Source organism: Lysinibacillus sp. RS10 (genome assembly GCF_041956855.1).
GTDB classification, from domain to species: Bacteria; Bacillota; Bacilli; order Bacillales_A; family Planococcaceae; genus Lysinibacillus; species Lysinibacillus xylanilyticus_A.
This window is the reverse complement of the sequence record NZ_CP167122.1, coordinates 1,614,798-1,667,872: the sequence shown is the minus strand read 5'-3', so window position 1 is coordinate 1,667,872 and position 53,075 is coordinate 1,614,798. Positions and strand designations below refer to the sequence as shown.

General features: G+C 36.3%; 81 protein-coding genes and 1 pseudogene (2 of these 82 cut by a window edge). 14 read left to right on the top strand and 68 right to left on the bottom strand.

Annotated features, from left to right (window positions below; all coding sequences use genetic code 11):
- From comGF to ACB089_RS08465, 10 genes and pseudogenes are all read right to left on the bottom strand, one after another.
- Positions 1-378 carry the 5' portion of a competence type IV pilus minor pilin ComGF gene (comGF, locus tag ACB089_RS08510; RefSeq protein WP_374966039.1) on the bottom strand. Its footprint begins 48 nt before the window's first position, so 378 of the gene's 426 nt are visible here — the first part of the coding sequence; it begins with the start codon at positions 376-378; its stop codon lies off the left edge, out of view.
- Positions 371-688, bottom strand: coding sequence for a hypothetical protein (locus ACB089_RS08505; RefSeq protein WP_374966038.1), 318 nt, complete (start codon positions 686-688; stop codon positions 371-373). The genes comGF and ACB089_RS08505 overlap by 8 nt, the downstream gene beginning before the upstream one ends.
- Positions 681-1,121 carry a competence type IV pilus minor pilin ComGD gene (gene comGD, locus ACB089_RS08500; RefSeq protein WP_374966037.1) on the bottom strand — a complete coding sequence of 147 codons (441 nt, stop codon included), beginning with the start codon at positions 1,119-1,121 and terminating at the stop codon, positions 681-683. Before comGD ends, ACB089_RS08505 begins: the two co-directional genes overlap by 8 nt.
- Positions 1,121-1,459 carry a competence type IV pilus major pilin ComGC gene (gene comGC / locus ACB089_RS08495; protein ID WP_374966036.1) on the bottom strand — a complete coding sequence of 113 codons (339 nt, stop codon included), beginning with the start codon at positions 1,457-1,459 and terminating at the stop codon, positions 1,121-1,123. The genes comGD and comGC overlap by 1 nt, the downstream gene beginning before the upstream one ends.
- Positions 1,460-1,469: 10 nt before the next feature.
- A complete protein-coding gene (gene comGB / locus ACB089_RS08490; RefSeq protein ID WP_374966035.1) occupies positions 1,470-2,543 on the bottom strand; it encodes a competence type IV pilus assembly protein ComGB in 1,074 nt (357 codons plus the stop codon).
- Positions 2,521-3,105 (bottom strand): annotated as a pseudogene (locus ACB089_RS08485) (ATPase, T2SS/T4P/T4SS family); the annotation flags it as partial. The pseudogene ACB089_RS08485 and the gene comGB, both read right to left, overlap by 23 nt.
- Positions 3,106-3,261: 156 nt before the next feature.
- Positions 3,262-4,524 (bottom strand): group II intron reverse transcriptase/maturase, encoded by a 1,263-nt coding sequence (gene ltrA / locus ACB089_RS08480; RefSeq protein WP_374963429.1) that lies wholly within the window; start codon positions 4,522-4,524, stop codon positions 3,262-3,264.
- A gap of 679 nt (positions 4,525-5,203) precedes the next feature.
- Complete coding sequence (locus ACB089_RS08475; RefSeq protein WP_374966034.1) at positions 5,204-5,812, bottom strand: hypothetical protein; 609 nt, start codon at positions 5,810-5,812, stop codon at positions 5,204-5,206.
- Positions 5,813-5,865: 53 nt separating this feature from the next.
- A complete protein-coding gene (locus ACB089_RS08470; RefSeq protein WP_374966033.1) occupies positions 5,866-6,075 on the bottom strand; it encodes a hypothetical protein in 210 nt (69 codons plus the stop codon).
- A gap of 142 nt (positions 6,076-6,217) precedes the next feature.
- Positions 6,218-7,111, bottom strand: coding sequence for a helix-turn-helix domain-containing protein (locus ACB089_RS08465; RefSeq protein ID WP_374966032.1), 894 nt, complete (start codon positions 7,109-7,111; stop codon positions 6,218-6,220).
- Positions 7,112-7,287: 176 nt separating this feature from the next.
- Between ACB089_RS08465 and ACB089_RS08460 the strand changes: the two genes are divergently transcribed.
- From ACB089_RS08460 to ACB089_RS08450, 3 genes are all read left to right on the top strand, one after another.
- A complete protein-coding gene (locus ACB089_RS08460) occupies positions 7,288-7,497 on the top strand; it encodes a helix-turn-helix domain-containing protein (RefSeq protein WP_374966031.1) in 210 nt (69 codons plus the stop codon).
- Between the two features lie 99 nt (positions 7,498-7,596).
- Complete coding sequence (locus ACB089_RS08455; protein ID WP_374966030.1) at positions 7,597-8,112, top strand: SHOCT domain-containing protein; 516 nt, start codon at positions 7,597-7,599, stop codon at positions 8,110-8,112.
- A gap of 512 nt (positions 8,113-8,624) precedes the next feature.
- Positions 8,625-8,873: a helix-turn-helix transcriptional regulator gene (locus ACB089_RS08450; protein ID WP_374966029.1), complete on the top strand. Its 249-nt coding sequence runs from the start codon at positions 8,625-8,627 to the stop codon at positions 8,871-8,873.
- Between the two features lie 46 nt (positions 8,874-8,919).
- On the opposite strand, the gene ACB089_RS08445 is transcribed toward ACB089_RS08450, so the two are convergent.
- Genes ACB089_RS08445 through ACB089_RS08435 form a run of 3 tightly spaced genes read right to left on the bottom strand, consistent with a single transcriptional unit; the run spans position 8,920 to position 9,998 of the window.
- Positions 8,920-9,489 carry a manganese catalase family protein gene (locus ACB089_RS08445; RefSeq protein ID WP_374966028.1) on the bottom strand — a complete coding sequence of 190 codons (570 nt, stop codon included), beginning with the start codon at positions 9,487-9,489 and terminating at the stop codon, positions 8,920-8,922.
- Positions 9,490-9,514: 25 nt separating this feature from the next.
- Positions 9,515-9,778: a spore coat protein CotJB gene (locus ACB089_RS08440; protein ID WP_374966027.1), complete on the bottom strand. Its 264-nt coding sequence runs from the start codon at positions 9,776-9,778 to the stop codon at positions 9,515-9,517.
- Positions 9,771-9,998: a spore coat associated protein CotJA gene (locus ACB089_RS08435; protein ID WP_374966026.1), complete on the bottom strand. Its 228-nt coding sequence runs from the start codon at positions 9,996-9,998 to the stop codon at positions 9,771-9,773. The genes ACB089_RS08440 and ACB089_RS08435 overlap by 8 nt, the downstream gene beginning before the upstream one ends.
- 190 nt (positions 9,999-10,188) lie before the next feature.
- On the opposite strand from ACB089_RS08435, the gene ACB089_RS08430 reads away from it, so the two are divergent.
- The 3 genes from ACB089_RS08430 (at position 10,189) to ACB089_RS08420 (ending at position 11,036) form a co-directional block, all read left to right on the top strand.
- Positions 10,189-10,458, top strand: a complete 270-nt coding sequence (locus tag ACB089_RS08430) for a hypothetical protein (protein ID WP_374966025.1) — start codon at positions 10,189-10,191, stop codon at positions 10,456-10,458.
- A complete protein-coding gene (locus tag ACB089_RS08425) occupies positions 10,445-10,708 on the top strand; it encodes a Ger(x)C family spore germination C-terminal domain-containing protein (protein WP_374967525.1) in 264 nt (87 codons plus the stop codon). Before ACB089_RS08430 ends, ACB089_RS08425 begins: the two co-directional genes overlap by 14 nt.
- 169 nt (positions 10,709-10,877) lie before the next feature.
- Complete coding sequence (locus tag ACB089_RS08420) at positions 10,878-11,036, top strand: hypothetical protein (RefSeq protein ID WP_374966024.1); 159 nt, start codon at positions 10,878-10,880, stop codon at positions 11,034-11,036.
- 110 nt (positions 11,037-11,146) lie between these two features.
- Here the strand turns inward: ACB089_RS08420 and ACB089_RS08415 are convergent, their stop codons facing one another.
- The 35 genes from ACB089_RS08415 to ACB089_RS08245 form a co-directional block, all read right to left on the bottom strand.
- Positions 11,147-11,893 (bottom strand): N-acetylmuramoyl-L-alanine amidase, encoded by a 747-nt coding sequence (locus ACB089_RS08415; protein WP_374966023.1) that lies wholly within the window; start codon positions 11,891-11,893, stop codon positions 11,147-11,149.
- Positions 11,890-12,150 carry a phage holin gene (locus tag ACB089_RS08410; RefSeq protein ID WP_374966022.1) on the bottom strand — a complete coding sequence of 87 codons (261 nt, stop codon included), beginning with the start codon at positions 12,148-12,150 and terminating at the stop codon, positions 11,890-11,892. The genes ACB089_RS08415 and ACB089_RS08410 overlap by 4 nt, the downstream gene beginning before the upstream one ends.
- 14 nt (positions 12,151-12,164) lie before the next feature.
- The gene (locus ACB089_RS08405) at positions 12,165-12,410 is read right to left on the bottom strand and encodes a hemolysin XhlA family protein (protein ID WP_107893867.1); all 246 of its coding nucleotides are present in this window, start codon (positions 12,408-12,410) and stop codon (positions 12,165-12,167) included.
- A gap of 55 nt (positions 12,411-12,465) precedes the next feature.
- Positions 12,466-12,693, bottom strand: coding sequence for a hypothetical protein (locus ACB089_RS08400; protein WP_374966021.1), 228 nt, complete (start codon positions 12,691-12,693; stop codon positions 12,466-12,468).
- Positions 12,694-12,771: 78 nt separating this feature from the next.
- Complete coding sequence (locus tag ACB089_RS08395; protein ID WP_374966020.1) at positions 12,772-12,939, bottom strand: hypothetical protein; 168 nt, start codon at positions 12,937-12,939, stop codon at positions 12,772-12,774.
- A gap of 1 nt (position 12,940) precedes the next feature.
- Positions 12,941-13,222 carry a hypothetical protein gene (locus ACB089_RS08390; RefSeq protein WP_374966019.1) on the bottom strand — a complete coding sequence of 94 codons (282 nt, stop codon included), beginning with the start codon at positions 13,220-13,222 and terminating at the stop codon, positions 12,941-12,943.
- 11 nt (positions 13,223-13,233) lie between these two features.
- On the bottom strand, positions 13,234-14,058 hold the full coding sequence (locus ACB089_RS08385; RefSeq protein ID WP_374966018.1) for a glycine-rich domain-containing protein: 825 nt from the start codon (positions 14,056-14,058) through the stop codon (positions 13,234-13,236).
- Entirely contained in the window at positions 14,055-14,369 is a 315-nt protein-coding gene (locus ACB089_RS08380) for a hypothetical protein (protein ID WP_374966017.1), read from the bottom strand. The genes ACB089_RS08385 and ACB089_RS08380 overlap by 4 nt, the downstream gene beginning before the upstream one ends.
- A complete protein-coding gene (locus tag ACB089_RS08375) occupies positions 14,369-15,184 on the bottom strand; it encodes a putative phage tail protein (RefSeq protein ID WP_374966016.1) in 816 nt (271 codons plus the stop codon). Before ACB089_RS08375 ends, ACB089_RS08380 begins: the two co-directional genes overlap by 1 nt.
- 8 nt (positions 15,185-15,192) lie before the next feature.
- Positions 15,193-15,540: a hypothetical protein gene (locus ACB089_RS08370; RefSeq protein ID WP_374966015.1), complete on the bottom strand. Its 348-nt coding sequence runs from the start codon at positions 15,538-15,540 to the stop codon at positions 15,193-15,195.
- Positions 15,537-16,580 (bottom strand): baseplate J/gp47 family protein, encoded by a 1,044-nt coding sequence (locus ACB089_RS08365; RefSeq protein WP_374966014.1) that lies wholly within the window; start codon positions 16,578-16,580, stop codon positions 15,537-15,539. Before ACB089_RS08365 ends, ACB089_RS08370 begins: the two co-directional genes overlap by 4 nt.
- Entirely contained in the window at positions 16,581-17,027 is a 447-nt protein-coding gene (locus tag ACB089_RS08360; protein ID WP_374966013.1) for a DUF2634 domain-containing protein, read from the bottom strand.
- Positions 17,027-17,386: a DUF2577 domain-containing protein gene (locus tag ACB089_RS08355; RefSeq protein ID WP_374966012.1), complete on the bottom strand. Its 360-nt coding sequence runs from the start codon at positions 17,384-17,386 to the stop codon at positions 17,027-17,029. The genes ACB089_RS08360 and ACB089_RS08355 overlap by 1 nt, the downstream gene beginning before the upstream one ends.
- A gap of 1 nt (position 17,387) precedes the next feature.
- Positions 17,388-18,365: a hypothetical protein gene (locus ACB089_RS08350; RefSeq protein WP_374966011.1), complete on the bottom strand. Its 978-nt coding sequence runs from the start codon at positions 18,363-18,365 to the stop codon at positions 17,388-17,390.
- A 2-nt stretch (positions 18,366-18,367) separates the two neighbouring features.
- On the bottom strand, positions 18,368-18,787 hold the full coding sequence (locus ACB089_RS08345; RefSeq protein WP_374966010.1) for a hypothetical protein: 420 nt from the start codon (positions 18,785-18,787) through the stop codon (positions 18,368-18,370).
- A 13-nt stretch (positions 18,788-18,800) separates the two neighbouring features.
- Positions 18,801-20,639, bottom strand: coding sequence for a hypothetical protein (locus ACB089_RS08340; protein ID WP_374966009.1), 1,839 nt, complete (start codon positions 20,637-20,639; stop codon positions 18,801-18,803).
- 199 nt (positions 20,640-20,838) lie between these two features.
- On the bottom strand, positions 20,839-21,231 hold the full coding sequence (locus tag ACB089_RS08335) for a hypothetical protein (protein ID WP_374966008.1): 393 nt from the start codon (positions 21,229-21,231) through the stop codon (positions 20,839-20,841).
- A gap of 13 nt (positions 21,232-21,244) precedes the next feature.
- Positions 21,245-21,676, bottom strand: coding sequence for a phage tail tube protein (locus ACB089_RS08330; protein WP_374966007.1), 432 nt, complete (start codon positions 21,674-21,676; stop codon positions 21,245-21,247).
- A gap of 14 nt (positions 21,677-21,690) precedes the next feature.
- Entirely contained in the window at positions 21,691-22,725 is a 1,035-nt protein-coding gene (locus ACB089_RS08325) for a phage tail sheath C-terminal domain-containing protein (protein ID WP_374966006.1), read from the bottom strand.
- Between the two features lie 4 nt (positions 22,726-22,729).
- On the bottom strand, positions 22,730-23,197 hold the full coding sequence (locus ACB089_RS08320) for a DUF6838 family protein (protein WP_374966005.1): 468 nt from the start codon (positions 23,195-23,197) through the stop codon (positions 22,730-22,732).
- On the bottom strand, positions 23,194-23,622 hold the full coding sequence (locus tag ACB089_RS08315) for an HK97 gp10 family phage protein (RefSeq protein WP_374966004.1): 429 nt from the start codon (positions 23,620-23,622) through the stop codon (positions 23,194-23,196). The genes ACB089_RS08320 and ACB089_RS08315 overlap by 4 nt, the downstream gene beginning before the upstream one ends.
- On the bottom strand, positions 23,619-23,948 hold the full coding sequence (locus tag ACB089_RS08310; protein WP_374966003.1) for a phage head closure protein: 330 nt from the start codon (positions 23,946-23,948) through the stop codon (positions 23,619-23,621). The genes ACB089_RS08315 and ACB089_RS08310 overlap by 4 nt, the downstream gene beginning before the upstream one ends.
- Before the next feature lie 10 nt (positions 23,949-23,958).
- Positions 23,959-24,249, bottom strand: coding sequence for a head-tail connector protein (locus tag ACB089_RS08305; RefSeq protein WP_374966002.1), 291 nt, complete (start codon positions 24,247-24,249; stop codon positions 23,959-23,961).
- The gene (locus ACB089_RS08300) at positions 24,239-24,394 is read right to left on the bottom strand and encodes a hypothetical protein (RefSeq protein WP_374966001.1); all 156 of its coding nucleotides are present in this window, start codon (positions 24,392-24,394) and stop codon (positions 24,239-24,241) included. Before ACB089_RS08300 ends, ACB089_RS08305 begins: the two co-directional genes overlap by 11 nt.
- A gap of 38 nt (positions 24,395-24,432) precedes the next feature.
- Positions 24,433-25,623 carry a phage major capsid protein gene (locus ACB089_RS08295; RefSeq protein WP_374966000.1) on the bottom strand — a complete coding sequence of 397 codons (1,191 nt, stop codon included), beginning with the start codon at positions 25,621-25,623 and terminating at the stop codon, positions 24,433-24,435.
- 2 nt (positions 25,624-25,625) lie between these two features.
- Complete coding sequence (locus tag ACB089_RS08290) at positions 25,626-26,237, bottom strand: HK97 family phage prohead protease (protein WP_374965999.1); 612 nt, start codon at positions 26,235-26,237, stop codon at positions 25,626-25,628.
- Positions 26,227-27,477 carry a phage portal protein gene (locus ACB089_RS08285; RefSeq protein ID WP_374965998.1) on the bottom strand — a complete coding sequence of 417 codons (1,251 nt, stop codon included), beginning with the start codon at positions 27,475-27,477 and terminating at the stop codon, positions 26,227-26,229. The genes ACB089_RS08290 and ACB089_RS08285 overlap by 11 nt, the downstream gene beginning before the upstream one ends.
- A 12-nt stretch (positions 27,478-27,489) precedes the next feature.
- The gene (locus tag ACB089_RS08280) at positions 27,490-29,169 is read right to left on the bottom strand and encodes a terminase large subunit (protein WP_374965997.1); all 1,680 of its coding nucleotides are present in this window, start codon (positions 29,167-29,169) and stop codon (positions 27,490-27,492) included.
- On the bottom strand, positions 29,166-29,627 hold the full coding sequence (locus tag ACB089_RS08275; protein ID WP_374965996.1) for a phage terminase small subunit P27 family: 462 nt from the start codon (positions 29,625-29,627) through the stop codon (positions 29,166-29,168). The genes ACB089_RS08280 and ACB089_RS08275 overlap by 4 nt, the downstream gene beginning before the upstream one ends.
- Positions 29,628-29,711: 84 nt before the next feature.
- The gene (locus ACB089_RS08270; RefSeq protein ID WP_374967524.1) at positions 29,712-30,101 is read right to left on the bottom strand and encodes an HNH endonuclease; all 390 of its coding nucleotides are present in this window, start codon (positions 30,099-30,101) and stop codon (positions 29,712-29,714) included.
- 64 nt (positions 30,102-30,165) lie between these two features.
- Positions 30,166-30,348: a hypothetical protein gene (locus ACB089_RS08265; protein ID WP_374965995.1), complete on the bottom strand. Its 183-nt coding sequence runs from the start codon at positions 30,346-30,348 to the stop codon at positions 30,166-30,168.
- A gap of 102 nt (positions 30,349-30,450) precedes the next feature.
- Positions 30,451-30,792, bottom strand: coding sequence for a type II toxin-antitoxin system HicB family antitoxin (locus ACB089_RS08260; RefSeq protein ID WP_374965994.1), 342 nt, complete (start codon positions 30,790-30,792; stop codon positions 30,451-30,453).
- Positions 30,793-30,831: 39 nt separating this feature from the next.
- Positions 30,832-31,056, bottom strand: coding sequence for a type II toxin-antitoxin system HicA family toxin (locus tag ACB089_RS08255; RefSeq protein ID WP_374965993.1), 225 nt, complete (start codon positions 31,054-31,056; stop codon positions 30,832-30,834).
- Positions 31,057-31,164: 108 nt separating this feature from the next.
- Entirely contained in the window at positions 31,165-31,401 is a 237-nt protein-coding gene (locus ACB089_RS08250; RefSeq protein WP_374965992.1) for a hypothetical protein, read from the bottom strand.
- 201 nt (positions 31,402-31,602) lie between these two features.
- Complete coding sequence (locus tag ACB089_RS08245; RefSeq protein ID WP_374965991.1) at positions 31,603-32,001, bottom strand: hypothetical protein; 399 nt, start codon at positions 31,999-32,001, stop codon at positions 31,603-31,605.
- Between the two features lie 719 nt (positions 32,002-32,720).
- On the opposite strand from ACB089_RS08245, the gene ACB089_RS08240 reads away from it, so the two are divergent.
- A complete protein-coding gene (locus ACB089_RS08240) occupies positions 32,721-33,230 on the top strand; it encodes a DUF3231 family protein (RefSeq protein ID WP_374965990.1) in 510 nt (169 codons plus the stop codon).
- 280 nt (positions 33,231-33,510) lie between these two features.
- On the opposite strand, the gene ACB089_RS08235 is transcribed toward ACB089_RS08240, so the two are convergent.
- The 14 genes from ACB089_RS08235 to ACB089_RS08170 form a co-directional block, all read right to left on the bottom strand.
- A complete protein-coding gene (locus ACB089_RS08235) occupies positions 33,511-33,705 on the bottom strand; it encodes a hypothetical protein (protein ID WP_374965989.1) in 195 nt (64 codons plus the stop codon).
- Positions 33,706-34,077: 372 nt separating this feature from the next.
- Positions 34,078-34,488 (bottom strand): hypothetical protein, encoded by a 411-nt coding sequence (locus tag ACB089_RS08230; RefSeq protein WP_374965988.1) that lies wholly within the window; start codon positions 34,486-34,488, stop codon positions 34,078-34,080.
- Positions 34,489-34,505: 17 nt separating this feature from the next.
- Positions 34,506-34,967, bottom strand: a complete 462-nt coding sequence (locus ACB089_RS08225) for a RusA family crossover junction endodeoxyribonuclease (RefSeq protein ID WP_374965987.1) — start codon at positions 34,965-34,967, stop codon at positions 34,506-34,508.
- A gap of 17 nt (positions 34,968-34,984) precedes the next feature.
- Positions 34,985-35,494 (bottom strand): single-stranded DNA-binding protein, encoded by a 510-nt coding sequence (gene ssb, locus ACB089_RS08220; RefSeq protein WP_374965986.1) that lies wholly within the window; start codon positions 35,492-35,494, stop codon positions 34,985-34,987.
- On the bottom strand, positions 35,487-35,642 hold the full coding sequence (locus ACB089_RS08215; protein WP_374965985.1) for a hypothetical protein: 156 nt from the start codon (positions 35,640-35,642) through the stop codon (positions 35,487-35,489). The genes ssb and ACB089_RS08215 overlap by 8 nt, the downstream gene beginning before the upstream one ends.
- Before the next feature lie 6 nt (positions 35,643-35,648).
- Positions 35,649-36,083, bottom strand: coding sequence for a hypothetical protein (locus ACB089_RS08210; RefSeq protein WP_374965984.1), 435 nt, complete (start codon positions 36,081-36,083; stop codon positions 35,649-35,651).
- A complete protein-coding gene (locus ACB089_RS08205; RefSeq protein ID WP_374965983.1) occupies positions 36,070-37,305 on the bottom strand; it encodes a replicative DNA helicase in 1,236 nt (411 codons plus the stop codon). Before ACB089_RS08205 ends, ACB089_RS08210 begins: the two co-directional genes overlap by 14 nt.
- Positions 37,305-38,150, bottom strand: a complete 846-nt coding sequence (locus ACB089_RS08200) for a phage replisome organizer N-terminal domain-containing protein (RefSeq protein WP_374965982.1) — start codon at positions 38,148-38,150, stop codon at positions 37,305-37,307. Before ACB089_RS08200 ends, ACB089_RS08205 begins: the two co-directional genes overlap by 1 nt.
- 11 nt (positions 38,151-38,161) lie before the next feature.
- Complete coding sequence (locus ACB089_RS08195) at positions 38,162-38,962, bottom strand: PD-(D/E)XK nuclease-like domain-containing protein (RefSeq protein WP_374965981.1); 801 nt, start codon at positions 38,960-38,962, stop codon at positions 38,162-38,164.
- Positions 38,931-39,812, bottom strand: coding sequence for a hypothetical protein (locus tag ACB089_RS08190; RefSeq protein WP_374965980.1), 882 nt, complete (start codon positions 39,810-39,812; stop codon positions 38,931-38,933). Before ACB089_RS08190 ends, ACB089_RS08195 begins: the two co-directional genes overlap by 32 nt.
- Positions 39,809-39,988 (bottom strand): hypothetical protein, encoded by a 180-nt coding sequence (locus ACB089_RS08185; protein WP_374965979.1) that lies wholly within the window; start codon positions 39,986-39,988, stop codon positions 39,809-39,811. The genes ACB089_RS08190 and ACB089_RS08185 overlap by 4 nt, the downstream gene beginning before the upstream one ends.
- A gap of 8 nt (positions 39,989-39,996) precedes the next feature.
- A complete protein-coding gene (locus ACB089_RS08180; RefSeq protein ID WP_374965978.1) occupies positions 39,997-40,254 on the bottom strand; it encodes an AbrB/MazE/SpoVT family DNA-binding domain-containing protein in 258 nt (85 codons plus the stop codon).
- Positions 40,251-40,742: a hypothetical protein gene (locus ACB089_RS08175; protein ID WP_374965977.1), complete on the bottom strand. Its 492-nt coding sequence runs from the start codon at positions 40,740-40,742 to the stop codon at positions 40,251-40,253. Before ACB089_RS08175 ends, ACB089_RS08180 begins: the two co-directional genes overlap by 4 nt.
- A gap of 368 nt (positions 40,743-41,110) precedes the next feature.
- On the bottom strand, positions 41,111-41,392 hold the full coding sequence (locus tag ACB089_RS08170; RefSeq protein WP_375122140.1) for a helix-turn-helix domain-containing protein: 282 nt from the start codon (positions 41,390-41,392) through the stop codon (positions 41,111-41,113).
- Between the two features lie 155 nt (positions 41,393-41,547).
- On the opposite strand from ACB089_RS08170, the gene ACB089_RS08165 reads away from it, so the two are divergent.
- A complete protein-coding gene (locus ACB089_RS08165; protein ID WP_374965975.1) occupies positions 41,548-42,168 on the top strand; it encodes a LexA family protein in 621 nt (206 codons plus the stop codon).
- 77 nt (positions 42,169-42,245) lie between these two features.
- Entirely contained in the window at positions 42,246-43,661 is a 1,416-nt protein-coding gene (locus ACB089_RS08160) for a recombinase family protein (protein ID WP_374965974.1), read from the top strand.
- On the opposite strand, the gene ACB089_RS08155 is transcribed toward ACB089_RS08160, so the two are convergent.
- Positions 43,662-44,144, bottom strand: coding sequence for an ATPase, T2SS/T4P/T4SS family (locus tag ACB089_RS08155; protein ID WP_374965973.1), 483 nt, complete (start codon positions 44,142-44,144; stop codon positions 43,662-43,664). It lies immediately after the preceding gene.
- A 709-nt stretch (positions 44,145-44,853) separates the two neighbouring features.
- Between ACB089_RS08155 and ACB089_RS08150 the strand changes: the two genes are divergently transcribed.
- Positions 44,854-45,564, top strand: coding sequence for a metalloregulator ArsR/SmtB family transcription factor (locus ACB089_RS08150; RefSeq protein WP_068983527.1), 711 nt, complete (start codon positions 44,854-44,856; stop codon positions 45,562-45,564).
- Between the two features lie 118 nt (positions 45,565-45,682).
- Positions 45,683-45,925 (top strand): DUF2626 family protein, encoded by a 243-nt coding sequence (locus ACB089_RS08145; protein ID WP_024361272.1) that lies wholly within the window; start codon positions 45,683-45,685, stop codon positions 45,923-45,925.
- A 367-nt stretch (positions 45,926-46,292) separates the two neighbouring features.
- Here the strand turns inward: ACB089_RS08145 and ACB089_RS08140 are convergent, their stop codons facing one another.
- Positions 46,293-46,937, bottom strand: coding sequence for an MBL fold metallo-hydrolase (locus ACB089_RS08140; RefSeq protein ID WP_374965972.1), 645 nt, complete (start codon positions 46,935-46,937; stop codon positions 46,293-46,295).
- Between the two features lie 169 nt (positions 46,938-47,106).
- Between ACB089_RS08140 and ACB089_RS08135 the strand changes: the two genes are divergently transcribed.
- A complete protein-coding gene (locus tag ACB089_RS08135; RefSeq protein WP_068983529.1) occupies positions 47,107-47,286 on the top strand; it encodes a DUF2759 domain-containing protein in 180 nt (59 codons plus the stop codon).
- Between the two features lie 592 nt (positions 47,287-47,878).
- Positions 47,879-49,339, top strand: a complete 1,461-nt coding sequence (locus tag ACB089_RS08130) for an IS1182 family transposase (protein ID WP_374964340.1) — start codon at positions 47,879-47,881, stop codon at positions 49,337-49,339.
- Positions 49,340-49,474: 135 nt separating this feature from the next.
- On the opposite strand, the gene ACB089_RS08125 is transcribed toward ACB089_RS08130, so the two are convergent.
- The 4 genes from ACB089_RS08125 to rpmG form a co-directional block, all read right to left on the bottom strand.
- The gene (locus ACB089_RS08125) at positions 49,475-51,370 is read right to left on the bottom strand and encodes an LTA synthase family protein (RefSeq protein WP_374965971.1); all 1,896 of its coding nucleotides are present in this window, start codon (positions 51,368-51,370) and stop codon (positions 49,475-49,477) included.
- A 280-nt stretch (positions 51,371-51,650) separates the two neighbouring features.
- On the bottom strand, positions 51,651-51,860 hold the full coding sequence (locus ACB089_RS08120; protein WP_068983531.1) for a YqgQ family protein: 210 nt from the start codon (positions 51,858-51,860) through the stop codon (positions 51,651-51,653).
- Between the two features lies 1 nt (position 51,861).
- Complete coding sequence (locus tag ACB089_RS08115; protein WP_374965970.1) at positions 51,862-52,446, bottom strand: 5-formyltetrahydrofolate cyclo-ligase; 585 nt, start codon at positions 52,444-52,446, stop codon at positions 51,862-51,864.
- 66 nt (positions 52,447-52,512) lie between these two features.
- Positions 52,513-52,662 (bottom strand): 50S ribosomal protein L33, encoded by a 150-nt coding sequence (gene rpmG, locus ACB089_RS08110; RefSeq protein WP_008408521.1) that lies wholly within the window; start codon positions 52,660-52,662, stop codon positions 52,513-52,515.
- Between the two features lie 151 nt (positions 52,663-52,813).
- Here rpmG and ACB089_RS08105 point away from each other — a divergent pair, with 151 nt between their 5' ends.
- Positions 52,814-53,075: the 5' portion of a hypothetical protein gene (locus tag ACB089_RS08105; protein ID WP_374965969.1), read on the top strand. The gene runs 188 nt beyond the window's last position; 262 of the gene's 450 nt are visible here — the first part of the coding sequence; it begins with the start codon at positions 52,814-52,816; its stop codon lies beyond the right edge, outside the window.

Here is a 53,075-nt window from a genome sequence, read left to right as displayed (position 1 = left end):
GCTTGGAAATTCAACAGCTACCGTTAACATATTTTTTTCATATTTGAACTGGCATTTATTTATACCAATTAACATTGGCACATGACCACCCTTTACTTGATCACGAATAATATTGCTATAACAATCAATATTATGAAGGGTATCTGCCGCTTGAAAAGTTATTCTCTTTCGATCTTTTCGAATCGTAAATGATGAAATATCCTCTAAATACATATTCAAATCATAAGCAAATAGCTCCCACTTCGATTGTTCATCAGACAGTACCGTTGTTTTCATTTCTGCGAACCAAAGCATAATGAAAACAACAAGATGAGCAATAAGCACAAAAACAACTAATTGGAACAACGCTTCTAATAATGTATAGCCCCGCTCATTCATCGACTTCACCTGTCAGCTGGATGCATTTTTTACGTAATTCTCGTGCATTTTGAAAGCTTACACATATCCCCTGCCCATCAAAAGCCCAATTATATTCTACATTTTCGATTGTATTAGAGCCTTCCGCTTGCCGTAAATAGCGATAGTGCTTTAAGCCCTCATAGGCCGTTTCAGCTGCTATAACCTCTAGCTTCTTATTGTAAAGAGTTGTTTTCATAGTGTAGCTAATGGGTATTAATGTCGTGCATAAAAACATGACAATGACCACTGATAGAATCGTTTCTACAAATGAATAACCAGATTCATTCAACTCTCGATCTCCCTCGCCCTAACGTAATCACAACCTTTTTAATGCCCTGGGGTGTATTAAAATAAATAGACCCTGGAGTCATGATGTTCCCATAGTAGTTATATATAATCGTGTGAACCGAACTCGAATCAGGAATGAATTCAACCCCTTTCGGAAAAGGGCGTGCATATAATTCGGTATAAAAATCTTTTTTAATGATATATCTTTTTGATGAACTCTCAAACTTCATCGAAATATATTCTCTTTGATGCATACTATAGGTTTGTATATATTGAATATCTAATTGAATTTGTGAAAAAAACTGTTCAAGCTCCCGATTTTCCGCTACTTTTAACGAATACTTTACGACAATTACTGACAAACACATAACGATAAACAATACCATTAGCATTTCAACAAACGTAAAGCCACGCTCACTTTTTATAACAACCATTATCCACCAGAACCTGTCTCAGCAGAGGTCTTTGCTAATCGTACTTCCCCTTCATTAGTGATCATAATCTCTTCCTTATTAGGACAGGTCGTTTCATTTTTCTTTAAATAGCCTTTTGCTACTAAATCATCAATTGTTGGATAAACCATAAAATCTACTCGATACGCCTCTACCTGCCCCTGCACCATGCTAATATACGCCTTACAGCCCTTCTCATCGATCGTAGCAAAATGTTTCGTAACGTTAGGAATTGTGATTAAAATTAATATTGATATAATCAACAAGACGATTAGCATTTCGATCAAAGTAAATCCGGCTTGCTGCTTTATACGTTTCATTATTATCCTCCTATACTAGTTCAATCATGTTATATATTGGTAATAATAAACTGACATACGCGGCAACTATGCACATTGCAATAATGATAAAAAAGCTCGGCTGCACAAACGCAAGGATTTTATGCAATAGCTGCTCCTGCTTTTCTGTCAATAATTCGCTATACAATACTAGCTCTTTCCCTAAATAGCCACTCTTTTCTCCATGCTCAACAAATGTCGAGAAATCCTTCTGCCAAACGGTCATCAAATTTACAGCTTGCGTTAGCGTATCACCAAAAACAACACGCTCCTTTATACATCGAGCCAGATATTGGAGAAATGGTTGAAGTCGCTGCTCCTCTAAAATTTGTAGACTTGCCTGTAAAGAAAATCCACTTTGTAGCAGACTTCCTAAATACGCAGCAAATTGTCTCGTCAAAGATATTCGTACCCAAATCCGAATAAATGGGGTTTTTAGAATCATATTTAGCTGGTGAGCAATTGGTTGCCGTTTGAGATAAAGCTGAAAAATCAAAATGCTACAAATTACTGCTATCACTACGACAATTAGAGCATCAGGAAAATGTAACAGTATTTTTGACAAAGCAACGCTTGTCTCCTCTGTGCCGGTAGTTCGACTTGCCACCATTTTTTCTATATTAGGGAAAAATACGGTGCGAAATACTAAAAACAACAGCAACAAAAATAGAATGAGTACCATTGGATACAAGAGTAGCTTCATTAATTTTTTCTTCGCCGACTCACTCAAAGCCATTTGCTTAGCCACACCTTTTAGCGTCTCAATCATATGGCCATTGTTTTCTGCAACTGTAATAGCCACTAAATGCTGCTTTGAAATATGCAAAGCTTCAAGAACTCCCGAAACACCGACTCCCTGCCTCAGCATTTTATTAATTAGCTTTTGTATTTCTTCATGTGCTTTAATATGATGGGGCAATAGAATAGAAATAGCTTGCGGGAATAAATAACCTTCCTGCATTAGCACGCTTAATCGACTAAAAAAACGGGCTTGTTCCTTTACTTGCCAAATTGTCGCCTTTTTATATTCAAAACGAATTCTCTCAATAAACTTTTTTATTCGCATAGTTCTGGCTCTCGATTAATTCTCTTTGACCTGTAAGCGTTACATCATGTGGTAGCTCATAGCTAGTTTTTTGCATAATTGCCTTAAGGGCCATTTGAAGATGAGCATTGCTTAATATTTCAAACAATGCACGGCGTTCTTCCTGGTTAATTGGCGATTGGAAAAGTGTTTGAGCAACAACACCTACCACAGTCTGACGAAGTTCTTCTACTGAAACACCTAAGTCAATGAATCGATAAAGGCAATTGACTGAATCCTTGGCATGAATCGTCGTTACCACTAAATGACCTGTTAAAGAAGCCTCGATTGCGATTTTCGCTGTCTCTTTATCACGTATTTCTCCAATCATAATAATGTCAGGTGAGTGGCGTAAAATAGCCTTTAAGCCTGTCGCATATGTAACACCTGCTCGTTCGTTCACCTGAATCTGAAGTAGATTAGCCTGATTATTTTCTACAGGATCCTCTAATGAAATGACGTGTCTATTTAACTCTGAAGAACAATAATGGATCAAAGAATACAAAGAAGTTGACTTACCAGAGCCTGTTGCACCAGTCACGAAAGTACAAGTTCATAAAAGTTTTTCCTTCTATTATATTTGTTATCATCCAAGCCAGTCATAGAAAGTCACACAGTAAATACAAATCGAGTAGGAGGGAGTGACTAACTCCCGACCTCTCCAACCACCGTACGTACGGATCCGTATACGGCGGTTCAATTAAGATGAATAACGCAAGATTTCATAACGAGCTTGCAGACTTTTGAGCCCTTGGTTACTCCAATAAGAGTTACCAAGGGTTCTGTGTAATATTGGACTTTTCGAAATACGCCAGTAACTCTTGCGAGTATTGCCCCATTCGTAAGCCTTCCAGTCTGGAACTCCTAAGCGAATAAGGTTGCGCACTTTCGTACGAGGCTTCTTCCAATTCTTCCATAAACACATGCGAAGTCTTCTTCTAATCCATCCATCCAGTGATTCAAATATTGATTTCGTATCCGCTAATGAAAAGTAGCCACACCACCCAATTAAGTATTGATTCAATTGTTGAATTCGGTACTCCATTGGAAATGGCTTCTTTCTAGCTGTTAATTCCCGAATTTTGTTCTTCATTCGCTTTATGCTCTCTTTCGCAATTCGAACTTGTGGTTCTTTGCGGGAGGTAAAGCTAAATCCTAGGAATTTACGTTGCCAAGGACGAGCCACTGCGGATTTCTTCTCATTTATTTTCAATCGCAGCGTCTTCTCAATAAAGGTTTTGATACTTGCCATCACTCGTTCTCCTGCTCGTTTTGTTTTCACATAAATATTGCAGTCATCGGCGTAACGGACAAATTTATGACCACGTTTCTCTAATTCTTTGTCTAATTCATCCAGCACAATGTTTGAGAGAAGTGGACTCAGTGGACCCCCTTGGGGTGTTCCTTCATCTGTATCATAAACGACACCATTTATCATGACACCCGATTGCAAGTATCTACGAATCAGCTTGAGTAGAGGTTTATCAGAAATTTTCTTCGCTAATGTACTCATTAGACGGTCATGGTTTACTTTGTCGAAGAATTTCTCTAAGTCCATATCTACTACCCAGCGATATCCTTCTTTTATATAGCCTTTGGCTTCTCGGATTGCATCGTGAGCACTTCGTTTTGGTCGAAATCCGTAACTATGATTCGAGAAGTTCGGGTCGTATAGGTTGGATAGCACTTGGGCAATTGCCTGTTGAATGAGTCGGTCTGTCACGGTTGGGATTCCTAATAGTCGCACACCGCCGTCAGGTTTCGGGATTTCGATTCTGCGAACTGGTTGTGGTTGGTAGGTTCCCTCAAGAATTTGCTTCTTAATCGTTAGCCAGTTTTCGACTACATGCTGTCGTAGGAATTTTACGGGCATTTTGTCTACTCCATGACTCCCTTTGTTTCGTTCCACCCGTTTGAGTGCGAGAAGCAGATTCTCTCGTGATAAAATTTGATTCATTAACATCTCGTTCGACTCCTCCGTGAATAGCTTGTCTTCTTATAACAGTTTCTACTGCACCCGCTCAATGTCCCTCATGGGATTCACCATTACCTCCATTAAGTCGGTCCTTCTGGATTTTCTGTGTTTATCATAGAAAACTGCATGCCAAGGGCTATTCTCTCCGAATTGTTCGGTCCTTTCCATTCATTCTAGAAGTGAATGGTACTATGACCTCTGCTGACTTCTGATGGTTCAGCTACCTATCGCTAAGTAGGTTACAAAGTGTACTTTGCGTTTCCATCAGACCTCCCCGGGTAAGCGTATGCACTTTCACACCATCTATCCGCCTCATTTACTCGATATGACCTTCGACAGAAAGGACTTTGTGTTGTTGTGCACACTCATCCAATCATACCTAGCCTTATATGAGATTTGTGTTCCTCGGACCGGTGTTTTGCCTCCAGCTTCCTTCAGATTCCGCGTCGCCACGGACACCCTTGCTCTTGGCTAACCTCTACTTCTGTCTTCGAGGTTCGGGACTTGCACCCTATAGTTCATACGCATGCCGGGCGCACACACAATTAAGACCACCCATCACGGAGTGGTCTTTTTATGGATTATATAACTAAAGCAAATTATTAGTTTCATGCTTATATACTGTACTTTGAGTAGAGTTATAATATACTCAATTTGATTATGCGAATTATTGTATATCGTTACTTTGCATTTGCTCCAATTCTTCTTCCTCTTCCAATAATAAAAAGGAGAAAATTATTGTATTTATCACTCCAATTAATCCATAACACCATAATGGTAATTTAATAATTTCATACCAAGTTATATTTATTAGGTACATACCGATAACTATAAACAATGAATTAATAATAAAAGTAAATAAGACATTTTTAGCTATAAACCAGGTATTTAATTTCCAAACGGAAACAATTAAAGAAGCAATGCTCGCCATAGTCAAAGACATTATCGCAATTGATCGTAAACTTTGTTGCTGTTGAAAAACTTCAGGCATAGAAAAGACATTATTAAATATATTTACAATAAAATAAAAACCAGATAAATAGATAGAACAAATTAAGAATGAGATGGGAATCCATTTTAAATATACAAGACCCCATTTTTTACTTTCACTTGATTTTTTTCTTATTTCTTGAATAATTTCAGCAAGAGACAAAATAACTATCGCTAATCCAAGTAAATATAAATCAGTTTGAGGTAAATTTCCTTTATAGATGTCCAATAAGAAAAGGAAAGCCTCTTTTATTTCAACTAACATAAAATCTATCAAACCTTTCATTATGTATTACCTATTTATACGTAAATGATTTGAAATTGTTTCAAAAAATATAATTATTCTCCACATGGTAGAGGATCGTAATGATTTTTTCGCACAATATACCCTCTTTTCCTTGGACCTTTATACTTCTTCTTATCAACAGTTTTACTAACAACTGTGGACGGCAATCGGTCCACATTTACCTTATGGTCCAATTCATGGACCGAAAGAAAATCAAATATATTTAGTTGCCCCTGTTGTTTCATATATTCAAAATGAGCCATTTCTCCATCTCCCTTTGAGTAATTAATTGTTTAGATTAAACTTGTTAGGCGAATAATAATTATGGGTAATCGCTATGGACACAAAATGACTAAACCTATTTTTATTCACCCCTTATTTACTTACTCTTATAGTTCATAGCGATTACCATTCAAGCCAATTTTCTAAATTAGGTCTACTACTATTTGATTGTGGAAGGCTATCACGTTCATTTAACCAGTTATAGAAAGGCACTGGACGTTCTCTATGTGCTTTCTCCTCCACAGATGATGAATTAATCGTCTTACTATTTAATCGTTCTACAGTCTTACTATAAGCCCCTACAAATACTGCTCTTAATGTGCTAGCAACTGTCAGTACGCCCTCTTTAATATCCATAGCAATTTTGAATAGAACGTTCTTAGCTTTAATAAAGTCAGTTGCACTTTGAACCTGAGCAGCTAATACCACCTTGTGAAATTCATCCTTCAAATTATCTGCTAACGGCAAACTATCCATGAAATCAAACAGCATTACTTGGTACTCGTTCATGTATTCTTTTTTCTTTTCAGCTTGCAAAGCTAATTCATTTTCTAATTCACATAAATTATTATTTGCTTGTTTAGAACTTAAAAGATTAAAAGAGTTTAAAGATTGGTTTTCAGATTGTGGAGGACAAACCACGTCATTACTAGCTTCATCGACTGCATCTCGTTGGGACACGCTCGATGGGACATAAGGTAAAATGCGATAAATATTAGCCCCTTTTATGCCATTTAATTTAGTGCCAGGTACTTTTTCGATGATGCCTAACTCAGCTAATTTCTTAACGCTACGATAAACAGTCTTTGTGCTGATCTCTAATGATTCGGCAATGGTACTTGCTTTAAGGTGACACACTCCTGGATGTTCCAAGCTGTGTGAAGCAAGCTTGAAAACGATAGCTCGTTCTGATTCTGTTAAGTCATAATAATGTGCCGCCATATGGTCCTCCACACTCTTATCCATATCTGCTACTGTTTCAAATGTTTTATAAGTTGCTAAGTATTCAAATGCCATCGTTTTCACCTACCTTCACTATAAAGTGTATTAAATACACTAACTAATAATAATATATATCACAAAAGTGTATATGTAAATGAAAAATACACTGAAAAGTGAATTTGTATTTTATTTCAGTGTATTTATACGATATAATAGTGGTAATAATATTTTTGCTAAGGTGGTGTATATTAATGGGAATGGCAAAGAAAATTAAATTGTTAATGGTTGAAAGAGACGTGACAGCTGCTAAATTATCTGAAAAGCTAGGTACTTCACAATCAAATATTTCTAATAAGCTAAAGAGAGATAATTTCAGTGAAAAGGAATTAGAAGATATTGCGAAGGCTTTAGAAGCAAAATACGAGGCTCACTTTGTTTTAGAGGATGGGCGTAGATTTTAAGTAACAGATAACTAATTACAGTTGTCTGTTTTTTCATATGTACTAATGTAAAGATTTTCTATAAAATAAAATTACATAATTCTGTAAGGAGTGTATGACATGGATACAATCGCAGAAACAATCAAATTTGCTGGCTTTGGTAAGAAGAAAGCAATGGCTAATCAAATTCAAATGTTTGACGATAGACTGACGGATCAAGGTGAAACTCTACTTGCTGTATGTGCATCTATTAAAGGTACAAAACAGCTTTATGTCACTGACCAACGAATCATATTACATGAAATCAAAGGCCTCATATTCAACGATGAAAAAAGCATTCCTTTGAAATCTATCAGTAGTATTAATATTTCAAAGAAGCTCCTTTCCTCCACTTTGAAAATAGTATCTACCGGAAACAAAGCAATCATTGAGGATGTACCATCACATATTGCACTTGAGATTAAAAATGCTATTGAGAACCTGAAAAAAGATTTTAAAACAACGTCTGCAGCTAAAAAGGAAAAAGATATGTACGATGTTGCTGATGAAATTCGCGAGTTAAAGGATTTATTAGATGATGGATTAATTACCGAAGAAGAATTTAATGCGAAGAAAAAACAATTATTAGGAATCTAGGTCACTCATTTGAGTGGCTTTTTTTAATTAAATTTTTTAGCAAAACAGGAAAATAAATTCAAATTATCTATTGACGATAGTAAATAGATATTGTATAATAAGAGTATAGAAAGGGGGTGAACAAAGTGGATTATGATAAGATTCTTACTTACTTACTTAGTATCTATCGCAACAATCGTAAACTTACTATCAAGTTCAGCGAAAAACATAAGCGATATGAAAAGTAAGAAAAAAGAAAAGCGACGCACTCCTGCCAAGAAGAAACGTCGCAAATAACCGAAAGAAGGAGGTTAACCCCTCCTTCCCTATAATCTTATCACATCCATCTCATTATGAAAAATATAGGATATGTTGTGGCTCTAGCATTTGCCTTGTATGTATTAACAGATATGGTGAACTGGAAAGAACCAAAGTTTTTTGACTACTCCATGATTGTCATTTACTCAATCTGTTTATTATTAACTATATTAAATATCGTTCTGTATTTTATAAAGAAAAGAGGTTAATACAAATTGACAGAATACAAAGCAGCGAATAAAGAAGAATTTATTGTATTGGTACAATCTGAAATTTTAAACACAACAGAGGTATTAGAGGAATTACAAATTTCTCGTCAGGCATTAAATTCGCTTGTAAAACGAGGAAAGATAGTTCCAGTAAAGGAATTAAGTAGAGATCGATTATTCCTAAAAGAAGATATTGAAAATCGAAAAGAAGCATCTAAGAATCTTCAAACAAAATATAGACCGTATGATGAATAAACACAAAAAGACCAGGTATCATTATGAATACCTGGTCTTTTTATAATTAAAAAATTTTTTTCTGATCCCTATCATCTTTTAAAATCTCCACGGCTTCCCTAAATCTTTGAGAATGTACTATCTCTCGTTCCCGTAAAAATTTCAAGCTATCATTCAAATCAGTATCATCGGATAAATCAATAATCCATTGATATGTGGCACGTGCTTTTTCTTCTGCTGCAATATCCTCATATAAATCAGCAATCGGATCCCCTTTAGCCTGAATATATGTTGCAGTAAACGGTGATCCAGCCGCATTCTGATAAAACAATGCCCTGTCATGATTGGCATAGTGATCTCCAAGACCAGCATCTTTTAGCATCTCTGGAGTGGCATCTTTCGTAAGTTTATAAATCATCGTAGCAATCATTTCTAAGTGGGAAAATTCCTCTGTCGCTATATCGGTTAACAATCCAACCACTTTATCAGGAATAGTGTAGCGCTGATTCATATAGCGAAGTGCTGCTGCTAATTCTCCATCTGCCCCACCATACTGCTCTATTAAATACTTAGCTAGCATAGGGTTACATGTACTAACCTTCACAGGATATTGGAGCTTCTTTTCATAATACCACAAAAATAATTCCTCCTAGTCACTCATGTTAGACTTGCCATGGCCATGGCGTATCAATCCAATTAAAAGGATAATTAGAATAACTTCTCCCAAAATTCATAAGTGGACCAAATTTTTGTTCAAAGTCAACCTTAAGTTTCATACTTTTTTCAGTGTTTTCATTAAATTGCTGAATGGCATCATAATCGTGGGGATGAGTATCTAAATAAAGATTTAATTCCACTATTACAAAATCAATTGCTTGTATTTCTTCAAGTAACTTATAAAATTTGGGTGGCATCTCTTTACTCATGCTTCATCCCTCCTTTTTCAGGGTTTGGATAGGCACTAAACAATTGAGGCCATAACGTTCCAGCTATAAGAGCTTCTTTAGGGGATTGAAATTGTGGTAATCCAGGTGGTTGAAAACCCATATACAACTGTGGCGGTGTAGCATAGCTTTTAACCCTAATAGGCGTACATGGATCGAATGGGCTAATATAAGGCTTCCAATACTTATACTGAGTAAACATTTAATCCTCCTTTCATTTTTCAATTACATCAATCGAGTATATGATATATAACGTTTATTTATTATTAAGTCAGTTATCCTTCAAAAATTTTCACTGCTTATAATAATCTCATTACTTCTAAGCTAAAAATGTATTAATAAAGACCTAGTTCCTCAAGGTTATACATGAACTTCAAAAAGTAGGGAGAATAATGAGCAAAAAAACTATATCTATTTTCACCTTAATTTTATCTACAACACTACTGATTTCCGGATGTCGGGATGTGACCGAACCACAAAGAATGTATTATGTTCAAGGAGTGGGAGTAGATTACAAAGATAATCAATATGAAGCATATTTACAACTAATAAACTTTGCAGCAGTTGCTAAAACTGAACAAGCTAATCCCCAAGCACCACATAATGAGATAGGAAAAGCCAAAGAGAAGACTATAGAAGAAGCAATTTATAAAATCATCTGATGAGATTAGAAAGATTGTTAAAGAAGATATCAAAAAAGAGATAATAACAACATATGAAGAAGGGTTAAAAATGGATATTGATATTTTTCGCTTATCAGAGTATTTATACCGAGACAACGTAAAGGCATGGAAAAATTTAGAAAGCAATGGAAAGATCCCACTAACGAAAGATTCGATTAGTAAAATCGATATCCATATCAATAAAGTGAATGCTGGTCGAAAAACATTTGAAGAGACAATTGAGGACTAAACAAAAAAAGACCAGGTACTCAACTTTATGAGCGCCTGGTTTCAATCATTTATATGCTTCAAAAGTAAATTCTTTAATTACTATGTAACATATAAAAATGAGGATGTATTAGGTCAATAAATAGGGCAATAATAAAAGGAAATAAAATTCCTTAAAACGAGGTGAGTATATGAAAAAAATAATCTTAGGTACGTTTACAGCAATACTATCTACTGTATTATTGTTTGGGTGTGGTACGTCTAAAAATGATGAAGAGGAGCCGAATCCTACTGAAGCACCTTCTGAACACAAAAAAGAACAAGAGCAAAATCAAAATGATAATCATTAGTAAAGCTTTATTCTATAGAAAGAGCAAGGTAGCATATTAGGAACACTTTGTTTATGGTGTATACACACAAAATACCAAGACGGCAATTATGCTATCTTGGTCTCTTTCGTTTATGCAGCTATTGGATTTGCAACTTGTGCAAGTTTAGCTGTTTTAATTTTATTTGAGCCTGCCTGTGCTGCCGCCATTCCTGTAAATGTACCTGTTTTTACACGCCATTTAGTACCATCTTGCTCAATGTAAGCTACCCAACCGAAACGATGCTTTAGTACATCTAAAACATTTTCAGCTGCTTGACGTGTAGCGTATGTGCCAGTAAGCACACGATATTTACTAGTATCTGTGGAAGGCTTCTGTTGATGTGCATTGCCTCCTGCATTTTTAACCATAGTGATAAATTGTGACCAACTAATCTTTCCTTCACGCATGTTTCGAGGACAATTTTTACCGCTGAAATGGTTGTGTTGAACAACTTTGTTAATTGGTATGTTTTCGTCTTTCATGATTTTAGCAACTAACTCTGCAGCATTTTGCATTGCTTTTTGATAGTTACCATCACTATTGACGCATACCTCTACTTGTATCCCTTGATTATTACCTGTTGTACTTCCTGCAGCCCAACATCTCCAAGAATGCTCGAATGATTGCACAGCTTCTTTGTCGTCCACAGTATAGTGCCATGATGCCGAGCGACTATTGCCATTGTATTGTAAGCGAGCATGTGCGTCTGCATCGGCTCCTGAACGAGTATTATCTGTTTCATGAACAACGATGTATTTTTTAGCATTTCCCTTACCATAAGTGACTTTGTTCGCTTGTGAATCTGCCAGTAACTTTTGACGTGTTGCAACCATCATTTAACACCATCCTTTGGCTTGTTATATTTTAGTGCCTGTGTGCTGTCAGAAGTCCCTTGAGTTGTTGGGTCGATGATAATACCAAGCAAGCCTAAAATACTCAGAATCGTCTCAGAAATGGCTGTTACTTGGTCGTTGTAAACCGTAATATCGACATAAAAAATGCCTGCTATTTGATTAGCAAGCACAATGAGTAATGCAATTAATGACACCCAAAATTGTTTGTGTCGAATACGAACTTTCCAATTAATCTTCATCAGAAATATTCCTCCTAGTTTGTTTTAATGACAAGCGCTAATAACGCCAATATTACTGCTCCAATAATTGTTGTAGATGCCCACCAAACAATTTTATCGATTTTATTTAAACGATGATGCGCACTCTTTGTACTTGCTAAAGCTTCATCTGCTTTATCTTCTGCTCGATTAGCAGTATCACGGATGTAGTTGATACCATCTAATTTTTCACCGATTGCACCCAGGCGCTCATACACATCTCTTACTAACTCATCGCTCATCTTACACGCTCCTTTGCGTAATAAAAAAGGACACGCAGTTGCGCATCCTTTTTTATTACTTACTTATAAGTATTTCTTTTGTTTCAGTTGGAATGAATTTCAATAATTTACTTGCAGGTGTTTTACTTAATGTTTCAGCTAATGAATAATACTTTGTATAAAGTTCCTCAATATGTTCAGGTTCTACTGGCCCACTCGATGCATGTAATTTTAATAATTCAATAGCAACATCTTTAGAGTTGCGTTGAATAGGTGTAGGCTGAACTGAAATTCTATCTGTCATTCGTTATCACTCCCTTCACCTACTATATTTCGACAAAAGGAAAGGATTTCCTGCTAATTTAGACAATAAAAAATAACGCTAAGCTTCTGCTTGCGTCTTCTGGTCGTCCATTACTGTAAGTAACCCTGTATATTCATCATCTTTTAGCTGGTTATTAGCATAAAAAACGTTCACCTTATTTAACATAGCATCATGCTCATAGCGTTTACGCTCAATTAAAAATTTACATAATTCGTAGACTGTCATCTTAGTTTCCTCCTAATAGTTCACTTTTTGATACCAAGTATTCAGTGTTTAAAAGCGTTTGTGCCTGCATTTCTTCAAGTGATGGTTGTGGGTTTATTGGTGTTGGTTCAGGCGCTACAGGTACAGTAAATTCACCTGTTTCTTTATTGTATAAATATCCTTCCACAATATCTTCACGCCCAGTAATATCTAAAAAATCTTCTGGATTAGGATACGGCGGCAATTCTTCTGCCTCGAAAATCCAATGAACTCTTTCGCCTATAATTTGTGCATATCTTTTCATGTCTGTTCCTCCTACCATTCGATAATTATAATGCCATCTCCACCAGGCATAGAAGAAAACCACCCACTACCAGCTCGGAATACTACTCCACCGCCGCCTGCGCCGATTCCAGCTACAGTAGGTGTTATAGAAGAGTAACCGGCAACACCATCGCCACCACTTCCATATCCAGGACCACCACCACCAGCCATCAAATCGTTACTGTTATCAGAAACCCTAGCTGCTTTTCCTGGTTTTCCGTAAGGGGTATAAGCTTCAAATCCAGCATAAACATCAGTAGTGTATCCATAAGGATGAATCGCATTCGCTCCTGCAGTAACTAAAGAAGAATTGCCACTTGGTGCACCAATGCCACCACCTTGACCACCAGCGCAAATTAAACCAAATGCCGAACTACTACCGCCTGTTAAACCTCTAGAAACGTTATTAATACTTGCATTACCGGGTGCTGGGTTTCCACCTTTACCAACAATTAATGTATATGTCGTGCCAGGAATAACAGAAACGAATTTACCACCTACAAAAGCTCCACCACCACCGCCTTGCGCTCTTTCGTCAGACTCAAAATTACCCTGAAGCACGTCACCACTTCCACCACCCCCGAACATAGTTAACTTCACCGCTTTTACATTCGCAGGACAAACCCACTGGTATGTTCCAGGTTTATCAAATACTGCAAGTCCTGAAACACTAGATATAACTTTTTGCGTTTCGTTTACTGCTGCTTTTATTTCTATAACTTCATTTTTCGTACTATCCACAGTACCTTTAATATTGTCTACAACAGTCTTAATCGCTGTTTGCATTGTTTTTGTTGCCATATCAATTATGTTCATCCTGTTACCTCCTCATAAATAATTTGAGGTTCACCTTTAACCGTTCTAAAACCCCATCGATACAAAATGCCGTTATCAACATACCTGTGCGGCATTGGATCGATTTGATGATCCGCCATTTCTTTTTTAACTTCATTAATGGCTCCACCAATTGTTTTGTCCTCTGTTTCTAAATCAGGAATCGATGTAGTACCCTTTTGCAATTCACTAACTGCAGCATCTAAAACATCCATATTTTCATTAATGTCTGAGATCAAAATATTGTCTGTTAATCCTGGCTTCTTTAGATTCAAATTTGGTGTATGTTCCATTAGCTCACCTCATTCCATATTCGTATATCATCCCATGTGATATTGGTTACGCTACCCCATGTTCTATTGCTTACAAATTCCCAAACATTAAATGTATAGGCATAACCAAACTGTAGATGAGCTGGCACAATAATTTCAATCGCTTGCATCAGACCAGAAATATTATCTGGAATGCCCTTTTTGCCAACGAATTTAATTTCGTATACACCTGGCGTCTTTGTTGGATTGACCTCTACATCTCCGTTGCTGTATGCAGCTGCAATCGACTTTATTGTTTCTTTTGTTGTTTGGTCAAAGCTTGCCCGATTTCTTGAAGTGATCTGTTCCCTACGTTGGTCATAGCGTAATGTTCCAATCGATTTAATACCAAGATCACGTTCATATATTGGCAAGGCTTCAATTGCTGTATCAATAAACATGTTACGATTTACAATTTCAAGCTGTTGTTCTGTATTACGAAACTCTCTATCGTCTGCAGTGAGTACCGTTCTAAAAACTGTAGATTTACGCTCATACAACGGCAAATATTTAATCATATCCGTTAGATAATCTTGTGTTGAAACAACAATACTTGTAATCATTTCAACTTGAGTTTGCATGATAATAGGTGATTGAACCACCTTGACCCCTTGTGTCTGCAGCTCGGTTATAACTTCATTTGTTGTACCGGATGAAGCTATGGAAACCCCCTGTGTCTGCAGTTCTGTTTCGGTTATCATCAATGCTAATCTAAAACATTCCCATTGGTGAGGTGTTAACTCGCCCCATGTAAATATGGAGACTTGACCCCATTCTGATTGTGGTATAGCGTGCATATCCTCACCTACTTCAATCGAACAATTAGATAGTTTTTAGGAATCTTGTATTGACTTGATACATCGATATTTTTTGTAAATTCTGCTTGCGATTTAAAAAGTAAATTACCAGCCGTCTTTGCATCATAAATACCAATGTGCGAAATATCTCCCCAGGACTCTGCAGCAATCGGAAATAAAACATCTGCATTATTAGATGTTTGACCATCTGTTGGTACTGCAAATACTGCAGATTGTCGTGAATAACTTGCAGCGTTTACCTCTGTGTCACCATTAAATAGTGCTACGAAAACAGATGTCGTTTTTAAATTGTCCGTTAGAACTTTATTTTTTAAATACACTGTCATGTGATTCATTCATTTACACCTCCCATTACTGGCACACCATCATCAGGAATAACAACGTTTGCTGTTGATCCATTGATAAGTAAATCCTGATAATCCATAACCCCATCACTGTCTATAATGAGCGCTCCAATCTTTGCGTAACTCACAAATGAAGCTTTGAAGGCTATTTCTTTCAAGTATTTAGTAATGTTCTTTTTGATATTTATTTTTACAATTTCCTCTGTGTAACCAGGCAATAATGTGAAGGCTACGGATAGATTGAGGAACAAAGCAGCTGCAGGCATTACAAGTAAATCCTCAACACCGAACGGCATTTCTTGCTCAATGTGCTTTCTCACATCTTCCACTAACTCAATCGGTGCAGGTAGCTTATTCGCATCGATAACAATAACTTTCATTGTTAATGGTCCGTTGTAACGTGGGAATACTTTTGCATCCCCTGTACCTGTAACTTCTAAGACCCATTCACGGTAATGATATTTATTGCCTGCTTTCCCTGGACGCTGCAGCTTGTCATAATATCGTTGGCGTAAATCGTTATCTGTTTCAGCATCGTAGCCGTCCACCACTGGTTCAGGATTATAAACATTGACCAGGCCAACTATAGAAACTGGAAAGTTTTTAATGGTATTAGCCGGCACATTTCCTATTTGGCCAAATTCATTACACTGTACACGTACATGAGCAAATCCACTTTCATTAAGCGTTGCCTCCTCGATAACTGTGTATAGTAATGATGTTTCAGTACCTACTAGCTCGCCTACTTTTACAGGCGTTCCGGCTGTTCCGGAAATAATGACAGTTGTCGTTGCTTTTGTTGCAGGCTTTCTGCTTTGCCCTGTGCGCTGATAGACAAAGCGTGTAAGTTCGTCACCTGATAATTTTTCAACATCTAATTTATCTTGTACCTCTGCAATCTTTCCTTGTTGTTTTGCAAATTCAATAGCTGCAGGCTTCGTTACATCATAAATATAATTACCTGTAGACTTGTCGTATTCATTACTAATGTTTGAAAGCATACGTTCATGTATGACTTTTTCATCTTCCATCTACGCTGCCACCTCCTTGAATGGCTCATCAACATCAAATGCACCCTCCATTGTGATGACTCTGAATTTAATCCGCATCCATGTTCCATCACGGGTAAATTGCCATTCCTGGATCGCTTGTATATGCGTGTGTTCCATCAAAGACTCGGTAACTTCTCGTTTAATTTCAGCTTCAACAAATGCACGCGGCAAGTTAGAACCTATTAAATCTTCAAGAGTGACTCCGTATGGAATGCTTTTGTAGATCCTAAAACGAAAGCGCTCAGTCTTAAGCACTTTTAAAATCCATTGTTTTAATGTTTCAAGGCCATGTACTTCAACCATTTTTCCATTTCGCATCACGAAATCACCTTTTTCAAAGTCATATAAAAAAGACTTACCAAGTGGAGGTAAGTCCGTTTTAATCTCCTGGTTATTAAATTCTAGTTGAGCAATCTTAGGTAACATTATTCAAACCTCACCGCCTTGGCCAGGACAAAATATAGATTTTCGTCTGCAGTCGGCATAAGAATTACTTCGTCACCTTCTTTAAGGGTATCTTTTGTTGTGGATTTTACTTCTTTAGCTTCAAAACTCTGAAATGGGCTATCAGTGAATCTAATATCACCTTCTAGCTCAACTTCACGTTTATAATCTTCAAGAATATGAGCAGCGAATACTAACTGGTTATTATATAAGATGACTGTATCATTTAGCCGTATTTGAGCATTAGGAGGCGGCGAAATAACAATGCCTGTTGACATTGATATAGGCTTTGGATTTTCATTTTCTTTAAGCATTCTAGCTAAAGCTGTTATTGAATCCATTTTACTTCACCTCTAATGTAGGCTTCATGGTGTGAATGCCTTTGCTAATAGTATGCAATACATCTTTAATCAAGAAAGTACCTTTAATACCCGTTATTGGTTCTTCTAGTGCAAATAAACGGCCAGCCCTAAAATCATCATGGCCCATTAATTCAACACTATTTTCTTCCATCACTTTTGATAGCTGTTTTAATTCATTTTCAGCTACTTGTTTAGCACTTTTCTTCTCATTCTGATCTAACTTCACCACTTTAGTAATACGACCATACTTCTCAGCCATTTTATTATCAGACTTAGTTAAAACCACTTTGTCATTGTTTCCGACAACCTGGATCGTATTAGCCATTTCTGTAATGCTACGCCTTTTAGACGGATTCATAAGGGCTGAATGTATATCGTACTCGGGGCCACCTTCGAACAATTGAAATGTACCTGTTACCACAACATCACCTTGCTTTTCGATGTATAGTTTGCCCTGGCGCATTTCCATGAGGTATTTCACGCCTAATGATTGTTCTGCAGTAGTAAGAATTTCTTTGATGATTTCACTGACTTTTTTATCGTTATAAATTTTCGTAATTGGTTTAGGAATAGATATAATCTTACCAATAGGAATATTAAAATCCTTAGCGATTTTCTTTATACAGGCATCTGCAGATAGCTTATTAAATTGATATACAGCTGTGGATTTATTTAGATAAAACGCATAATCAAATCCGATGTATGCAATTGGTGCAAATCCATTTTTCACCTCATCCACGATAATAGCTCGCGTGATTTCCTTGCCATTGTTGTATAGAGCCACCATATCGCCTATATCACATGGATTCACTGGAAAGTAATTCGTATCATTAAAAGCAATACTGAAATTAATTTCATCCCCTAATTCATCCATGTTACTACGCCAAGTTAATGTTCCAAGCAAAGGCGTAATATTCGTCATGGTATCACCTTTGATTAGCCATAATTCATGAGCCATTTTTACACCTTCTTTGTTTCTAAGATTATTTCTTTAAATTCTGATAGAGCGAGTGAATAATATATATCTCCGGAACCATCGCTTGGGCCGTATTCAAATTTATCGATAACCATTAGTAAATTGATAGGTGTGTTCGAAATAACTAGGCGAATAGGAAACCGGTTATCAATCCAAGATTCAATAATTTCAACGTATTCCCAACCCAAATAGGAAGTGTCTCGCGAAAAAGGATACACCTTAGAGGGAAAAAATGTATCGATATTGAGTGCCTTTAAACCCCTACGACCAATTGCTTTAATATCGCCCTGGTTAATAGTTGTGAATGTTTCATTATTCATTGGGCTAGGTATTTTAAACTCAGCTGGCACTATAGGAAGTTGAATAATCTGTTTACGATCCATTGTGCTTAAAAATATATCCACCTATCAAACCTCCCTACATATTGGCCAATCTTAATTTCAACATCGGTACAAATTCATCTACAACTTCTTTTGCAGTTACACCTTTAGCGTTTAAATTTTGAATAATAACTTGTACACCGCCATTATTTGAAGGTGTTGATTGAGCTGTACCGCCTGTAGGTGCCGGTTGCGATGTGCTACCTGCAGGTGTAGGCGCTGCTACTGCAACAGATGTCGGCTGTACCATTTGATCTACATTATCGATTGATCCACCGGCTGCACGAATCCTTTCAGATTGTCTAGCTGGAATAACCATTTCACCTTTATGAAGCTCAGCAATATAGCCATCGTAAGGCACAGAATTTAAACCAGTTGCGTGTGATCCACTAATCCAACCACCAACCTTACTTGCTGCCCCACTTATTGCACCGCCAATTTTCGATACCCATTCAGGCGGTTTAAAGCTCATAATTGCGTTTTTAAAATCGATAAATTTATCATAAAGCCCTTTGAAAAAACCAATTACAGGTTGTATTTTTTGAACAGCCCAATCATATATACCGCCAAATACTTCTGTTACTTTGCTCCACAGTTCACTAGCTTTGGCTTTTACAACATCCCAGTTTTGATATAAGGCAACCCCTACTCCAATTAGCAAAGTGATAAGTGTAACTACCAAACCAATCGGATTAGCCCGCAATGCCGCATTAAAACCTTGTGTAGCGAATGTAGTGGCTATAGTAGATGCTTTAAACAAGTCCATAAAGCCTTTAATTGTATTAAAAATAGATAACAGTTTTAGTTGAATATACAACGCGCCTATAGCACCGGCAATTGGCGTAATTATAGAAGTTATCGTCCCCCAGTTATCTACGATAATAGTGGCAAATTCGGTAACCTTACCTACTACTAAATCTAGCGAAGGGGTTATTTCGGTTAACTTACTAGTAAGCTGATTAAATAGATCAAGCAAAATGGATCCAAATGGTGCTAATGATGTGACCACATCGCCTATAATTGTTCCGATGTTACCAAGTGTGTCCATTAGGACGGGTCCGTTTGTTTTCGCATATTCTATAAAATTTTGAAACCCTTTCGATTCACTTAACCCTGCAGACCATTGTTGGAATTTTTCCGTCATGCTTACTAATCCACCTTCAACACTAGCCCCCAGTGGTGCAAATGCTTGCAACATGTTAAAAACGCCACCAAATGTATTGCCGATGATTGTTGCAAAGTTAGTCAAACTTGTTGCTGCACTAGTTTCTAACCAGGTAAAAAAACCTTTCATACCGCCACTATCAATGGATTTATTCATATCTTGCATAATTCCAACAACTGCGCCCGACACATTTGAGATTGTCGGTCCTAAGCCTTTTAATAATTTTTGAGTAAATTGTAGTCCTTCACTAAAGGCAGTAAAAACAGGCTGTTCAAATTGCTTTACAAACCCACCCCAAAAACTTTTAAAATCTTGCAGGTCCTTTAAGGCACCTTTTTGTGCGGTACCCATATCGGCATAAACTGCAGCTAATTCTTTTTGTGCTGCAGCTCTCTCTTTGGCACTATCAGCCTTTGCAATTTTTTCTTCAATTTTTTCTACTTCTTCGGATGCTTCAAAAACATCTTTTAGTGATGATGCTGCTACTGCCCCGAATGCCGCGGCGCCAAGGCCAGCTGCAGCAAATGATGATGCCACTGCACCAACTCCAGCAATAGCTGGGCCAGTAGCAGATGCTATACCAGCAATTCCACTCGACACTATGGCTGTTTTCTTCGAAAAATCATTCATTTGAGCTGCAGCCTTTTTCATATTTGTAGAAAAGTTTTTATCTCTTAGCGTTAAAATTGCTGATATTACTCTCGTGGCCATTAAAGTTTCACCGCCTTTCAGGCACACAAAAAAAGAGAAGACTATTTTATTTCAAATTTAGTCTTCTCTTCATCCATATACCGATCTATGCTTGCTACCATAAAGAGTTTTTCATCTTCTCTTAAACTCAACAAGTATTCTAGTTTAAAACCTCTTTGTAAATAGTGATGAAGAAAATAAAAATCATCATCACTATTAATTAGTTTTTTAAATCTTTAACCTTGCTAACTGAGTTCCCATATCCAGACAGTGCGAAACAAGCCTTAGCAATTTCATCAACTTCTCCTGGATCAAACAATTTTTCAACAATATCTGTCGGCTCTACACAAGCAAATTCTTTTTGTAATTCTTTGTCTTTTAAATTTGGCTCGACTACCGAATTATAAACCACGAAATTATTAGATTTATCTGCTTGATTTGGATCGTGTGCCATTTGAATTGTTTCAAGACATAAAGATCGTTCAGGCTTTCGAATAGTAATACTTACCCCTAAACGATCGATAATTAAATCCTCAGTAACATCATCTTTCACCTGATACTTTTCTTTATTCTTAATAATATCTGTCAACGTTAATTTTTTAATTTCTCCCATTGTAAATCTCTCCTTAAGCACTAATTTTGTCTATAAAGTCGTAGTCCGCGAAATTAAACGGTAATTCTTCTGTAGCAGGTGTTTTTTGTTCAAATGCTAGTAAAGTAAACTCATTAAATGTTATTTCCCTAATTGCAACTCGTTCATGTCCAAACGCATCAGGATCAGCAAGTTTTCCAACAATCTCAACATCCGGCATTTGACCTGTCTTAGCAAAATCAGCCATTAGTGTAGCACCTCGTGAATATACCTTTTTCACTGTTATAGAACCTTCTCCGTTCCATCCAATTGCCTTTTTGTGAGTGGCCAAGTCTTCAGCCATATTTACATCTTCATAGTCAAAAGCGACTTTAGCTTCAAAACTTTCTACATCAAGCCACTTTTCGCCATTAACCCATACTGCACCGAACGTACCGTTAATTTGTTTATTCGATTTTATTTTCAAGTGTTAATCCTCCCTTAAATTGCAATCTGGAAATCAAGGTCTTCCATCGCATCAACAATTTTGATATTTCCACCTGCAAAAACATTGCTCTTGAAGGACATTAATTTCACTTTCAAGTCATCCCACGTGGATGTGTCCTCACCAATACTTTCCCAAGCTAGACGTTGTGTTTCGATGTCTACATTGGCGTAATTATTGTAGCTAGGATCTAATATCATATCTCCTGCCAAACCTTTAAAATAGGCATTAATAGACGTAAAAAACAAAACCTGATTATCATAGATATTTGGTACTTTACCAACATAATGTTTATCAAAAGTGCCCCGAATATCATCCATAATCATATCCATTACTTCTAATACTTTAATCTTCTTAAAATCTTCTGTTTTGACTAAAGTTGTCGTTACTAAACTATTAACACCTCTAGCAATTTTGATATTTTCACCGTCATTAATAAGGATTAATTGTCCTGCATCAATATCTTCGTTCGGTGTGTCTGATTCAGTAATACTGTCTACTTCATCAAGAGCAAAGTAGGTAGAAGATCGCGTAAAAGGTAATCCTGCAAAGACACCAGCTAAACGCGCTGTATATTCTGCAGTTGTATATACTTTGTTGCCAACTTTAATATCTTTAGTAGTAAAGTTGATAATACCTTCATCATCTCCTTCTACATTTGGAAGTACTGCTTTAAATGTTTTCTTGTCATTTTTACGCTTTGATTTAATCCAAGTTGCAACGTCTTCTTTTTCTACATCTTTTAATTCAGGAATAGCTAAGTAATTCCACTTTTTACTTCCAAGACGTTTTAAAACTGCGTTCATATCCGTTACATCTGCGCCTTGCCTTTCACAGATAACTTTTTTAGGTGTGCCCAGAAAAGCTTTTTTGATATAATCCAGATTTTTAGCATTCCAATCGGCTGATTCAATTTCTTCAATGCCCTTATATTCTTTTGAGTCAAAGGTGCCTGTATCATCCTTCAATATTAAAGAGACAATACCCATAGCACTTCGACTTATCGCACTAACGGCTTTACCTTTAAACACAATATTAATCTCCGGTAATCCCACTATAATCACCCTTTCTAAATTCTAGGTTTTGCATTAACTCTGGATTGTGGTTAAGATTCATGTCATATTCGTTTCCTCTTGCTTCAAAGATTTGAATATCAAATTCAAACTGCAGCACACCGTCAATTTCATCAAATTTCGGTTCAACTACATCTAAATGGCGGCCATCCACAGTGAATTTAAGATCAAATAAATCCCCTAATGCTTCTTGAACATCTAATAGCTCTGCTGCATTATCATCAATAGTAGAAGGGAAATAAAAAATGCGAACCGTGCAAGACCTTTCAACTTGTGTTAAAGAGCCTTCACGCTTCACATTATCTAACTCAACTTTAAATGATGGACGTATAAATCCTTCATTTGCTGATTTACTATAAACATCAATATCACTAAAATTTGAATGCAATTTCTTATTGATTGTCGTTTTTATTTTTTTGAAGGTAATCATAATTTCGCCTTCTCCAACAGATCATCTAGCCATTTCACCGTTTCTTTTTCCACTTCACCGGATGCTTCAAATTCTCGCATTCCTTTGTCGAGAGGTTTTTTACCGTGTACAAACTTTCCTAAATCATTTCCTTCACTATCGACCATCCTGTGGCCATCTTCCACTAAATGAGCGTGTGGTGATGAATTATAAACACGAACAACAAGCTCACCTCGATAGCCAACAAAGACCTTACCGCGTTTCCACTTTTTATGGTACATTCCTGTTTTCTTTTTGACGAGGCTTCGAGCTTTTCTTGCTACTTTCATCCTTGCTTTGCTACCAATTTTTCGCATCAATTTCGGAGCTTCATTAGGTACCTTTCTAGTGGCGACATCAAACAAAGCTTTTTGGAAATCGGTTAAACCATCCATTTCAATACTCATGTCAGCACCTCCTGGACAAAGATTTCAAGTGTTTCGTTTTTGAAATATGGATTTAAGATATATTTGATTTCAAATTCGTGATTTTTATATCCGATTCGCATATCTTTTGTAATGTCCTTGCCAGCCGAATAACGGACAATAATTTTATGTGTGACATTTGTTAGGATTGTATCAACAGCTTGTTTTTGTAATGATCCTGTTTGCGGAATGATCGCCGCCCAAATTGTCTTTACAGGTAAAAATTTATAAATTGTTTCTTCTAACTCATTAGTTGTTTTTTGATTGGTGAGGATTTTAATTTTATGTCTTAAATCTCCAGGATTCATATTACTCACCTCAAAGTAAATTAATAGAGTGCATATCTAATATGGATTGAACAACTTTATTTACATTGTTATCTTTCACAGTAAAGATACGATTTTCATACATTTCATTCGCCAGTACAAATATAGCGATTGATATATCTTCTTTTGTATCTAGTTGTTCATCAGATAGCCCCGTATAGCCTTTTATATAAGCTTTTGCAGCTGAAAGAATAAGAGTAAATGTTGAAATAACATCTTGATCCGTTTCATCTTCACGCGCATATCGAGCCAGTTCAACTGGCGTAATTTCACTAACCTGCATCACTTTTCACCTGCTTTTTTGTAACAACTTCCTCTACATGGCCAGCTTGTAACAAGTCTTCTGCAACTTCCTTAGATAACACTTTAACTTCACCTTTTGACATAGTAACCTTGCCCGAAAAGCTTACAAGTGCTTTTACTTTCATTCTGTCACCTCCAATAAAAGAAGCGTAGAGTGTAGCCCCTACGCTGATTTCATAACTAATTTAGAGATTTTTTGTGCATTTTCAATCTTTGAATCGATTTCAATCCAACCTACAACACCGATTGCGTGTTGTGTTGAATACTTTTCGCGTAGAATTTCAATTGAGACATTTTCAGCAAGCTTAACCGCAAGACCTGACATATCACCATAGAAAATAGCTGTATTTCCTGCTTCCATTCCTTGCATATTATCAGATGTGTATACATCTTTACCTAGTAAAGTGTAGCCCCAACGTGCCGTTGCATCTCTATTTAATAAATAGTTGCCTTGGCCGTCTTTCAATTTGCGAATAGCTTTACGTGTCGTTCTATTCATGATCCAAATAGCACTTCCTTGGAATACATCAGGTACTTCTTCTTGCACATCAATTAATTCATCTGCTGTTAATACCGATGCCGATGCTGCAGTAACAGTTTGTGAAACAGTTGAAAGTCCCGTGACCTTATTTGGCGTGCCATTTAACAATTGATTTTCAATCCATTTGGCAATAGATTCTGCCATTTTTCCTACAACAAATGAAACAAGATCAAACTGCGAATTATTAACAAGTGATTTAGATACTTTACTTAATGCACCTGCTAAGAAACCCTTTAACTCGATAGAACCAAATTTACCGCTAGTAGATTCTAATTCCACAAATTCATCAGCATAAGCCATTTCAATTGTTCCTGCGGATTCATCATAGTATGGAATGCTTAATGAACCACCGACATTATAGCGAGTTGCTAATTGATAAATTGGTGAAATATCGTATACCTTTTGAATAATTTTATTTGCAATACTAGAAGGAATCACAGCACCGTTTGCTCCGACTGTTAAATTAACATCTGCTCGATCTTCCACTACACCACGAATGTAATTATCGAAAGCACGCGTTTCAGCTTCTTCTTCTGTACGTTCTTCAGCTTGTTTTACAGGTACTTTTTTATCCAAAGATCGTGCTTCTTCTTCAGCTTTAATCGTTTTATCGATTTTAGCAATCTCTGTTTTGATTTCTTCAAAACGAGTTGATTCATCATCTGAAAAAGCACGAGTTTCCTCTTTCGCTTTCTTTAATAACCCGTCCATTTCATCAAGTAAGTTGTTTCGTTGTTCTACTAGAGTAGGCATTGAACGATATTCGATTACTGGTGCAGCAAGTACATTTTTCATTTCTAATAATTTTCCCATGTTTATTTTCCACCTTTCAATTTTAAAAACTCTATTTCTTTTTCATACAAGGAATAAACAACATTTTCTCGTTTTTCTTCCTGTTCTTCTTTTGTAAAATCCTCAATTTTCGCCTTAAAATCAGCACCACGTGTTTCAGAAATAGCTTCTTCTTCCCCGCGAGATTCAATTGAAGTAGCAATATAAGCAGGTGTTTTATCCAAAATTGACACTTCTAAAAGGTCTAAATCCTCAATAAAACGTCTTTGAATACCGTTTTCTCCATCTTCCCAACGGTCTTTATTGGAAATGAAACCAAACGACCAACCTCTTAATTCGCCATTTTGCGCCTTTTGAATGATTTCGTCGTCGGAAACCTTCGCAATTGCACGCAAACCGATGTTATCCTCATACAATTCGAGATTTCCTTCTTTAATTGAACCTAATTTACGGTTTTTATTATGATTGAATCGTAATTCGACATCACTAGCTTTTTGCAGTGCTCTTTCAAAAGTTTTGGGCACGATTTTCTCCACAAATCTCCCTTTAGGTGAAGGAAGCACTCTACTTTCACGATCAACTGCATTAACATAGCCATCGAGTAGCACTTGATTTTCTCTAATTTCAATCCTCATTTTCTTCACCTCCTTCCAAAGCTTGCCCTGGCTCTGAAATATCAGCTGTTTTATTTGTATTAGGTGTGTAAATCTGTTTTGTTTTTGGATCATACAAGACATCTTGCAAGCCTAATTTAATGAAATCTAACCCAAGTGGTGGAAGATCTTCTGAATAACGAACTTCATCTACTTGCATCCATCCGTTTTTAACAGCGATTTCATAAGCTTTAAAACGTTTTTCAATATCGCCTTTAATAAGCTCTTTCATATCGAAAGCAAAATAAAAAGACTGCTCTTTCTCAGATGGAAGAAGCAAGTCCTTGTTTAATGCCGTTTCAATCGCTCGAATAATCGGCAATATGCAATTTTTTATGAAGTTCCCATGTACTGCTTCACTGGCTGAACCGTCCAAAATGCTATCAGGCACTTTAAATAGTTTATTAATTTCGCTTGAATTGGTTTTTTTATTTTCATTCAGCTGCATTTCAACCGATGTACTTGATGCCTCTTTAAAGTCTAAGCCATTATTTAAAACAACAATATTTTCAGTATTGTTTTTGTATAAATTGTTCCAGGCTGTTTTTAATTCAGAAATAGCGTCCTTAGACAATCGACCAAGAGACTTTAAGAAACCTTTTTTATTACCACCTGTTTTAACAAGTGAATCCTCAAAAACAAGTGTATTGTATGCAACAGATAAAATTTTATTGTGATCTTTTATGATTCCATTACCTGTTACACCGTCTTTTGAATTTCGAGCAATTTTTATAAACTCAAATTCTCGATAGTTCACACCATTAACGGAAATATCATAGCTTTTAAATATTGGATCAACACCAACTAGCACCGATACATTTCGGTTCTCAACATAGTGAAGACTTTCAATATCATTTCTTCTCCGATTGATATATGCGTAGCCTGCACCCTCCAATAAGTAATCAGTCACTAAAGCCTTTTTAAACTGGAAGCCATCTAGCGTGTCTTGTGTCTCGTCATTAAGTAGAATAACGCGTCTATCTTCTTCCATTTCTTCAATTTTACCGCTGTTTTCTCTGTACAATTTGATAGGTAGAGTTGCAATAAGACCCGAAATCAAATCTACACAGGTGCCAACACTAGGTATACTTAACGCTTCTTCCTTTGTTAATACTGCACTTGCTAAACCTGCTTGCAGCAACAATTCATCCATTCCACTCTCGCGAAACTCCTGAATATGTCTGTAATCACGCCATTCACGCCACTCTTTAATTAATCCCACAATCTCACCTCCTTAAATGACTTGTGCGCCCCAATCAGCATCAGGATTAAAGATGACATCATGCTGCAGTAAATAGATTGCATTGATTAGACTTACAACCATATCGACCTTGCCAGTTGATTTTTTCTTATTAACATAGATATTTTTGTTTGTGTCCTCAGTAACTTTTGCATTTTGGAAATTTTCTTCTAGCAATTCATTCTCGGTATAGTGAAATTCTTTGTTCATAATCTTTTCTCTTAACAGCTTTGTAGCTGGATGTAACACGCTTGAATGCTGCTTTACTTCCACGGTAACTAGACCTTCTTTTTCTAATTTCTGAGCTGTAGAAAGGCAGTTATATCGGTCATAAGCCACTCCCATGACAATTACCTTGAATGTTTCTTCTACCTCTAAAACCTTTTGTTCAATGAATCCATAATCTACGGTCATATCACCACAAGAAAAACATTTTCCTGACTTAATGTGATCGTAATAATTAATTTTCTCCACTCGGTTTTTATCAGGAATACGCTCTGTTGGCACAAATGCATAAGAGTCCGCATAGATTTCCATGTCTTCCTCAGTCACCAACGAGAAGGAACAGTTATCATTTGTCATGGCCAAGTCTAAACCTAACCAAACTTGACGGCCTGTCCAATCGAACTCATCCATTTTACATTTCCGTAAGTCTTCCACATTAACGTATGCTTCACCACTATTTGAAGGCAAAAAGTGATTCATATGTTTACATAGATATTCTTCGCGTTCTGAGGGCTTTTCTATAGCTGATTTACGGCTATCTCGAATCTCGTTATAGTTTTCCTCAATCCTCAGTGGATTCGCCTGATAGAGCCCTGTATCGTCCCATAAATGCTCGTCTTCTGCATAATATAGCAGCGCAAACATGCGATCATCTTCAATAAATCCATTAAAGACTTTCTTTGCATACGCCAATTCTTCCAACATTATTGATTTATCCTCGGCATAAGCAGTTGTTAATTTAAAACGCAATGGATTTTTCACGTTCAATTGCCCTGACTTCATGGCATTTATATTCTTGTAATCCTTAAAAGCACCCACTTCATCAGCAATAAAAGCTGAAGGACGGATTGAGTTGTTTCGATTCGCCTCTGCAGTACGTGCCTGGTAAAAACTATTTGTTAAAGTACATACAATACGTCCACTTAAAGTTTTAGGGATCACAAAGTATTTTGCTATGTCAGGGCTGGCCATGATAATTTGCGTCATTGCCTTTTTAACTTCACCTGCAAGCTCACGATCCAGGCAGATTGAATAAAACTCTGAATGATCGTCTTCTGTTAGCATTAAGATAATGATGATTAGAGCGCAAATGAAAGTTTTCGCATTCTTACGTGGAATAAATAACGTAATATCACGGTATCGATACTTTTCTTTATCGTTTTTAAAGCGCCAACCAAATATGTTTACAAGAAAAAAAGCCTGGAATCCTTCCAAGCCTTCTAAAATAGTTTTACCTGCTACCCCTAACCCTGTTGCGAAATTAAGTAAATCCAATAATCCTTCGATTTTTTCTACTTCTTCCATATCGAAATAGTAATCAAAATCATCTTCATACTGCTTTTCTAAATCTTTGAGGAACCAATTACACTGAATAATGACCTCTTTTGTTGTAATTTCTTTGCCCTTTACAACTCTTTCAGCGTATTTTACCGCCTTTTCAAAAATCATTTTTTACCACCACTCAATACTTTTAACAGCGGATCATCTTCTTCAACTCGGACTTGGAAATTAATATTTCCTAACTTCGCACGGCTTTGAGGTGACAAACTTAGCTCGTTACAACAACGGAAAAATTCTTTCGAGTATTTATCTTTAGCACTCAATAAATTTCGGTCCAATAAGCGTTCAATATCTTTGTTAATGATTCTTTCAATTTGCTGCACCCGATCAATAGCTACCGCACAGGTACTCAATATGTAAATATCGAGATTCCCAAGAATCCCACTCGCTTGTAGTTCCTTTACGATGTAATTGAAAATTTTCTTTTGCCTAGCATTTAAGTGTGTTGGAGGCGAGATTTCATCGGCAGCACCTTTTAATTTTTCTTCTGTTTGAGTACGAATAGCAATTTCTTCTTTCGTTAAATTCTTACTCATTGTTTTGACACTTTTTGACGGTCTAACCAATTTCCTCACCTCCTTAAAAATTTTCATTTAGGGAATTTTTTTCGAGCAAATAGGGGCAGTCGGTGTACGGTAATCTCAAAAATTTTAATCCAACACCCCGGGGGTACTCTCACAAATCATATTTTTTAATTTATTTTTTGAAATTAAATCTTTCTCAGCAAGCTCATGGTGATAACGACAAAGAGAGATAAGGTTATCATCATCCAGTCTCTTGTCCCATGCATCTGCTATAGGTTCTATGTGATGCACCTCTAAGTCTGTGAAGTTATACTGCGTCTGTGTATTGTGTAGGTTATGCAAGCATACCTGGCATAGATGTTTGTCACGGTCTGCTATGTGTGCACGCTTATTCTTCCATGCCCTACTCCATCTAAATCTATCAATGTATGTTGTCTTCTTTACTGCTGCTGGCTTAGATGGACACCGTTGTCCACGCTTATGTATACCACCACAATATGTACAACTCTTTAGCATTGCATTACATCCTTTCGTAAGCATAATAAAAAGCCCCACTCAATTGAGTGGGACTCGAAACTAATTAGACATAATAGTTGTAAATTACAAAGAAACTATTCGCTCCTACTGGCACAACTTGATGTACTTCAATGTTGTCTGTTTTTTCTTCTTGCATAATTTGTTCAAATAATCCATTGATACCATCAGTTAATGTAGGACAAGTAGTTCCTAAAGTAATTTCCCCTAACCATTGCTTTTTTTGCATAATTACACCTCCTATTAGTATAATAATATATTAATAGGAAACATTTGTCACATTATGTCGCTTAATAAAAAGCCACGCTCAAATGAACGTGACCTTGATAACTTATTTAGAAAGCTTATAAACAACATATTGATTTAAAGATACACCCTCGTCTTCAGCTTCTTGTGCCAGCTGCTTATGCAATGTCTTAGGAACACGCACATTAAATTTACCACTGTAATCATGGTCAACAGGTTCAGGGATTGGATCACCGTATTCTAACTTCGTTTCAATAGTCATTTGTAAAACTTTCTCTAAGTCTGTATAAGCTTCTTCAATAGTTGCTGCTGGTGTATGACAGCCATCCAACTCTTTGATATTAGCCCAATACCCGTTCTCAGTTTTACGCACTTGAAATGTATACGGTAACGACAAATAATAATGTAAGTCTTTTTGATTTTTCATGTGTTATGGCTTAAGATAGAAGGGAAAACAGAAGGGGAATTACTCCCCTATTCTGTTTAGTGCATCCTTCACAGCTTGAATATCCACTGGATTTTCTCGCTTGATGGTTGTTACAAGTCCTTGTTCATTTCGGAACTGGTGATGTGAGCCCGCAACTCTTACTACCTTGTATCCGTTATGTTCGAGGACTTTTTTTATTTCCGCGAAGGTTATGCCCTTTGGTTGATTTTTCATCTTTTCGATGATTTTCTCTATCTTTGCCATGTTTCACCTCCCACTATTATAGTACCAAATATAGTACTAAAATGCAATAGTTTTTATGGAAATGTTTATAATAAAAAGCCACACCATGTTAGATGTGACCTTTATGTACTATTTAAAACCAATCTGACTAGCTATACCTGGTAGGTAATAATTTAATAGAACTAATACAAAAACTCCAAAAGATATTATCGGAAATGTAATTTTGAACAACCAATTAGGCATCTTAGTAATCTTTTTAAAGATAATTTGTAAAACTATTACTAATATCATTACTACCGCAAGAACAAGGATATGGTTTTGAATTACTTCAGGTCCATTTCCCCAAATCTCTTTAAAATCCGGCATCTGTTCCCTCCTTAAGATATTATTTTCCATAATTATATAATTATTCTTTTATATTCACAAACAAAAGACCACTCATAATAGAGTGGCCTCATGCCGAACTGAATGGAGGTTTATGGCTTGTGATGTAATTATCACACTACCATCATATAACGATTATTCAATAGATTCAGCCACTACATAGTAAGGTACTATTTTAATACATTACTTAGATGATACTTTTTCAGCGTATTGCATCATACGCATAATATTAGCGTGTTTCATCTTAATATAGTTTGTGCTGTAATTTAATTCACTAGCAATTGTTTCCAGCGTCTTACCTTCCACATGCTTACGATAAAGTATTTTATATTCAAGCCCATCGAACGTGCTAATGAGGGTTTTCAGATCATGAAGGTCATTTAATTTATGAGCCAATTCATATTCGATTGCTTCAATCTTTTCTTCTACATTTGCCCCCAATGATTTAGCTTCAAGCTTGTACTTACCTAAGTCATTCACATTTTCCCAACGCGTTAATTCACGCTTTGTTTTATCGAGATTGTATTCAAGGTAAGTAATTTGTTCTTCAAGCTTTCGATAATCCTTCAACCATTCGTACATGTGCAGCACCTACCTTGTTTATTAATTTACATAAAAAGTGAGCTGTAGCGTTGATTACACTGCGGCTTTTTTTAATGTATATTTATTCTTAAATTTGTACACACTAATATAGGATGTCTCTACAACAAAGGCTGTGGCATTGTTTGATTGCTGCGGCTTTTCCTATTTTTAAATTTATTTCAAAGGCTATTCACTATACATAACCAGCAACCTGAACATAGTTATAGTAGTGTTAAGTAAATTTAGCTTAACTCACCGATTTGTTGGCTTTGGGTCACTCTGCCTCAAGTGACCCTTTTAACATTCCGTTATTTTAAATCAGATGGTAAAGACCTATATATTCCAATAACAAAAGCATTATATAAAGTGTATCCCTAATATGTTTACATTTTTATTAACCTTTGGATCATTATTTTAGCCATTTCTTATTAAAGAGATGGCTCTTTTTTATCCTTCCACACATATTTATAGTTGTAATATTTTCAACTCAAATTACATACATTGATTTTGGGATAGCAACCTGTTGCGTCGCCCCAAACGACTTGTACCACGCTATCCCGCAATTTCACATAAAAGGGTTTGATTTATTAATTTAACATATGTGCTTTTATTTTTTTCTCATATTGTTAATTAAGTTTTTTTTATGAATTATTTTTTTAATTTCACCCATACTATCCTTGTTTGAAAAAATGGCGAATAACCAGAAAAGGAAGTGTAGTATGGGAATACTTAGCGGAAATCCAAAAGATGAACCATTGCATTACGGTGAAGTATTTAGTGTTTGGTCAAGTTTAGTTGCAGACTATGGTATGATTGCTGGCTATCAAACGTTCTATAATCATGCAGGTGACGAAGATCTAAAAAAAATTATTGAAGATATAATCGAACTTTGTAGGGATGAAGTAAAACAATTAGAAAAAATACTAAAAACTAATGGTATTGGTTTACCTCCTGCTCCACCTGAAAGACCTGTAGCAAGAATGGAAGATATCCCTCCAGGAGCAAAATTTAGTGATCCAGAAATTAGTGCTGCACTGTCAGTTGACCTAGCTGCTGGATTAGTTGCATGCAGTCAGGCAATGGGTACATCAACTCGAGAAGATATTGCTTTAATGTATGGTCAATTCCATGCAGCTAAAGCCCTAATCGGTGCTAAACTACTACGTCTTAATAAAAATAAAGGCTGGTTAGTTCCACCACCATTACATGTAGATTATCCAGAAAAATAATATTTATTTACCTGGCAAACCGTCTCCCCCAGTTTAATACTGGGGATTTTTTCGTTCCTCAAATTGTTCATTACACCTTAAATGGGTACTCATTATTTTTAATACGATTTAATAACTTTGCCATCATTTCTATAATCGTTTCTCTATCTTTGTTGTTCTGCAAATATCTATCAATTACTGGATACCGTAAAATCTACTTCGTCATATTTGTGTGACCTTTCAACTTGAAATAAAACTGTTTCTTTGTTCAATACTTTGCCTCCTTCTTACACATTTTCTTTTAATCATCTAATGAAATCATTTTCAATTGATTTTTACCGTTTACGCTTCGCTTTTCGTAAATTGGATACGTCATGTATTTCAAGAAATCGATTGTTTTACCTGTTTCTCTACTGATTTCTCGTATTGTTCCCTCTGTAATAAACTGCTCCCCTTTGTATAAGGCGTAAATTCGTTTATGCCAAGGTATTTTCATGTCATTTCTTCCACCTCATCAGTAACATTTTTCTTTCTCCGTAATGCCTTCAAGAACCTTATCTTTCACCTTGTCCCAAATGTCTTTACTTACTGTCCATTGAGAGCCTAAATCGTCATTGTAGAAACCTCTGAATCCGGCAAAGCCTTTAAAATATTCTTTTAGAAATGCATCGAATATCTTTGAACCGAATTGATGCTTACTTAAAAACTTGTGTTGACGAATTTCATGTAAACCATCTTTTTTGTACTAATAATTTACCGTTATGACATAGCACACATTTTTACGTTTATATATCACTTTCTAGACCTCATTTGCTGTTTTTGGGTATAAAAAAGAGAGCTCCTATAATTAGAGCTCTCTATTCAATTGTTATTCAGTCTCACTAGGCTGCTGATTAACTTCATCAATGCTCATTTGATCGTTTGAAGCTTCTTCTTCATCGTCTTCCTCAGCCTCATAAAATTCATCAATAGACATTTGGGATGGCTGGATTTCTAATTTAACGTTATTGCCAGCGAATCTATAAAGCTCATAAACCTTTTTAGAATCACGTTTGACGTTGAACTTTAGCACCGTCTTTTTATCGTCTCGTTGGATGGATACAAATTCAGCGCCTACGCCTTCCTGATCTTGAACTTTTAAAATAGCAATTGTACCTGGTAGTTTAAGAAGCTCGTCCGCATGTGGTAGTTCGTCACTTAGAACATGGAACATTAACACTTCTTTCTTGTCGTCCTTTTGCATCTTTTTGAATAATACGTTTAGTTGAATGTTTGTCATTTTGAATATCCCCTTTATTAGTTGTTTTGGAAAAGTTTCATTTGCTCGCTGTTGTCAGATTCCCATTCTATTGTGACTACAGCTTTTGGGCTTTCTCCGTACCATTTGCGAGCTAGTAATTCCGTAACTTGACTATCATCTTTCCAAATCACGTTCGTTATTCCATCTTTAATCCCTTTGACTAGGTTATCAATATCGGGTTTCTTAGTTGGACGTAATGTGCCATTTATAGCGGCTGTAAGTTTGTTATGACTTTTGATAATTTCTTGTGTTAATGGTCTGTATACATCAATAGTCAATTTAATTTCTTGTGTTATCAAGCTATCAAGCGCATATTTTTCAGCTACAGCCGCAACATATTTCTTGTATTCTTTTGATTCTTTCGGATCGTAGATTGTTACTATTTTTCCTCTAGTCGCTGCTTTTGGCCTTTGCTGTGGTTGTACATTTCCTGGTATTTCAAATGTTAGTTTGTTCATAGTTTCTCCTTCCAAAATCAGAATGGAAGATCATCTTCGGACACCTCGACAGGGCCTTTACTATTTGCAAATGGATCTTCGTCTACCCTTGTATAATTTGGCTGTGTGTTTTGAGGCTGTTTATAGCCTCCTGAGCCGTTTTGAGGACTTGCCCCTCTACTTGCATCAGAACGCACGTTCGAACCATTCTGAGCGCTTTCTGAGCCTTTATTCGGCTCTAAGAATTGAATGCTATCGGCTACAACGTCTGTCGTGTACACGCGCTTGCCATCTTGCCCCTCATAACTACCTGTTTGAATTCGTCCTTCAACACCTATTAAATTACCTTTTCGTTGAAAGTTTGCTAGATTCTCAGCTTGCTTTCTCCAAGCAACGCAACTAATAAAGTCGGCTTCAGGTTCTCCGTCCTGCCCCCTGAATGTTCGATTAACGGCTACTTTGAAGCGACATGAAGCAACACCATTTGGTGTATAGCGCAATTCAGGATCTTTTGTTAAACGGCCAACTAATACAACGCGATTAATCATGTTGTTCCTCCAATCCTTCAAGTGCGATATTATGAATCTTTTCGTATGCTGGGTTCATATCGATTAAACCTTTTGTGATCTCTATGATTTCTTGAAGTGCTGTGTGCTGATTGTTCAATACCCCAGCTTTTTGCGTCTCTTTATCCATTCGCCTCTATCCTTTCGTGAAAATCATTGCTGTAGCTGGAAAGATTAATGTTTCATCTTTCACCTGGCGTAATGATTTATTTTTTTGTTGTTCAGGAAACCAAAAGCTCATGTCCATCTTGTTTGAAATGTCGAATATCTTTGTTGTTATCCTTCCAAGCTCTCTATATACATGGCCCTTTGCCGATTCTTCGCTTTTAGCGAAAATGATTATGTGCTGCATGTTACCAAGTGGAACCGAATAAATCTTGATTGTTTGCAAATTCAGTTCATTGCGTTCTCGCATTTGCTTCACTTCATCATGGTTCACTAAATTCCAGTTGATATTGTTGGCTCTATCGGTTCCCTTTTTGACATTGTTTTTTATAAGCCAATAGATTGAGTAGGCAAGTAGCTCATCATCACTCTTAATTGCATCTAGTAACAGCTCATTGAACGTCACTTACTACACCTGTCCATCTGTTGAATTTGGCGTTTACTGTGCCTACTTCTCCTTCACGATTTTTCGCAATGATGATTTCTAATGAATCGTCTTCATCATTTTTTGAGTAATAAGCATCGCGGTACAGGAACACCACAACGTCTGCGTCTTCCTCAATACTTCCTGATTCACGTAAATCTGAAAGCATTGGACGTTTGTCAGGTCGCTTTTCAACACTTCGAGATAATTGAGCTAGTGAAATTACTGGGCAATTAAATTCTTTTGCTATAGCTTTCAATGCCTTTGATATTTCTGAAATTGATAAATGCATACTTTTTGATTCATCCGATGGCTTGATAAGTGTTAGGTAATCGATGAATATAATAAGCTGCTTGTCAGGATTCTGATTACGTACTTTCCTGATCTTCATTCGCATTTCCGAAATCGTTTGTCCACTCTTATCAAAAATTTCAACGTTTGTCTTAGCAACCTGAGCAATTACTTTCATCCAGGACTCTTTTTGGCCCTCTGTTAATCGCTCATACAAGTTTTTCATTTTGTTACGGTTATAGCTGCCTGTCGATGCAATCATGCGATCTCTTAATTTCACTGCAGACATTTCTAAACTAAAGACAATCGGTAAACACCCTTGCCAGCCTGCTTGCTTCACACAATGCAACATGAAATCTGTTTTCCCCATCGATGGCCTTGCAGCTAAGATAATTAAATCTGTATTCTGCCAGCCGTTTGTCGCGGTCTGTAATGCCTCTAAGCCTGTGGGGATTCCCTTAGTTCCTTTCGTAGGCTTCCAGGGATCTTCGGCAACTTGCATAACTAATTCGTTAATGCTGCTGTGATCGTCTGTGTTGTTAGATACTAGGCTGTTTAATTCATTCGTGATCTTTTCAAGTGTCCAGTTATCATGCTTGGCTACTTCCAAGATGTTGAGCTTTTCACGTTCTTGCCATTTATCAAGCAAGATGCCAACATAACTATCAAACTTTTCTTCATTTGCGAGATTTTGAATTTTATTAAGCTTTCCAGCTCCACCAAATTCTTCGGGTTTCCCTTGCGTCAACATGGTTATTAAGTCAACAACCTGTCCTTTGGCGTTCAACTCTTTCATGGCACGTAATACATTGCGATTCTCTGCATACTGGAAATAGCTTGGCTTTAAATCTGTATCTGTCAGTAAGTGAGAGAACTTTAGTAATGTACCAAGGACAGCTTCTTCTGTAAGCATTAACCTTCACCTCTCGTCATGTCGGAATTGATTGGCTTGTACATTGTTGTTTGTACAGGGCCTTGATTTTGTAATGGTATTGTAGGAACAAACTTGCTTTGCTCGTTTAAATATCCCTCAAATTTTGTTCCGAATAATGTCTCAGGACGTAAATACACAGACATCTTAGAATCTGCTAACCATTGAGCTGTTTTAATATCAATAACTTGTTTGAAATCCTCTAAGGTGAATTTCTCTTTAAACCTAGCTTTGATTAATGTCTGTGTTTTCTGAGATGTATGTTTGAATTTCTTATTAGCTTTTTGATTTAGATAATCGATAATTTCTTTGTAAGGAATAGAGTCGGGTTTACTACCCGACAATATATATTCTTTATCTATATCTTTATCTATATCTGTTGCGTGACATTGCGTGACTATCACGTGACTTTCTCCTGGCATTTCAAGAAGCTCCTGATTCCTTGTTTTTTCGCGTTGTTTCTGCTTTCGCAAGCGGTTTTGTTCGCGAATTTTTTGCATCCCATCGATGTTTTGGTGCTTCTCCCAGTTGCTAATAAGAACAACTTCTTGCTCGTCTACTTCTAACATTTTGTAACGCTGCAGTATTTGGATGGCATACCTTACTTTTTCTAATGGCCTGTTAAAAATAATCGCCATTTCCTCAATGTTCATCGGGATATTTTCACTTAGCATGATAAAACCGTTGTAATTCGCTTTACCTGCATAAGTGAGTAGTTTTATCCAAATGATTAAGATTGTGTCACCTTCGGGCATCCGTTCAATTAGTTTGATTTTCTCGTTATCAAACATATCTGTTTTAATTTTTATCCACGTTATGTCTGCCATTTTGGTATCACCTACTTCAAAAGAAACTCTATTTCAAAAGTATTTTTTAATTGTTTTGTAGTTCTGCAGTATTCGCATACCTCACATCGTTTCGGCTCCTTATTGCCTGATTTAGCTGCAATAATGCTTGGCAAATGCTCCTTTGCATATTCCAATTCAAAACCAAAACGGCTATTGTCAAAATGCAATATAGCTTTATCGGGCGGTGTTTCCTTCGTGACTGCCACAATATACGGAGCATAGTAAAAGCCAGTGTTTTGATAGATTATTTCACGATAGATAGCCATTTGTAGCACGTAATCATAGGCTTCAACGAATGAAACATACTTACAATACTTATCGCTCCAATAACGCTTATTAAGGATCTGAGTAGTCTTTAAATCAGTGAATGTTTTACGATCATGATTTATTGCATCAACTTTGATTTTCCAAAGGACACCGAACAATTCACCTGTATAAATAATTTCTTTTTCACCTTCCAGAGCGAACATTGCAAAACGGTCATTTTTGATTGTTTCTATCATGGAATCGGCTTGTTTAAAATCAGCGTATTTACCGCCTCTAGTATTGAAAATAACTCCTCTGTTTTCTTCCACAAACTCGTCAAAAACCTGGTCACTTTCAAATGCTGAATGTGTATAGGATCCAACTGTTAACGCTAGAGAGGAAGGGCGTTCATGCTCGCCCTTTAACTCAGCAATTACACTAGCTTCACACTCTATTGCACTCTTAAATTGCGATATTGATATATAGTGCTGATTAGCTTCATTCGAGTGATAATTATCCTTGTTCAGTTGGAACGTTGTTTGCATCTGACTTCACCTCCGCTTTTGGCGGTTCCTGTGATTTTTCAAATTCGGTAGCTAGTCCACTTGTTTGTTGCTTGCTTATATCTTTATTGAACCAATCTTCAACCGTAGACATATTGTCCTTTAATGAATTTCGAATACTTGTTAGTTGTGCAAGATCGAACTCACTGAACGAACCAGCGTTATATCCAAAGTGGGCTTCAATCATTTCCTGTGTTACGCCATATTTCTCTTTGAAGTGGCTTAAAGCACCACTAATTCGTTCTTTCAATGGTTTGTCTGATTGTCCTGCCAATGTTAAACGACATTGTTCCACTGCCATTTCAACCACATCACCAGGAATAACACCTAAAATACAAGCTCTTAATCTTCTAGCTCCGTCACTAGCTACACGCTCATAAATATCTCTTGGATCAGTTAATTTAGTTAAATTACCTCGCGCACTACGGACATGTTTAACTGTGAATATTTTTTCCTGACGGACATTCGTTTCAAGATCCCAACAATAAGCCTTTGCAACTGACTCACCTTCTCGCTGCTCTAGTTCCTGGATTCCGTATGATAGATTCCCCCAGTTTTGGGCTAATACCTCAGCAAGTCGGATGGACGGCCCTTCCACTTTTGAAGTACCGCGTTTATACGCATAGGTTGCTGTAGTCGCTAAAGACGGACGTTTACAAGCGTCCTGAATACGTTTTTCGGATTCAAAATAGTTACGCGGGAACTGCTTCGCCAAGAAAATCGCGCCCTTAACTTCTTCCATTTCACGAGAAGCACTAGATTGCGCTAATACACTTTGTTGTTCTGCTTGCGACTGAACATTATTAAACTGAGTTGTTAAGTCATTTGTCATTTTGCATCCTCCTGTGATAAAATGCCGTTAGTTATATTTTGTTTGTGCTTGTCATCGGTTGCCGCCTTTGACAAGTTTTTTTGTGCCTCTAATTGGGCTTGTTGTGCGTCTTCAATGTCTTGCCAGTAATCTGATTCTCTGTCGTATAAATCAGCGTGTGTGTAGCCTATACGCATGGAATCACCTACTTAATCAGCTTAATAGCACGTTGTAATACATCGATTGCCTGTTGACTTTTTGCATCAGCAACTAACTTTTCTAATTCCGCTGTTACTTCTTCTTTCTCAGCATTTGGTTGATATTTTTGTAGAATGATTTGATTATCATTGATAAAGATTTCTACTGGATCCTTTACATCAATACTTAAGCTACGGCGTAATTCGATTGGTAAAACGATACGACCTAACTCATCCACTTTACGAACAATTCCTGTTGATTTCATTTAATTTCTCCTCCTTCTAATGCTTCATCATCGACATTTGCGTAATATCCCTCCGCGTAGGCTTTGACTTCTTCTACTGCATCGATGATGCCGAATACTCGCTGTTGCATGAGCTTAAACTCACCGTGTTTAGATAGCAATTTATCTTCAAGTTTGTCGAATGGTAACTCTTCTTTAAGCTCGCCCATCTCAGTTAAAATATCCTGTAATTTAAAGTGTTCTTCTTTTTGCATATCCTCAAGATGCTTAATGAGCTTCAAGAAAGGGCTTGGTGTGTCATCCACAATTAATGATGCAAGATTATCCACATGATCATATGAATCTTTTAAACTAGAGCTACTATCACATAGAGTTTGAAAAATAGGTGTAACACCGTCATTTTCAACTGTTTCGTACATAACATGATCGATTTCGTCATTTGTACCTGCTTTAAAATGCATATCTACAATTTTGTGTTTGCGTCCCATAATATTTAAACGTGGTTTCATTTCGTTTCCTCCTAATAGTTTGATAGATTTACTTCTGACGTGCTGCTACTGTCTTCGCCATTGCCTCACGAATCATTTCGCATTTAACTTCAACTGGTAATGCCAACCACTCTGCTACTTTGATTTTCATTGGACTTCACCACCTTTTCTTTTTGTTTTGCTTGTTCCGCTAATATCCGAGGTATTGATGTACGCATAAAAAACTCTTTCATACGTTTGTACGTGTCTGGCGGAATCTCCGGTGGTTTAATTGGTTGTATTTTTAATCATCTCCTTCTTTCAATTTTTAACGTTGCTACCGTCACATAAGCTATAAGTTCCGACTATACCGTTATTGGCTCGGTATCACAGTGCGCTTTATTATTAATCTAGTTAGGTATCATTCTTTGACATTTTGGCACCACACTATATATAAACCTCTTCGTGTGTTGCCATTTCGGAAACGTTAAGGGTAAAAAAATCACAATATTTTCTCGTTCAATGCCGAACTTTTTTGTAATTAAAGAAAATTCATCAACATCAATTGGTAATTTCCCGTTTTCTTTTTTTGAATAAGTTCCTTTCGAAACACCTAAAACTTCACCCATTTCTTGAACAGTCAAACCTCTTGCTACTCTTTCTGCTTTTAGGCGATTATGGTTGAATTTCATATTTTCACCTCCAACAATTTGTTAACCAAATAATAGCATTGATGTTTCCATTCGGTCAACAAAAATATATTAATAGTTTAAAAACAATACTTAATTCCTCCTATTGTTTCCTATGAGGAAACATGTTAATATATTTATAAAGGAGGTGCTATTAATTGAAATCCATAGAAGTCGCTAAGAGAATAGAGAAAATAGCAGAAGAAAAAGGAATCAGCGGTGCTGAACTCGCACGAAGGATTGGAACAGATAGAAGTACAATTACAAGATACTATAAGGGCACCAGAAAAATATCTATGGAAGAGATACCTAAGTTTGCTGAAGTTTTAGAAGTAGATGTAATAGAGTTGTTATTTGGTTCAGCAGCCAAAAATATTAACTTAGTAAGCCAACAAAAAGTTGCCATTCCTATCCTTGGGAAAATAGCTTGTGGTGATCCTATTTTAGCTAAAGAAAATATAGAAAATTATATTTATAAACCAGCGGATAGTTTACCAAGTGGAGATATATTTGCATTACAAGCTAAGGGTGACAGCATGGAACCAACAATACCTGATGGAGCAATCGTTCTTCTACGCGCTCAACCAGATGTCGAAAATGGTGAAATTGCAGCTGTATTAGTAAACGGTGACGAAGAAGCAACACTTAAACGAGTTAAAAAACAAGGTGATACAATTTTCTTAATGCCAGATAACTCTAAATACACTCCTTACATCGTTGATGAAAATAATCCAGCAAGAATTATTGGTAAAGCATTAAGTTACGAAATGTTACTTTAATTCCAAAACGTTTTGAAATTAAAAAGTTAAGAGCAGACTCATCCGTCTCGCTCTTTTCTTATATAGAGGTGAGAAATATGGTAGTAGGTTTATACGTACGAGTGAGTACACTTGAACAAGCTAATGAGGGTTATTCTATTGCAGCGCAAAAAGAAAGCTTAGTAGCATATTGTAAAGCTCAAGGTTGGTCAGATTATAAATTTTATGTAGATGAGGGTGTATCAGCAAAAGATACTAAAAGACCAAAATTACAACTACTATTAGAAGATATTAAACAACAAAAAATCAGTATTATTTTAGTGTATCGACTTGATCGCTTCACCCGTTCTGTACGTGATTTACATCAGATGCTCGACTTACTTGAAGAGTACAATTGTAAATTCCGTTCCGCCACTGAAGTTTATGATACAACCACAGCGATGGGCCGAATGTTCATCGGACTCGTTGCCCTATTAGCCCAATGGGAAACGGAAAATTTATCAGAAAGGATTATCATGGCATTAGATGAAAAGGCAGCAGATGGTGAATGGTCAGGTCAACCACCGTATGGGTACGATATAGATAAAAATGATAAATTGGTGAAAAATGACAAGGGTAAGTACGTGCTTGATATTATAAATAAATTAGAAGTTGGATGCTCTTACAATAGCATAAGTAACCATTACAGAGTCATAGATCAGAGTAGAGGCTGGAGTGCTAATGCGGTATTACGCATAGCAAGAAATCCTGCGTTATATGGAGCATCAAGGCGCAAAGGAGAGATACGAGAAGGCACGCATGAAGGTTATATTACAAAAGAGCGTTTCTTAAGATTACAAAAGATGCTTGATGATAGAGGTAAGCAATTTAGAAAAGACATTGAAAGCACAGGTATTTTTGGTGGCGTTTTAGTTTGTCCTAATGATGAATGCGGTCATAGATTAGTGGCTACAAGATTTATAAAAAAACGTGATAACGGTTCAGAAAGAGTTGGTTACACTTATAGATGTAATTACTGTTTAAAGTATAAACGAACTCAAAAAATATCTGGTGAAAGATATTTTATTGAAGGACTGACAGAATACATGCGAAATATTAATTTCACTGATTTAGAAGCACGTGAACCAGCACTCCATATTGAAACCGAAGAAATTATACAGCAAATCAAACAAGTAGAGCAACAAAGATTAAAGTATCAACGTGGATGGGCTGCTGACCATATCGATGATGCTGAATTTGAAGAACTTATGCATGATACTAAAATTGTCCTCAATAACCTACAGAAACAATTAGATGAGTATGAAGAACCTGAAAAAATTAATTTAGATGCTATAAAGAATGTTGTAGTCACATTCAATAATTGTTTCACACAATTAAATCAAGAAGAGAAAAGTGAATTCGTACAACGTTTTATACGAAAAATTGAGTATCGTTATGAAGATCGCCCTCCAACAAGCAAAAAATATAAAAAAGGACGACCTCAAGTCATTATCACTAATTTAGAATTTTATTGACTAGTTTACTTGTACTCTTGTGACAAAATCAGTTGCACCAGTGAAACATAATAGCCCTTGTCGGTGTTTCACTAGTTCCATTAACATCTCTGCTGCATGCTTGGAATAAGATAGGGAAGTAAGTGGGAAAGTATGATTTTGCAAAAGAAGTCGGATAATTAGACTTTCTTTTAAAAATACTGAAGGAAGTGTAGAGACACGGAAGGCATATTGATCTTGTTCCATAGCTTTATGGAAGGCGCCACTTTGGGGTTTACGACGCTCGCTAATATCTAATGCCGCTAAAAATTTATAGAAGGAAATCATTCGTTCCGCAAGATCGTGCGGTAACTCACCTGCTTGGAGTAACCGATCATATTTTCGAAAATAAATACGATAATGTACACTTTCCGGAACTAATAATATATCTGATGCACCAAAGTTATAGGCCTTTAGTAAAAGTTGCTCGCATTTTTGTTCAACAACCGTTTCAAAATTCTGCATATTCGCACCCCTCTTCTAGTTCATTCGAATATGACCGCCCTATTCGTTATTTCCTAGTATAGATACGAAACTGTCACGAGAAAAGCCCTTTTCTTAAAATAAAAATTTACTATAGAATTCTCTATTATTTATGATTTTTGCTATCAAAATGTGGATAACATGCTATTTTGCCTAAAAATGAACATAATCCTAAGAATGATGAATTCGAAAAACTAATGAAAGAGACGAATCAATAATTTTGTTATGCTGGCGTAAACTTTAAAGCTTCTGGAATATAATGATTGTTTTCATCTTTAATATTCCTTTCTTACTCATCTGCTCCTTAACTCAATTATACTACTATATTCTATGCAAAAAAATTTGTTCAACAGCCGTTTCAAAATTTTGCATCCCCCCTTCTAGTTCATTTAAATTTGACCAATCTATTCTTAATTTCCTATTTTCTCATATGAATACGCCACGAAAAAAGACCTTTCCTTTCGAAAAAAATTGCTGTTAAATTTCCTATGAAATAGGAATTTTTCTATAAAAACATGAATAACGTGCAAAATTTCACTATAAATGAACATAATCCTATGAAAAAGTTAAGATTTATGTCAAAAGGAACTGTTTCTTTTTCAATAATACAATATAATAGAATCAACATGAATTTTTTCCTAACACTTGGTAGAGGAGCTATTATTTAAAAAATTATCTTGAGGTGAAGCAAATGATCCATCCATTAAAAATTACTAGTACTTTAGCTGATGAAACTAGATACTCTATTTACGAGTACATCCTGAAAGAGAAAAAAACTGTAACGGTCCAAAATATCGCTGATGAATTCGGCATACATCCAAATGTTGCACGCCTACACTTAACAAAGCTCACGGAAATTAATATTATCATAGCTGATTTTGCTAAGACTGGAAAAGGTGGCCGACCTGGTCGTGTTTATAAAGCCTCTGACAAAGGTTTAACATTAACGTTTCCAAGACGTGATGAAGATCGACTATTAAAATGGACAATCCAATTAATTCAAGAATTTGGACCATCTGCATTAGAAAAATGCCAGGACATTAGCTACCAAGATGGTTACCAACAAATGAAGAACTATGTAAATGCTGAGTTAACATTAAATAATACCCTTACCTTCGAACAAAAACTTCAGCTATTAACTGACAATGCTGCATTAATTGGTTATATTCCACAAGTACAGCAAACGGAGCATGGTAAAAAAGTGATATTCTCCATTTATAATTGTCCATTCCAGGAGCAGCTTACTTCCCATTCAGAAATTGTTTGTTCTTTACATGAATCCTATTTAAAAGGACAATTAGATGCATTATTTTCAAGTAATGAATTCATACAGATTGAAAGCATGATACATAATTGCGATTTATGTAAATATGAAATAAACGTGACAGAAATCGATCGCTAATCTAAAAATCCATTTGTTTGTCACAAAGAAGAGGAAGTTCCAGTTTACAGATACCTTTCATATCATTTATAATGAGTAAGAGATTATTGTGTCGTGGGCAAAAGGAGGGGAAATCTTCATGGATAATATGTATAAAGTTATGGCATTCTGGACAGGTATTTTCGCCGTTATGTTCTACCTTGGTGGTATGAACGAAGTATCGCTATTATTCGTAGGTAATACAGGTTTATTCTTATTATTAGGCTTCTTAAACCTTTCAGAACGTATGTACATGTACATTTTCGGAGCATATTTAACTGTATTCTTCGCTGGCTTCACGTACTATACAACATTCATTCACGTGCCTGGTGGCGGTCATTAATACAAAGAAAAAGCGTATCTCATCGAATGTGAGACACGCTTTTTTATGTGAATTTATTCATTAGATACAGAAGCTATAGATGAGCATAGTAAAATCCCCTTTGCGATTATATAGATTAGAATTTAGTTTATTCTATCTATCCAACGAATTGCTAGGGGGATTTTTGCATTTTATGAAGTTACTGTAGGCTTTATTTTTTTAAACAAATCACCCACAAAGATGAAATTGTCCAATAAAATGGATTATCACTGCGTCACAGATGGGAACCTACAGCGCAGCGACTCATCGGACGTCCCAGGAAAGTGCACAGCCGGAATGGAAATCAATCTACACTATGGGATATCCATTTTTTAACTTTTTCCTAACGTTAAAAACCATTTAAAAAAGGATTTGTCTCCATTTCTGCACCGACCGTTGTATAATTACCATGGCCTGGGTAAATAATTGTATCCTCAGGTAGTGTTAATAACTTATCGTGAATGGATGCAAGCAATATTTTCGTTGAGCCTCCAAGTAAATCTGTACGTCCAACACCCTGCTCAAATAGCGTATCCCCCACAATAGCAAAGCCATCATTTTCAAATATATATGAAATACTACCTGGTGAATGTCCTGGCGTAAAAATCGCTTTAAAACTAAAATTACTTATTTCAAATAGCTGTTCTTCTTTAATAATATTTTCTTCAGCCGGGGCAGCGACAATATAATCTGGTAATGCTGCGTATTTACTAGAGCCATTTTTTGTTGGATCTCCTAACCAGCTAACTTCCTTTTCATGAATCCATACCGGAACTTTAAAAGCTTCTCGGACAGCATCTACAGCACCAATATGATCAAAATGTGCATGTGTCAAAAAAATGGCTGATGGCTTCAAACCGTTACTACGAATAGTCTTGATGATTCGTTCTGCTTCCTCTCCTGGATCAAATATTAAACATTCCTTTTCTTTATTCGATACGATATAACAATTCGTTTGGACAGGTCCAAGCGAATAACTTCGTACGTTCATCATTGACATCACCTCAATTTTATATTATACAGCCTTTGCCACAATTTGACGATAAATGTTCATAGTTTTCGCTATATTAGTTCTCGACAAAAACAGGTGGAACGTTTACAATTAAGGAGGAATATTGTTTACGACATTCATTTTCTGATGTCGAAAGGAGTGTCAATTTTTAATGAACTTATTAATGGTTATTTTTGGTCTAGTAGCGATTTTAGCTGTAATTGGTACATTCCAAGCAATTAAAGAAAAGAACCTTTTAAGTGTTGTTTTCAACTTATTAAGTGCTGCTGTTTTCGGTTGGTTTGTAATTATGACAGTCATTAATAGCGGGTACCCACCAAAATTACACTAAGATTTAGACAGAAACAAGAGCAGTCTGCATTCCGAGACTGCTCTTTTTCTTTCTGTCGTATTGTCTATTTTGATTTAAATTCTCCTATTTGAGCCCCAAGCGATAACGTCTTCCCTCTGAGCTGTTTTATCGGGCTCTCTGAACGCATAAAACTTCAATTTGACTATACCTCTGCTACATGCAAATCTTTTCCATATGCTCCTCTTTAGGGGTAAACAAGAGGGTTCTATAAATTTGTTAGGATACCCGTAATGTGACGGATTGTTCCCTTTAAACGATGATAGAACATTTTGCCTCACCCCAACATTTGATATAGAACCATAAAAAAAGAGATCTCATGTTTAGGAGGGCACTGAAAAAGTCTATATCTTCTCACATTGTGACTCTACTGTTGTTTTCCGAAGCATTCCGCTCGCTTTCCGCGGGCGAGCGCCGAGCCTCCTCCTACACTTCGCTTCGTGCGGGGTCTCGTCTGTCTCGCTTTCCCGCAGGAGTCGAGCGATGCTTCTCCAAACAACGCAATGTTTCACACTATTATTTTAGTCACGCTTTCCTTTATAATAAAAGAATTAATGTGCAGGTGGTGCCCCCCATGATTTCAAATCAAGAAACCCTTAATTTAAGTCCATATATGGCGATCTACGATATTGTTGTGCCAAAAGATAATATACTTCGCCAAATCAATGAACTTGTTGATTTTTCATTCATTTTAGAAGAGTTAAAAACAAAATATTGTTTAGACAATGGACGTAATGCCATTCCTCCAATTCGTATGTTTAAGTACTTATTATTAAAAGCAATTTATGATGTATCAGACGTCGACCTTGTAGAGCGTTCGAAGTACGATATGTCATTTAAATATTTCTTGGATATGGCGCCAGAAGATCCAGTCATTGATTCAAGTTCGCTTACAAAATTTCGTCGGCTTCGTCTTCAAGACGTAAGCTTATTAGACATGCTCATTGGGAAAACAGTTGAGATCGCATTGGAGAAAAAAATCATCAACAGTCAAACGATTATTGTGGATGCCACACATACAAAAGCACGTTACAACCAAAAAACGCCTAAAGAATTTTTACAAGAGAAATCAAAAAACGCTCGAAAAGCTGTCTACAAAATTGACGAATCGATGAAAGACAAATTCCCCACAAAGACCACTTCTAACGAAGTAAAGGATGAGTTAACTTACTGTAAGGAAGTTATTTCAGTCATTGAAAAGGAACCACAAATTGCACAAATGCCATCTGTCAAAGAAAAGCTGAATGTTTTAAAAGAAGTCGTAGAAGATTTCCAAGAACATCTAAATTACTCTTCTGATGCGGATGCGCAAAAAGGGCATAAGACGTCGGAATCTTCTTTCTTCGGGTATAAGACACATATCGCGTTGAGTGATGAACGTATTATTACAGCGGCTGTCATTACAACAGGTGAAAAAAGCGATGGAAAATATCTTCAAGAGTTAATTGAAAAAAGCACACAAGCAGGTATGAAAATTAATACAGTTATTGGAGACGCAGCTTACTCTGAAAAGGCAAATATCGAATATACAAAAGAAGAGAAAATCGCGCTTGTGGCAAAGTTGAATCCTATTCTTACACAAGGACCACGAAAAGAAGAAGACAAGTTTGAGTTTAATAAAGACGCTGGAATGTTTGTTTGTAAGGCCGGTCATCTCGCGACAAGAAAAGCACGTACGGGTAAAAAAGGAACGAGTAAGAGTCAAAGTCAGACATATTATTTTGACATTGAAAAATGCAAAGTATGTCCAATGAGAGAGGGCTGTTATAAAAAAGGCGCAAAAAGTAAAACATATTCTGTCACAATTAAGTCGGATACACATGCCGAACAAGAGGCATTTCAAAATACGGAAGCATTTAAGCAATTAGCCGCAAATCGCTACAAAGTAGAAGCGAAGAATAGTGAATTAAAAAACGGACACGGGTACGATACGGCATCGACTGCGGGTCTATTTGGCATGGAAATTCAAGGTGCTACAACGATATTCGCTGTCAATTTGAAACGGATATTAAAGTTACTAAACGAAAATGAATAAGGAATAGAGACAGAAATAAGGCACTTCCTGTTCAACATTGAACAAGAAGTGCCTTATTTTTATCTGAGAAAGGTTCGCTTTTATGAAAACGTAAGTTTTTCAGTGCCCTCCATGTTTAGTGAGATCTCTTTTTTATTATTCGACTGCTTCTTGCTTCAAGTTACCTGTCTTTTCATCGTAGAAGCGAAGCAAATCACCGTTAATGATAGCATCGGAATTTTCTAGATCTGTCGTCGCCCGATCAGCGTATGGCTGACATGGCTCGCCATCAATTTCTTCACCAGTGGCTTTGTCATAGCAAGCTTCACCAGCATAAACATATTTATCTGTTACAAAACGACCGTCACGGAAAATAACGAAATCTTCATGCTCTGGTGAGAATAGGTCAGCACCAAGTTGCATATCTTTTGAAGTTTCAATACCAAGAAGGTGTAGAATTGTTGGACGTAAATCCATTTGTCCAGACACTTCTGTCATTTCTTTACCATCACCAGCTCCTGGGATATGGATGAATAAAGGTACTTCTTGTAGGATTGCATTATCAAATGGTGTAATGCTTTCTTTTCCTAAATATTGAGCCATCGCTTTGTTGTGGTTTTCTGAAATACCATAATGGTCACCATACATTACGATAATTGAGTTATCATAAACTCCTTGATCCTTTAAACTTTGGAAGAAGTCTTTAAGTGCTTCATCCATATAACGAACTGTTTGGAAGTAACGATTTAATGTACCTGAGTTTGAAGTGTATTCAGGAATCATGACATCTTCAGGATCCAAAGTAAATGGATAGTGGTTCGTTAATGTAATTAGACGAGAATAGAATGGCTGTGGCATATCTTTCATTAATGCTGCAGATTGTTCTAAGAATGGAGTATCTTTCATACCCCAGTTAACAGCTTCGCCTTCGTTAACTTTATATGAATCTACATCATAGAATTTATCAACTTTTAATGATTGATACATCATGTCACGATTCCAGAATGATTTATTATTCGGGTGCATGACATTCGTATAGTAACCATTTTCTCCAAGGCGCTCAGCCATTGAGTTATACGTATTTCCACCGTGTGTGAAGAATACCGCACCACGACCTAAGCCAAACAATGAGTTTTCTACAATAAACTCTGAGTCAGAAGTTTTCCCTAATCCAGTTTGGTGATAGAAGTTACTGAAATAAAACGTATCTTTATCTTTTGCTAAAGAGTTTAAGAATGGTGTGATTTCATGACCATCCATCTGGTTATTAATCACAAAGTTTTGTAAAGATTCCATTGACACAACAATTAAATTACGATCCTTGTATTTACCAAACATCTCAGGGTTAACCGCTGCTTGATTAGATCGAATGTAGTTGTTCACTTCTACTAATTCACTGCCATCCGCTAATGCACGTTGAGCAGAAGATTTAGATTGAATATAAATATCATACAAATGGTAGTTATAAGTCCCAATGTTTTTCACAAGTAATTCACGGTCAAAGCTTCGAGTCAACAATTGTGGACGTTCAATTTCTGCTAATCCTAAGTTTAAGAAAGTCATAGCAACTGCTAATACGAAGTACGCACGACGAAATTCCACGTTAACTTTCACAATTGTTTTCATTCTAGGCCAATATTTATTAGCTAAAATTAGAATAAGTACGTCGATGAAATATAATACATCCCAAGGGTTTACAATCGCTGATATGGAAGTTCCTAAGTCACTAAAGTTACTTGTTTGGAATAATACTGGTAGCGTAATAAAGTCATTGTAGAAACGATAGAATGCCACATTTCCGTATAAGACAATTGATAAAAGAATACTGACTGTAATAATATAACGATTTTTAGCTTTTGAAGATTTAAAGAATAACGCTAAACCATAAGCAAATAGCAAGAAGCTTAATGGATTAATAAACAAAATAAATTGTTGCATTGCATTTTCGATTTTCATATCAAAGCTTGTGTGATAAACAATGACCGTTTTTATCCAAGTTGCTACAATTGCTAGTATCATAAATGAATGTTTAGGCCACTTAATTGATTTCATTCCTAACATCCTCCCTACTTTTTAAAGCGAAAAAATAATAAATTTAATAATTCGTTACTGAAACAAAATATATCTTAATCTTTTTTTTACAGTAACGCAACAGATATATTTTGGAAATCCCTTCTACTTGCTCGTCTACAAGCTGGATACTTATATATACGTCTTTGTTTGTAAAAAGTTTCGCACAATCATAAAAACAGTGGAAACCCACTGTCTCTTAGAATATTACATACATGTTACATTATTTTTACAATACCCCAAAGGAATTATATTTAAAACATTATTGATTATTCTCTTTCATACGAAGTTTTGTTGTTTCTTGTCGAATTAGTAACAATGCCATTTGGTAATCTTTAATATCTAGTACATTCGCTTTATACAACTCACGAATTTCATCCTCCATTAACATCAAATCACCAATAGGATCTCTTGTATAAATAAAAGTGCCATATGTTTTTAATAATTCATAAATATCTAACATTTTGTCCATTTTAGTTCGCTCCTCGTTGTGTTACACAGTCAATACGTTTAGTCGGTGTCACAATGATGTCTACTGGGCAATCGTGTGCGTCTGTAGGTACTTGTTCATGTAGCTGCTCATCAAATAACAGCGATACAAGCTTACCTTTGCTATAGTTTAATACATAGCGATCATAATAACCACCGCCATAACCTATTCGATAGCCAAACTTATCAAAAACAACTCCCGGAACAAGTATGACATCCATTTCATTTGCGTCAACAAACTCACACTTTTCTGGAATTGGCTCACGCAAATGCATATAAACAGTTTCTAGTTGTGCAAACGAATCAATAGCATAAAATGTCATTTCTCTTGTTTTTGGGTTGCATTTAGGAACAGCGACTTTTTTACCAAGTTGCCACAATTCTTCAATTAAATGAATTGTGTCGACTTCTGGCTTATTGGAAATGGTAATGCCGATTGTATTTGCTTCTATTATATATGGTTCTTGTAGCACATTTTTTGCGACAATAAAAGATCGGTCTTGGTAAGCCGCTTCACTCATTTTCGAGAGAGCCTCCCTTACCTCGTTTCGTAAAGTTGTTTTATTCATGCTAAGCTATCCTCCTATCAACATATAAAAAGCCAAAACCACTTGTGGTTTTGGCTTAATGAGCGATTACTTAGTTTCACGGTGAAGAGTGTATTTCTTCTCGCGAGAGCAATATTTTTTAAGTTCAAGACGCTCTGGATTGTTACGCTTGTTCTTTTTAGAAATGTAGTTACGTTCGCCGCAATCTGTGCAAGCTAAAGTAATGTTTACGCGCATCATTAACCCTCCCACTCTATATCAAGAATTTAAATTTTGAGCATGATTTATACGACTTACCTATTATAACACAAACTAAAAAAAAATCCACCTTCATTTCATATTAAGTTTGCTTATGGTAAAATACCTTATAATTACATAACTTAATGAGGTGAAACTTTTGGATTTATCCATCATACTTATGATTGTTGGAATTCTTCTAATCATCGTGTCGTTCTTTTTCAAAAATAACGCGAAAAAAGTCGAACAAGATGTAGAAGAACTTTCCATCTCTATTTTTCAAGAAACAAATAATTTAAAACGTCGTCTAAAAATTGTTGAGGAGGAGCTGTTATTAGAGCCTGAATTCCAGGTTAAATCAAATTCAGCCCAAAATAACATGCAAGATCCAAAGGTGCAACAAGTGATACAGG

Coding starts and splice junctions, on each gene's coding strand:
- ACB089_RS08290 (WP_374965999.1), bottom strand. CDS start 26,237: ATGAGGATTGAAATTAGAGAAAATCAAGTGCTACTCGATGGCTATGTT.
- ACB089_RS08180 (WP_374965978.1), bottom strand. CDS start 40,254: ATGAAATCAACAGGAATTGTTCGTAAAGTGGATGAGTTAGGTCGTATC.
- ACB089_RS08115 (WP_374965970.1), bottom strand. CDS start 52,446: ATGAATAAAACAACTTTACGAAACGAGGTAAGGGAGGCTCTCTCGAAA.
- ACB089_RS08395 (WP_374966020.1), bottom strand. CDS start 12,939: ATGACAGTCTACGAATTATGTAAATTTTTAATTGAGCGTAAACGCTAT.
- ACB089_RS08315 (WP_374966004.1), bottom strand. CDS start 23,622: ATGAGTATTGAAATGGATGGTTTAACCGATTTCCAAAAAGCTTTGTTT.
- ACB089_RS08265 (WP_374965995.1), bottom strand. CDS start 30,348: ATGCAAAAAAAGCAATGGTTAGGGGAAATTACTTTAGGAACTACTTGT.
- ACB089_RS08410 (WP_374966022.1), bottom strand. CDS start 12,150: ATGAAGATTAATTGGAAAGTTCGTATTCGACACAAACAATTTTGGGTG.
- comGD (WP_374966037.1), bottom strand. CDS start 1,121: ATGGTTGTTATAAAAAGTGAGCGTGGCTTTACGTTTGTTGAAATGCTA.
- ACB089_RS08435 (WP_374966026.1), bottom strand. CDS start 9,998: ATGTTTACTCAGTATAAGTATTGGAAGCCTTATATTAGCCCATTCGAT.
- ACB089_RS08240 (WP_374965990.1), top strand. CDS start 32,721: ATGGGAATACTTAGCGGAAATCCAAAAGATGAACCATTGCATTACGGT.
- ACB089_RS08390 (WP_374966019.1), bottom strand. CDS start 13,222: ATGAAAAGATATGCACAAATTATAGGCGAAAGAGTTCATTGGATTTTC.
- ACB089_RS08415 (WP_374966023.1), bottom strand. CDS start 11,893: ATGATGGTTGCAACACGTCAAAAGTTACTGGCAGATTCACAAGCGAAC.
- ACB089_RS08200 (WP_374965982.1), bottom strand. CDS start 38,150: ATGGCAGACATAACGTGGATAAAAATTAAAACAGATATGTTTGATAAC.
- ACB089_RS08420 (WP_374966024.1), top strand. CDS start 10,878: ATGAAAAAAATAATCTTAGGTACGTTTACAGCAATACTATCTACTGTA.
- ACB089_RS08405 (WP_107893867.1), bottom strand. CDS start 12,410: ATGAGCGATGAGTTAGTAAGAGATGTGTATGAGCGCCTGGGTGCAATC.
- ACB089_RS08470 (WP_374966033.1), bottom strand. CDS start 6,075: ATGGCTCATTTTGAATATATGAAACAACAGGGGCAACTAAATATATTT.
- ACB089_RS08170 (WP_375122140.1), bottom strand. CDS start 41,392: ATGAAATTCAACCATAATCGCCTAAAAGCAGAAAGAGTAGCAAGAGGT.
- ACB089_RS08235 (WP_374965989.1), bottom strand. CDS start 33,705: ATGAAAATACCTTGGCATAAACGAATTTACGCCTTATACAAAGGGGAG.
- ACB089_RS08225 (WP_374965987.1), bottom strand. CDS start 34,967: ATGAACAAACTAACATTTGAAATACCAGGAAATGTACAACCACAGCAA.
- ACB089_RS08245 (WP_374965991.1), bottom strand. CDS start 32,001: ATGTACGAATGGTTGAAGGATTATCGAAAGCTTGAAGAACAAATTACT.
- ACB089_RS08195 (WP_374965981.1), bottom strand. CDS start 38,962: ATGCAAACAACGTTCCAACTGAACAAGGATAATTATCACTCGAATGAA.
- ACB089_RS08300 (WP_374966001.1), bottom strand. CDS start 24,394: ATGAAAGTAAAAGCACTTGTAAGCTTTTCGGGCAAGGTTACTATGTCA.
- ACB089_RS08440 (WP_374966027.1), bottom strand. CDS start 9,778: ATGAGTAAAGAGATGCCACCCAAATTTTATAAGTTACTTGAAGAAATA.
- ACB089_RS08350 (WP_374966011.1), bottom strand. CDS start 18,365: ATGGCTCATGAATTATGGCTAATCAAAGGTGATACCATGACGAATATT.
- rpmG (WP_008408521.1), bottom strand. CDS start 52,662: ATGCGCGTAAACATTACTTTAGCTTGCACAGATTGCGGCGAACGTAAC.
- ssb (WP_374965986.1), bottom strand. CDS start 35,494: ATGATTAATCGCGTTGTATTAGTTGGCCGTTTAACAAAAGATCCTGAA.
- comGC (WP_374966036.1), bottom strand. CDS start 1,459: ATGAAACGTATAAAGCAGCAAGCCGGATTTACTTTGATCGAAATGCTA.
- ACB089_RS08230 (WP_374965988.1), bottom strand. CDS start 34,488: ATGACAAACATTCAACTAAACGTATTATTCAAAAAGATGCAAAAGGAC.
- ACB089_RS08205 (WP_374965983.1), bottom strand. CDS start 37,305: ATGCTTACAGAAGAAGCTGTCCTTGGTACATTACTAAAGTTCTCTCAC.
- ACB089_RS08340 (WP_374966009.1), bottom strand. CDS start 20,639: ATGGCCACGAGAGTAATATCAGCAATTTTAACGCTAAGAGATAAAAAC.
- ACB089_RS08255 (WP_374965993.1), bottom strand. CDS start 31,056: ATGGCAAAGATAGAGAAAATCATCGAAAAGATGAAAAATCAACCAAAG.
- ACB089_RS08175 (WP_374965977.1), bottom strand. CDS start 40,742: ATGAAACCACGTTTAAATATTATGGGACGCAAACACAAAATTGTAGAT.
- ACB089_RS08130 (WP_374964340.1), top strand. CDS start 47,879: ATGATTTCAAATCAAGAAACCCTTAATTTAAGTCCATATATGGCGATC.
- ACB089_RS08380 (WP_374966017.1), bottom strand. CDS start 14,369: ATGGAACATACACCAAATTTGAATCTAAAGAAGCCAGGATTAACAGAC.
- ACB089_RS08385 (WP_374966018.1), bottom strand. CDS start 14,058: ATGAACATAATTGATATGGCAACAAAAACAATGCAAACAGCGATTAAG.
- ACB089_RS08150 (WP_068983527.1), top strand. CDS start 44,854: ATGATCCATCCATTAAAAATTACTAGTACTTTAGCTGATGAAACTAGA.
- ACB089_RS08145 (WP_024361272.1), top strand. CDS start 45,683: ATGGATAATATGTATAAAGTTATGGCATTCTGGACAGGTATTTTCGCC.
- ACB089_RS08370 (WP_374966015.1), bottom strand. CDS start 15,540: ATGAATCACATGACAGTGTATTTAAAAAATAAAGTTCTAACGGACAAT.
- ACB089_RS08270 (WP_374967524.1), bottom strand. CDS start 30,101: ATGCTAAAGAGTTGTACATATTGTGGTGGTATACATAAGCGTGGACAA.
- comGB (WP_374966035.1), bottom strand. CDS start 2,543: ATGCGAATAAAAAAGTTTATTGAGAGAATTCGTTTTGAATATAAAAAG.
- ACB089_RS08475 (WP_374966034.1), bottom strand. CDS start 5,812: ATGAAAGGTTTGATAGATTTTATGTTAGTTGAAATAAAAGAGGCTTTC.
- ACB089_RS08365 (WP_374966014.1), bottom strand. CDS start 16,580: ATGGAAGATGAAAAAGTCATACATGAACGTATGCTTTCAAACATTAGT.
- ACB089_RS08250 (WP_374965992.1), bottom strand. CDS start 31,401: ATGCCGGATTTTAAAGAGATTTGGGGAAATGGACCTGAAGTAATTCAA.
- ltrA (WP_374963429.1), bottom strand. CDS start 4,524: ATGTTAATGAATCAAATTTTATCACGAGAGAATCTGCTTCTCGCACTC.
- ACB089_RS08135 (WP_068983529.1), top strand. CDS start 47,107: ATGAACTTATTAATGGTTATTTTTGGTCTAGTAGCGATTTTAGCTGTA.
- ACB089_RS08400 (WP_374966021.1), bottom strand. CDS start 12,693: ATGACAGATAGAATTTCAGTTCAGCCTACACCTATTCAACGCAACTCT.
- ACB089_RS08355 (WP_374966012.1), bottom strand. CDS start 17,386: ATGGATTCAATAACAGCTTTAGCTAGAATGCTTAAAGAAAATGAAAAT.
- ACB089_RS08190 (WP_374965980.1), bottom strand. CDS start 39,812: ATGACAAATGACTTAACAACTCAGTTTAATAATGTTCAGTCGCAAGCA.
- ACB089_RS08160 (WP_374965974.1), top strand. CDS start 42,246: ATGGTAGTAGGTTTATACGTACGAGTGAGTACACTTGAACAAGCTAAT.
- ACB089_RS08280 (WP_374965997.1), bottom strand. CDS start 29,169: ATGATTTTTGAAAAGGCGGTAAAATACGCTGAAAGAGTTGTAAAGGGC.
- ACB089_RS08140 (WP_374965972.1), bottom strand. CDS start 46,937: ATGATGAACGTACGAAGTTATTCGCTTGGACCTGTCCAAACGAATTGT.
- ACB089_RS08295 (WP_374966000.1), bottom strand. CDS start 25,623: ATGGGAAAATTATTAGAAATGAAAAATGTACTTGCTGCACCAGTAATC.
- ACB089_RS08260 (WP_374965994.1), bottom strand. CDS start 30,792: ATGAAAAATCAAAAAGACTTACATTATTATTTGTCGTTACCGTATACA.
- ACB089_RS08305 (WP_374966002.1), bottom strand. CDS start 24,249: ATGCAGGTTAGTGAAATTACGCCAGTTGAACTGGCTCGATATGCGCGT.
- ACB089_RS08430 (WP_374966025.1), top strand. CDS start 10,189: ATGAGCAAAAAAACTATATCTATTTTCACCTTAATTTTATCTACAACA.
- ACB089_RS08125 (WP_374965971.1), bottom strand. CDS start 51,370: ATGAAATCAATTAAGTGGCCTAAACATTCATTTATGATACTAGCAATT.
- ACB089_RS08215 (WP_374965985.1), bottom strand. CDS start 35,642: ATGGATAAAGAGACGCAAAAAGCTGGGGTATTGAACAATCAGCACACA.
- ACB089_RS08360 (WP_374966013.1), bottom strand. CDS start 17,027: ATGTTACCTAAGATTGCTCAACTAGAATTTAATAACCAGGAGATTAAA.
- ACB089_RS08465 (WP_374966032.1), bottom strand. CDS start 7,111: ATGGCATTTGAATACTTAGCAACTTATAAAACATTTGAAACAGTAGCA.
- ACB089_RS08155 (WP_374965973.1), bottom strand. CDS start 44,144: ATGCAGAATTTTGAAACGGTTGTTGAACAAAAATGCGAGCAACTTTTA.
- ACB089_RS08455 (WP_374966030.1), top strand. CDS start 7,597: ATGGATACAATCGCAGAAACAATCAAATTTGCTGGCTTTGGTAAGAAG.
- ACB089_RS08120 (WP_068983531.1), bottom strand. CDS start 51,860: ATGGACAAAATGTTAGATATTTATGAATTATTAAAAACATATGGCACT.
- ACB089_RS08375 (WP_374966016.1), bottom strand. CDS start 15,184: ATGCACGCTATACCACAATCAGAATGGGGTCAAGTCTCCATATTTACA.
- ACB089_RS08320 (WP_374966005.1), bottom strand. CDS start 23,197: ATGATTACCTTCAAAAAAATAAAAACGACAATCAATAAGAAATTGCAT.
- ACB089_RS08460 (WP_374966031.1), top strand. CDS start 7,288: ATGGGAATGGCAAAGAAAATTAAATTGTTAATGGTTGAAAGAGACGTG.
- ACB089_RS08310 (WP_374966003.1), bottom strand. CDS start 23,948: ATGAATCCTGGAGATTTAAGACATAAAATTAAAATCCTCACCAATCAA.
- ACB089_RS08335 (WP_374966008.1), bottom strand. CDS start 21,231: ATGGGAGAAATTAAAAAATTAACGTTGACAGATATTATTAAGAATAAA.
- ACB089_RS08185 (WP_374965979.1), bottom strand. CDS start 39,988: ATGCGTATAGGCTACACACACGCTGATTTATACGACAGAGAATCAGAT.